This is a genomic window from Rhodococcus sp. ACPA1, assembly GCF_002300195.1.
Lineage (GTDB): Bacteria > Actinomycetota > Actinomycetes > Mycobacteriales > Mycobacteriaceae > Rhodococcus_F > Rhodococcus_F opacus.
In genome coordinates, this window is sequence record NZ_NSDX01000003.1 from 1,426,736 (window position 1) to 1,484,406 (window position 57,671).

A 57,671-nucleotide genomic window follows, 5' to 3' on the forward strand; every position below is an offset into this window, starting at 1 on the left:
GCGGACGAGCGCCTTCGATCCATTGAGCAGCCGTTGCCATGCACCGATCTTTGCACCGTGCGAGAAGACGCCCGCACCCACGCCGTGCAATACCATCGAACGCGGTGGACCAGCACATGAGCGTGGACGAGAGAGCGGCACCGGCAAGCACACCGATCCAGGTCGCCTTGTTGGGTGAGATATCGACGTGGCGATCGGGCGTGCTCGCGCCGCTGCCCGGCACCCGCGCGCGCAGCCTGCTGGTCGCTCTCGCCCGCGATCCCGGCCGGAGCCGGTCGGCGCAGGCCCTCATCGACGAAGTGTGGGGCGAGGATCCGCCGCGGTCCCCGATGAATGCGTTGCACACGCAGGTTTCCCGTCTGCGCGCGGCGTTGCCGGACGGAGCGCTGGAGATCGGCCCGGCCGGTTACCGGTTGGCGGTGCCCAGGGATGCCGTCGATCTGACGCGCGCGGAGGACGTGGCACGCCGGCTGAGGGGCCGGGGGAACGGTCGCGGCGTCGGGCCGGACGAGATCCGCGATGCCCTCGCGTTGTGGCGGGGCGACCCGGGCGCGGACCTTCCCGGCGGTGCCGCCGCAACAGAGCTCGCCGCCGATGCCGCAGTGATCCGGGGGCAGCTCGAGGCCGCGGAACTGGCGGCGCTGGTGGCGGTCGAAGACTGGGACGCCGCCCTCCCGAAGGCGCTGGCCCACGTCGCCGCCGAACCTCTGGACGAGCAGGGGCACGCGCACCTGATGCGGGCGCTCGCCGGGCTCGGGCGGGACAACGAGGCGCTGGACGTGTTCGCGACCTTCCGCAAGCGGATGGTGTCCCGGCTGGGGGCCGATCCGTCGCCGGCGCTCGTCGCTCTGCACACCGAGATCCTGCGGGGCGGACGTCCCGGTGACGTGGCGGCTCCGCTCCTCGCGTCGCCGGATCGGACGGCGATCGGGCTCCGCGCGGCACCCAACGCCCTCCTGGGACGCGATTCGGACATCGCGGAGATCGAGCGGTTGCTCACGTCCTCGCGGGTGGTGACCATCCTCGGGCCCGGCGGTGCCGGCAAGACTCGACTCGCGCACGAACTGGGTGCGCGGGCCGCCACCGGGACGTCCGTGGCTCTGGTGGAACTCGCGTCGCTGCGCAGCAGCGAGGACGTCGTCGCGGCGATCAGCAGCACGCTCGGGCTCAGCGAGGTCGACATCGCGCCGGGCCGGCTCACCGTCAGCCGCGTCCATTCGGCGCGGGAACGGCTCCGGGAAGCGTTGTCGGCAGGGCCGATGCTCCTGATCCTCGACAACTGTGAGCACGTCATCGGGGCGTGCTCCGAGGTCGTGGCCGACCTGGTGGCGGCAGGCGACCAGCTGACCGTCCTCGCGACCAGCCGATCACCCCTCATGCTCGCGTCCGAGGCCGTCTACCCGCTGCCGCCGCTCGCGATCGACGAAGACGACGCGCCCGCCGTGCAATTGTTCACGGCGCGGGCCCGCGCGGTGCGGCCCACGGCGCGTCTCGACCCGGAGACGGTGCGCAGCGTCTGCCGCACACTCGACGGTCTCCCGCTCGCGATCGAACTGGCCGCCGCGCGGGTACGCAGCATGAGCGTCGAGGACATCGGCCGACGGCTCGAGCATCGGTTCGCGCTGCTGCGGTCACACGACCCGACGTCGCCCGAGCGGCACCGCACCCTGCACGCCGTCATCGATTGGAGTTGGCAGCTTCTGGGCGAGCAACAGCAGATCGCGCTGCGCAGACTCTGCCGGTTCCCGGCGGGGTTCACCCTCGACGCGGCCCGGACGATCGCGGAGTGGGACGGCGTCGACGATGTCGTGGAGGCCGTCGAGGGCCTCGTGAATCAATCCCTGCTGTCCGTGTCGGAGACGTCGGACACGTTGCGCTACTACATGCTCGAGACGGTGCGCGAGTACGGCGAGGAGCAGCTCGCGGCGGCCGGCGAGGAATCGGAAGTGTTTGCTCGCCAAGGGGTCTGGGCCGGCCGGTTCGCGTCGGAGGCGCTCCGCCGGTGCCGATCCGACCAGGTCGCGCTCGCGGACGACATCGACGCCGACCACGACAACCTGCTCGCGGTCCTCCGGTGGGCGGTCGAGCGCGACGACGCGGAGACGGTGGCGACCGTGTTCCCGGTGCTGGGCGGCCTGTGGGCCATTCGGGGCGCGCACTCGGAGGTGATGAACTGGACCCCGCGGATTCTCGGGTCGACGGCGGACGCGGACCTGACGGACGTCGGTTCGGAGCTGGTGGCGTACACGTTCCTGCTCGCGGCGATGCACCTGGTGTTCGGTGGCCAGACGCGCACGCTCGCCCGCGCCCGGATCCGGCTGCGTCACCTGCTCCGGGACCGCCCCGACCTTCCGTCGGTCACCTCGTTCGCGGTGCGGCTCATCCTGTCGCTGGGTTCGGGACGGCGCCTGGCCAGGGTCGTCGCGGACGGGGTGCGGTCGAAGGATCCGGAGACCCGCGCGGCCGCGCTGTCCGCTCGGGCCAGCATGCGGGAGAACCTCGGCGACTTCCGCGGCGCGATGAGGGACGCCGCGACGGTGTCCGAACTGTGCGGAGCCATCGGTGACGTGTGGGGCACGGCAATGGCGTCGCAGTTCCTCGGTTCGCTGCACAGTCAGTCCGGGCACTACCGGGACGCGGTGTGGCACTATCAGGACGCCGTCGAGGGCATGCGGAAGCTGGGTGCGCAGGAGGAGGCAGATCAGTTGTGGGGCTTCCAGGCCTCGGCGCTGATCGCCGACGGTGATGTGGAGGCCGGCCGGAAAGTGCTGGCCGAGACGGTACTCGAGCATCGCGGTGCGGGCACCGGGACCGACGACCACCAGCCGGACGAATGGAGGGCCGCCGCCACCGGCAGTCTCGCGGAAATCGATCTCGCGGACGGCGACGTCGAACGCGGGCTCGCCCGCTACCGTGAGGCGCTGGACATGGTGTATCCCCGGATGCTGTCCGAGCCGTACGCCGATCCGTTCGGAATGATGCTGGCGGCGTCGGTGGTGTGCGCCCACGTGCTGCACGGCCGGTCCGAGATGATGGTGGAGTTCGTGCCGAAGCTCGCGGAGGCAGCGCTGTCGAGGCTGGGACAGGGCGCCTACCAGGATCTGCCGGTCACCGGGGCCGTCGCGGCCGGGGTGGGATGCTTCGAGCTCGCGCACGGTGATCCCGATCGTGGCCTCGCCCTGCTGGCGTTGTCGGTCCGGGCCCGGGCCCGGCAGGACATCGCGTCGCTGCGACACCCTCGGCACCTGGCATTCGCGCTCGAGCACGTGGGCGAGGACCGCTGGGAGTCGGCGCAGAAGCGGTTCGGCAACTGGTCGCGTCGCGCGGTGCGCGCCGAAATCCTGGACATGCTCGCCAGTTCGAGGTGAGTGCCGGCCTCAGGCGGGGACCCGGCCGCTCACCCGGGCCGCGCACGACCGCAGGAGGTCGGTGAGTTCCGGATCGTCGACGGCCAGGCGTCCGGTCTTGCCGATCGCCGCAAGGCAACCGACCACCGCGTTCTGCGCATCGTGCACCGGGACCGCGACGGCGCTGCGGCCCACCCGCACCTCGTCGACCTCTCGGGCCGAACCCGTGTGACGGACGGCGTCGAGTTCGCCCTGCAGCGCGGCGATGTCCGTGACGGTCCGCGACGTGACGCGGCGCAGGCTCGGCGGCACCAGGTCCGGATGGGACGCGAGGAGGATCTTGCCGATGGCGGACGCGTGCAGGTGCGCGGCGATCGTGTTCTCGCCGCTGAGTTCGTGGTCGGGGTCCCGGTCGACGAGTCGCACCCGGCCGCCCGCGAACGACGCCAGATGGATCCCGAAACGCACCTGTTCGCGCAGTTCTTCGAGCACGGCGTGGTGGTCGACCGGGTCCGGCGCCGCATCCGCCCCCGCCAGCTGCCTGGTCCGCCGGCCCAGCGCGAACCCGGACAGATCGGCGATCCGCACCAGATAGCCGTCGGCGGTCAGGAGATTGAGCAGCCGGTATGCCGTGGCCTGGGGGATCCCCGCGTGTGCGGCGATGTCTCGCGCGGTCGCCCCGGACCCGAGCTGAGCCACGGCCTCGAGCAAAGCGAGTGCCTTCTGCACGGCGCGTGGTTCGTGGCCCGCGATCTCCCCCGCTCGGGCGCCCATCACCGGGACCCGGGGGTACGTCCAGCCGCCGTCAACGCGAGGTTCCCGGCGGCGTCCGTGGCGAACACCCCGGCTCCCGGCAGCACATCGTCTGTTTCCGCGGTGTCGAACACACCCATCGACCGCAGGCTCGCCGGGTGGCGCCATCGCAGGTACAGCTGCCACGCCGAACCCGACAGCAACAGGGTCAGCACCACGGTGGGGACCATCGCGAAGCCGTGCGCAACGTTCACGAACAGCATGTAGGCCAGGACGAGTCCACCGGCGGCGCTGCCCGCGACTCCCGCCACCAGGACGAGGGGAGTGTGCTCCCCGATCCGGCTGAGGAACCGTACCGACGCCACGGCCACCAGCACGTACGCCGCGACCACCGCAGTCCTGGCAATCAACTGCACGTGACCGAATCCGGTCGACTTGCCGACGATGCCGAATGCCGCGGCACCGAGGCACACGGCGCACACGATGACGGTGAGGGCCGCGTACGGGGTGCGGTAGCCGCGGTGCACCCGGGCGAACAGACGCGGCACGACTCGTTCGATCCCCATCGAATACAGCAGGCGCGACGCGGCATTCGACGACGCCATCGCCGACGCCAGCCACGACGTGCCCAACCCGAGGTTCAGGGCGATCACCACGGCCGGGTCGACCCCGGTGGCGGTGCCGTGCAGATACGCGTTGACCAGGGTGTCCGTGCGACCGGACCAGGCGGCCCACGCCGAGAAGATGAACAGGGCGCCGCAGATCATCGGCGTGAGCATCACGGTGCGGGTGACGGTGGCGAGCGGGCGCTTGGCCTCCGGCCCGAAGAACGTGGCGCTCTCGAAGCCGGCCAGGGCGAACACCGCGGCCAGCGTCATGAGCAGCGGCCCGTATGCGGATTCGGACGGCGGCACCGCGGCGTGCTGGCCGCCCGCGCCGGTCACGATCATCAGGCCGACGATGAACAGCAACGAGCACGATTCGACGGCGAGGATGGCGAGGGCCGCGAACCGCACCCCGCGGACCAGACAGGCGAGGATCACGATCGCGATCCCGGCGTACACGAGGAGGCGTTCGGCGGGTTCGCGCAATTCCAGCCCGAAGAAGCCGAGCGTCGCGATCACAGCCTGGCCACCGTGGTACAGCGTCATCACCGCACTGCCTACGTACTTGGTCAGCATCGCGACACCCGCCGTCAGCGCGGCTCGCGTGCCGAGGCCCTGGAACACGAAACTGTAGAGGCCGCCCGCGGCCGCCATGCGTCGCGTGAACTGCGAGACGCACACCGCGATCAGGGAGACCACCACCGTCGCGACGACGATCGTGATCAGACCGCTCAGCAGCATCTGGTGGGTGAACATGGTGACGGGCAGGACCACCATCGACACCGCAGGAGCCGTCGTGGCCACCGACTGGGCGAGAACCTCGAAGCCCGACAACTGCCGCCTGCCCAGCGCACGCAGCGGCGACAGGGCCTGACGTTCGGGCTCGCCGGTGGCGAACGAACGCGCGATGGCGTCGGAAAGGGCTGACATGCGCGTGAAACTAGCCGGGTCGTGTTGCCGAAAAGTTTCGGTTTCGGGTCGAACTCCGACTCGGGAGTGAGAACGGCCCGCGCCCGTTCTCGCTCGCCGGCCTCAGACTGTTTCGCCGCCGACAACTTCCCGACTCGTGTCCCTCCCAGGATGAATCCGGACAAGTTACCCGGGTCGCCGGGCGCAAGAATGGGAGCGCGAATTGGCATTCACACGTAGATCTTTCATGAAGGGCCTCGGGGCCACCGGAGGCGCAGGCCTCGCGTACGGCGCGATGTCGACGCTCGGGCTCGCACCGTCGACCGCTGCGCCCGCCCGCACCTTCCAGCCGCTCGCGGCCGGCGACCTGATCGGCAAGGTGAAGGGCAGCCACTCCGTGGTCGTGCTCGGCGGCGGCCCCGCCGGTCTGTGTTCGGCATTCGAACTGCAGAAGGCCGGGTACAAGGTGACGGTCCTCGAGGCCCGCACCCGGCCCGGTGGCCGCGTCTGGACCGCACGGGGCGGCACCGAGGAGACCGACCTGAGCGGCGAGACGCAGAAGTGCACGTTCTCGGAGGGTCACTTCTACAACGTCGGCGCCACCCGCATCCCGCAGAGCCACATCACGCTCGACTACTGCCGCGAACTCGGCGTCGAGATCCAGGGCTTCGGAAACCAGAACGCCAACACGTTCGTGAACTACCAGAGCGGCACGTCGCTGTCGGGCCAGTCCGTCACCTACCGGGCCGCGAAGGCCGACACGTTCGGCTACATGTCGGAGCTGCTGAAGAAGGCCACCGATCAGGGCGCCCTGGACCAGGTGCTGAGCCGGGAGGACAAGGACGCGCTGTCGGAGTTCCTCAGCGACTTCGGTGACCTGTCCGACGACGGCCGCTACCTCGGATCCTCGCGTCGCGGTTACGATTCCGAGCCCGGAGCCGGCCTGAACTTCGGCACCGAGAAGAAGCCGTTCGCGATGCAGGAAGTGATCCGCAGCGGCATCGGCCGCAACTTCAGCTTCGACTTCGGCTACGACCAGGCGATGATGATGTTCACCCCGGTCGGCGGCATGGACCGGATCTACTACGCGTTCCAGGACAGGATCGGCACCGACAACATCGTCTTCGGCGCCGAGGTGACGTCGATGAAGAACGTGTCCGAAGGCGTCACCGTCGAATACACCGCCGGCGGCTCGAAGAAGTCGATCACCGCCGACTACGCGATCTGCACGATCCCGCCGCACCTCGTCGGACGACTGCAGAACAATCTGCCCGGCGATGTGCTCACCGCGCTGAAGGCGGCCAAGCCGTCGTCGTCCGGAAAGCTCGGCATCGAGTACTCGCGCCGGTGGTGGGAGACGGAGGACCGCATCTACGGCGGCGCATCCAACACCGACAAGGACATCTCGCAGATCATGTTCCCGTACGACCACTACAACTCCGATCGCGGCGTGGTCGTCGCCTACTACAGCAGTGGCAAGCGTCAGGAGGCGTTCGAGTCCCTCACCCACCGCCAGCGGCTCGCCAAGGCGATCGCGGAGGGCTCGGAGATCCACGGCGAGAAGTACACCCGCGACATCTCGTCGTCGTTCTCGGGCAGCTGGCGGCGCACCAAGTACTCCGAGAGTGCCTGGGCGAACTGGGCGGGCAGCGGCGGCTCGCACGGCGGGGCGGCCACTCCCGAATACGAGAAGCTGCTCGAACCCGTCGACAAGATCTACTTCGCCGGCGACCACCTGTCCAACGCCATCGCCTGGCAGCACGGCGCCCTGACGTCCGCCCGCGACGTCGTCACCCACATCCACGAGCGCGTGGCCCAGGAAGCCTGACACACCCGAAGAACAAGGAGCCCGAACAGTGAAGTCTTTTCGTACCAAGGCCGTGACCGCCGCGCTCGCCGCATCCGCTCTGATCGCCGGGGCGACGTCGTGCTCCTCCGAGGAGGCAGCAGCGGAAGCGCCCGGCAGCACGTTCGTCTCGAAGTCCGTTCTCGAAGCCGGCGAGGCGAATCCGATGATCGCGCAGGGTGTGGCCATCGGTGGCGGCACCGCCGTCTACAAGTCGAGCGGCATCGGTCCGGGCGCGTCCAACAAGGCCGCACCCGAGAGCACCCCGGAGTCGTACATCGACACCGACGTGTTCGCGGGCGGCGCACTCCCGGCCGGAGTCACGATCACCGAAGCGCAGGGCATCAACGCGCTGAAGCGGATTCGCGACAATCTCGAGGCACAGGGACTGACGCTCGAGGACGTCGTGACCATGCGGGTGTTCCTCGACAACGCCCCCGGCACCGACCGCGCCGACTACGCCGGCTGGAACCGCGCCTACCGGCAGTTCTTCGCGAACACCAACCTCGACACCGGCGACACCGAACTGGTTCCGCTCGGCACCGCGGAACCGGCCGCCCCGATGGAACGGAACTCCGCGCGTCCCAGCCGGTTCGCGCTCGAGGTCGCGAGCCTGCCCGCCGCCGGCTGGCTCGTCGAGGTCGAGGTGGACGCCGTGTACCCCGACGGTGAGAAGCCCCAGTAGTGGGTGCGCTGAGCCCGAGCCACTGGGCGATCATCGCGGTGGTGCTCGTGGTGCTGTTCGGGTCGAAGAAACTTCCGGACGCCGCCCGCGGCCTGGGACGCTCGATGCGGATCCTCAAGACCGAGGTGGGGGAGTTGCAGGCGGACGCCCCCGAACTGGAGAAATAGGCGAAGCGAGCCGGTGGACCCCGCGCCCACCGGCTCGCTTCGTTCTTCGGGTGTCAGGCCTTACGCATGTACGTCCGGACCGTCAGCGGTGCCATGATCGCGACGATCACGGCGGCGCCGAGCAGCGACCACACGACGTGGACACCGAAGTGGCCGTCGTTGACGAGTTCACGCACCGCGGTGACGACGTGCGACACGGGGTTGACGTTCACGAACGCCTGCATCCAGCCCGGCATCGTGTCGGCGGGCACGAACGCGTTGGACATGAACGTCAGCGGGAACAGGATGAGCATCGAAATGCCCTGCACCGACGACGCTTTGCTCATCAGGACGCCCATCAGGGCGAAGATCCAGCTGATCGAGAAGGCGCAGACGATGACGAGCGCGCCGGCCGACACCACCCCGACGACACCGCCGCCGGGCCGGTACCCCATCGCGATACCGACGGCGAACGTGATGGTCGTGGCGATGCCGTACCGCACGACGTCGGCGAGGAGCGCACCGGACAGCGGCGCGATGCGGGCGATCGGCAGGGACTTGAAGCGGTCGAAGACGCCCTTGTCCATGTCTTCCCGCAACTGGGTGCCCGTCACGATCGACGTGGTGATCACCGTCTGGACCAGGATGCCCGGGATGATGATCGGCAGATACGACGCCACGTCGCCGGAGATGGCGCCACCGAAGATGTACGTGAACATCAACGTGAAGATGATCGGCTGGACGACGACGTCGAACAGTTGCTCCGGGTTGTGCTTGATCTTGAGCAGTCCCCGGTACGCCATGGTCAGCGTGTTCGCGACGGACTGCTCGAGGCTGATCCGGTTCCGGGCCTCCGGAATCGGTTGGGGGCCCGCGTGAGCGCGGGATTCGAGGGTGGTGGTCATGCGACGCTCCGTTCGGTGTCGGCCTCGGTGGCGTCTGCGCCGTGGCCGGTGATGGTGAGGAAGACCTCGTCGAGACTCGGCTTCTGGACGGTGATCTCGTCGACGGCGATCCCGTGGTCGCGCAGTCGGATCAGGAGTTCCACGGTGAGCGACGGATCGGTCATCGGCGCGGTGAGGCGGCCGATCTCCGGGGTGATCGCGACCTCCACACCGAGGGTGTGGGCGATCACCGAACGCGCGTCGTCGGTCTGTCCGCGATCGACCAGCGTCAACTGCAGCGAGGAGACGCCCACGGACGCCTTCAACTCGTCGGCCGTGCCGTCCGCGATCACCTTTCCGCGGTCGATGACGGCGATCCGATCGGCCAGCTGATCCGCCTCGTCGAGGTACTGCGTGGTGAGCAGCACCGTCGACCCGTCCGCGACCAGCCTGCGGATGGTGTCCCACATCTGGGCGCGCGTCCGAGGGTCCAGACCCGTCGTCGGCTCGTCGAGGAACAGCAGCGGGGGATGGGCGATCAGGCTGGCCGCCAAATCCAGACGTCGACGCATGCCGCCCGAGAAGTTCTTGAGCGGCTTCGTCGCCGCCTCGGTGAGGTCGAACTCCTCGAGCAGTTCCGTGCACTTGCGGCGGGCATCACCCCGGCTCAGGCCGAGCAACCGGGCGAAGATCACCAAATTCTCGACCGCCGACAGGTCCTCGTCGACGGACGCGTACTGGCCCGTGACACCGACCAGCGAGCGCACCGCGTTCGGTTCGCGCACCACGTCGTGGCCGAAGATGCGGGCCTCGCCGCCGTCCGGACGCAACAGCGTCGCAAGCATCCGCACTGTCGTGGTCTTACCGGCGCCGTTCGGGCCGAGCACTCCGTACACCGACCCGGTCGGAACGGACAGGCTCACGCCGTCGACGGCGCGCTGACGGCCGAAGAGCTTCACGAGCCCGTCGGCCTCGATGGCTGGGGGAGTTGCAGTGAGGTTCATGCCGTAGACGATGCAGCCCGCCACTTGCAGCAGGCTTGCACGCCTCTTGCACGGGCTTGCGGGCGCTGTAGTCGGGTGGATTCACGGACATTGGTCGGAATCAGGGGCAATTGCGTCGGAATCCGGCGAATGTCTCGGCGAACGTCGGTCAGCGCCGGTGCTCCGCGCGTGCGCACGCCCTGTCGAAGCGCGCCTTGACGGCGGCGAAGTCGAAGAGGTCCCGCCACGTTCACCGGACGACCTCGTACCCGGCGTCGCGGATCGCGTCCTCCCGGAGTTTCTCCCGGTGGACGGCGACTGCCGCCTGGCCACCGTCGACGCCGTATTTCCCCATGCCGTCGAACTCCCCGACCACGCCGCATTCTGTCCAGAAGAAATCGGCCCGGCCGAGGAAGGCGCCGGTGTCGTCGTGAAGCACGTGCTGGAGTTCGGGTGGCGGCAGGTCGTGCTGGCGGATCCGGATGCGGCTCAGCGATTCCCCCGGGCTCTCGCCGCGACCGTCCAGGAAGCCCGCTGCCCGCCGCGCCGTCGCGATGCCTTTGCGAGGTCCCGCCCGGCCGACCTCGTCCAGAATCTCGTCGAGCGTGACGAGTCGACGGTGCAGCGCCGAATCGCCGACAACGACGGCCTGGTCGAACGTCGAGATGCGTGCGGTGTCGACCACAGTCCGGGCGGGGGAGGTGACCGCCAGCCCGCCCAGGGTGACGACGTCGGTTGCGTCGAACGGTGTGGCGTGGACGTGGACTCCCGCGGTTCGGCCGCCGCCGGGGGCGTGGTTCCTCGTCAGATGCACCCGTTCCAGCGAAAGGTCGCCGAGATCCATACCGTGCAGAAGTGCCGCAGACGTGTGGCTCACCACGAAGCCGGGTGGGCGCGACTGCAGGGCTGCCGCAATGCGGGCCCGGTGCAGCGCAGGCGCATCGAGTGCGGCGAAGCGCTCGTCGGAGGCGTATGCCCCCGCCGCGATTCGCACGAGACGTCCGGAATCGCGGGCATGCCGGATCTCGGAATCGGTGACGCCGTCGGCCAAGGCTCTGCGTCGGAAGATCACGTCGTCGCTCATGGCGACATCGTGCCCCACCCCGCAGTGGTGATCGGTTCGCTCACCTGGGCTTTCGCGGAGCCTGTGGATAGAGGTCGGCGTGTGGACAACAGCATCCGCGTGGATATTGGCCAGACGCGCGGAAATTGCGGGCGCAGCTGGCCAATGTCTACGCAGACAGGAGGACCCGCTAGCCGAACCGCGATTCCAGCGCGCGCCGGTCGATCTTCCCCGGACCTCTGAGGGGGAGGGTGTCGACGAGGTGCAGTTCGCGTGGGGCGGCGGTGGGGTCGAGGGTGCGTTCGACGAAGGAACGGAGTTCGGCGAGTGTCGGTTCGGTGCCGGGCTCGGCGACGACGACGGCGGTGACGCGGCGCCCCAGTCGCTCGTCGGGGAGGCCGATCACCGCGCATTCCCGGACGGCGGGGTGCGCGACGAGAGCCGCCTCGACCACTTGCGGGACGACGGTGAGACCGCCGGTGGAGATGGCTTCGTCGAGTCTGCCGGAGATGCCGAGGACGCCGTCGGTGACGGCGCCGGCGTCGTCGGTGCGGAACCAGCCGGGTTCGGCGAACGCCGGATGGTCGGGGAGTCCGCGGTAACCGGATGCGAGCATGGGCCCGCCGAGGAGGACGCGGCCGTCACCGTCGATCCGTACTCGGGCACCGTCGAGGGGCACCCCGTCGTACACGCACCCGCCGCACGTCTCGCTCATTCCATACGTACGGACGACGGTGATGCCGGCGTCTACGGCGCGACGCAGGACGGGGGCGGGGGTCGCGGCTCCGCCGAGGAGGACGGCGTCGAGTGCGGCCAGCGACGCCACGGCTTCGGGGTGGTCGAGGGCCTTGACCAGCTGGGTCGGAACGAGCGAGGTGTAGCGGCGGGGGCCGCTCATCGACGCGACAGCGGCAGGCAGCGCACCGGGGTCGAAGCCGTCGGTCACGTCGATCACCACCGGCTCGGTGCCGGCGAGGACACTGCGCAGCAACACCTGCATGCCCGCGATGTGGTGGGCGGGCAGGGTCAGCAGCCAGGAGCCCGGGCCGCCGAGCCGGGCATGCGTCGCGTCACCGCTGGCGCGGAGCGCGGCGGCGGTGAGCATGGCACCCTTCGGTACTCCCGTCGTGCCGGACGTCGCGACCACGAGGGCGACACCGTCGTCGATCGGCTCCCCGGGGCGCAGTGCGTCCGTCAGTCGGCGGGTTTCCCGCTCGTCCGGGGCGGGGACGGGGAGCGCGGCCGGGGCGGTTCCGTCGAGGATCGCCGACAGCTGCGGCAGGATGCCGAGAACCCCGACGCCCGACGGGACGGGCAGGACCTGCAGTTCGCTCACTGGGCAGGCCCGGCCAGCGGCCAGCCGCCTGCGGCGAGATTGCTGCGCACCCGGTCGACGTCCGACTCCAGCGGCAACTCGTCGGTGACCTTGGTGATGAGCACCTGGATGTCGGTCTTCTCGATGGGCAGGTCGCCCTCCTCGACGAGGGCGTCGGCGACGGCGTCCACCTCGTCTTCCGACAGACGGCGGGTGAGCAGCGCGAACAACGGTATGTAGTCCTGCTCGGGCACGCCGTTCGGGTAGCCGGCTCGCAGCCAGCCGATGATGGAGGAGAGAAATGGTGGAAGGCTCATGGCTAGCCGGCGTCGCGGGTTTCTTCCGTGTCGCCGGAACCGTCGCCGCATTCGGCGTCGGGTCCGACCGGCCACCCTCCGGCCTCGAGGTTCTCCGTCACCCGGGCGACGTCCTCCTCGGACGGTTCCTCGTGGGTGATCTCGCTGATGAGACGGCGGATGTTGTCGTAGTCGACGTGGCGTTCGGGTGTCTCGTGGGCCGTCTCGATGGACAGCGCGACGACCTGTTCGATTTCCTCGTCGGTGAGACGGCGACGCAGCACGGCCAGCAACGCGAAATGGTCCTTCGCCGGGATTCCCTCGGGGTACCCGGCGCGTAGCCAGTCGAGCACGGAGCGAAGTGAATTCTTGGGCACGCGTTCGGCTTCTTTCGTCGATGGAACGGGACTCGTGGTCGCCGCTCAGAAGATGTGGATACCGAAGCTGCTGGCCAAAAAGCCCTGCATCAATAGCAGTATCCCAGTGATGATCGCGATCAGCACCACGGCGAAGCAGGCCCAGGCGCCGATCCGGCCTGCGACGGTCGGCTGCGAGACTCCCTCACCGGTGTCCGCGCCGCCGAGAGACCGGAGTCCGAGCGCGAAAATCGCGGGGAGGCCGGCTCCGAAAAGCAGTCCGACGAGGACGACCTGCCAGAGCGAGTGGATGGTGGTGGTCAGCAGTGTCATGGCGAGCCCTCAGCGGTTCGTGGCGGGACCGGCGGAGTCCGCGGTCTCGGCCACGCCCGGTTCGGTGGGTTCGGCGGGAACCTGGGTCTCGTCCGACTCCCATTCGGCATTGACGTTGCCGGACGTCACCGGTTGCAGGCGGGAGCGCAGGTACATGAATCCGGCGAGCACGATCAGGGCGGCGAACACGACGAGAACACCGGGCAGACCGCCGATCATGTGGGCGATGACCCAGCACACGGCTCCCACGATCGCCGCGGACGGCAGGGTGACCAGCCACGCGACGGCCATGCGTCCGGCGATGCCCCAGCGGACCTCGGCGCCCTTGCGGCCGAGGCCGGTGCCGAGGATGGAGCCGGTCGCGACGTGCGTGGTGGACAGCGGCAGTCCGAGGTGGCTGGACGTCAGGATGATGGCGGCGGACGAAGACTCCGCGGCCATGCCCTGGGGAGCGGCGATCTCGACGAGTCCCTTGCCGAGGGTGCGGATGATGCGCCAGCCGCCGAGGTAGGTGCCGAGCGCGATGGCGATCGCACAGCTGAGCTTCACCCAGAACGGCATCTCGTCGTCGGCGGACAGGGATCCGTGCGCGACCAGTGCGAGAAAGATCACGCCCATCGTCTTCTGGGCGTCGTTGGTTCCGTGGGCCAGCGACACCAGTGACGCGGAACCGATCTGGCCGAGGCGGAATCCGTGCTCCTTGGTGTCCTCCGGCACGCCGGAGGTGATCCGGTAGACCAGTTTGGTGCCCGCAGTGGCGACCAGTGCTGCGACCACGGGGGCGAGGACGGCGGGCACGACGACCTTGCTGAGCACGCCGCCCCACTCGACACCGCTCATGCCGATGGACGCGATGGCTGCACCGATCAGTCCGCCGAACAGCGCGTGGGACGAGCTCGACGGCAGCCCGAGCAGCCACGTCGCCAGATTCCAGATGATGCCGCCGACCAGGCCCGCGAACACGATGAGCAGCAGATCCTCGCCGCCCACTTCTCCCAGGTTCACCACGCCCTTGGCGACTGTCGCCGCAACCTCCACGGACAGGAACGCACCGACCAGATTCAACGATGCGGAGAGCGCGACAGCGGCCTTGGGTCGCAGAGCTCCCGTCGCGATCGAGGTGGCCATTGCATTGCCGGTGTCGTGAAAGCCGTTCGTGAAATCGAAAGCGAGGGCGGTGACGACCACCACCAGGAGAACTACGAGCTCTGCGGTCACACCCAGATTGTGCGGATTTCAACCGAAAATGTACAGCTGACGTCCGGTGTACAGGATCACTCCTGCGTATGACCTACGTCAGCTCTCACCCTTCGGGCGGGAGTCGCGGCGGATGGGGTGATCCTCCGGAATCTGCACCAGAACGATCGGGATTCCGTCGGGGTCCGCGATCCACATCTCGAACAGCCCCCACGGTTCCTGCCGGGCCTCGCGGTCGATCTTCACCCCGGCGAGAACCAGCTCGGTCTGGACCGCGGTGAGGTCGCGGACCTGCAGCCACAGGGCGCCGTCGAAGGAGGACGACTCACCGGTTCCACCGTGCGCGGCAACTTCGATCAGGCCCTGACCGGCGAAGAACACCGTGCCCCCGGGGTATTCGCGGGCGGTGGCGAGCCCGAGGATGTCGCGGTAGAAGCCCAGCGTCGTCGTGTAGTCGCGCGGCCGCAGAATCGTCCTGCTGCTGAGGATCTCCACCCGTCACCCTCCTTCGCCGGGCCGGGCTTCGTGTCCCGTCCGGCCGTGTGTGCGTCGATCTTCCTTCATCTCCGCCTCGAACAGGTGCCGTCGTCCGTCGGCGAGTTCGTGACGTGCGCCACGTTCGTGCTCGCGCAGCGGCGACCAGTAGTGGTCGTCGAACTCCTCGACGAGCTGGAACGTCCACCGGCCCTCGACGACGTTGCGGCCCACGAGCTCGGACTGCAACCGGTCCGCGACGGCCGCGTGTCCCGCGTCCCGCAGCGCGTCGACGGCTTCACCGAGCTGAAGATCGGCGTGTCCGATCAGTTGATGGAACGAGTAGAGGTGCCCGCGGGCACGCTCGACCGTTTCGAGGGCCTCCGACAACTTCCCGAGCGCGGCGACGGTGTCGTCACTCACTCCGGGCGGACGACGATGTTCCGGTGCGGGGAGCTCGCGGTCGATGCTCATGTGGGTCAGTGTGCCCGAATCGGAGACGCCGCGCGCCCTCTCCCGCCGAGGTGACGAATCCGCCCGCGTATTTCACCCTCCGAGGGTCTACTCGCGCGCGACCGTCCGGTGCTGGACTGGATTCACAGCGTCGGACGACGAGGGGACTGCGCCATGAGTTCGAGCGTGACAGGTGAGCCGATACCGGGTGGCGAATCGTTACCGTTCCCGCCGACGCCGTCGGGAAGTATCGCCGGCCGGACGATGCAGGAGTCGGTGTACAGCCCCCGTCCGAAGGAGCGGCGGCTCCACGACGACGCCCCGAACATTCTGATCGTCCTCATCGACGACGCCGGGCCTGGTCTGCCGAGCGGCCTCGGCGGTGAGGTGAACACCCCGACGCTCGACGCGATGTTGCAGGACGGTGTCGGGTACAACCGATTCCATACGACCGCAATGTGTTCCCCGACCCGGGCGTCACTGCTGACCGGACGCAACCACCATCGCGTGGGGAACGGGCAGATAGCCGAGCTGGCCAACGACTGGGACGGCTACTCCGGCCACATCCCGAGGTCGAGCGCGACGGGGCCCGAAGTGCTGCGCCACTACGGGTACAGCACTGCCGCATTCGGGAAATGGCACAACACGCCGGCCGAGGAGACCACCGCCGCCGGTCCGTTCGACAACTGGCCGACGGGTCTCGGGTTCGAGTACTTCTACGGCTTCCTCGCCGGAGAGGCGTCGCAGTACGAGCCGAACCTGGTGCGGAACACGACGGTGGTGCTGCCTCCCAAGACCCCGGAGCAGGGCTACCACCTCAGTGAGGATCTCGCCGACGACGCCATCGGCTGGCTGCGCAGGCACAAGGCGTTCGACGCCGACAAACCGTTCTTCATGTACTGGGCCAGCGGCTGCCTGCACGGACCGCACCACATCATGAAACCGTGGGCCGACAAATACGCAGGGAAGTTCGACGACGGCTGGGATGCCTACCGGGAGCGGGTCTTCGCGAGGGCGAAGGAGAAGGGATGGATTCCCCCCGAAGCGGAGCTGACCGACCGCGACCCGACGATGGCCGCATGGGACGAGATCCCCGACGACGAGAAACCGTTCCAGCGCCGGCTCATGGAGGTCGCGGCCGGGTATGCCGAACACTGTGACGTCCAGGTGGGCAGGCTGTTCGACGAGCTGGACCGTCTGGGGTACCGGGACGACACCCTGATCCTGTACATCTGGGGCGACAACGGCTCGTCCGGTGAGGGGCAGAACGGCACGATCAGTGAACTGTTGGCGCAGAACGGCATTCCGACCACACCGGCGCAGCACATCGCGGCACTGGAGGAACTCGGTGGCCTCGACGTCCTGGGGTCACCGAAGACCGACAACATGTATCACGCGGGCTGGGCGTGGGCGGGCAGCGCACCCTACAAGGGGATGAAGCTGCTGGCGTCCCATCTCGGTGGCACCCGCAACCCGATGGTCGTGCGGTGGCCGGCGAAGGTGACACCGGACCCGGCACCCCGCACGCATTTCCTGCACTGCAACGACGTGGTGCCGACGCTGTACGACATCGTCGGGATCACCCCGCCGCGGACGGTGAACGGTGTTCCGCAGGACCCGGTGGACGGCGCCAGCTTCGCGCAGACCCTCGTCGAACCCGGCGCGACAGGGGGAAAGCTCACCCAGTACTTCGAGATCATGGGCAGCCGGGCGATCTACCACGACGGCTGGATCGCGTCCGCGTTCGGGCCACGCGCACCCTGGGCGGCGGGTGTGCCCGGTGGCATCCGCGACTGGAGCCCGGACGACGACACGTGGGAGCTCTACAACCTGGACGAGGACTGGACCCAGAATCGGGACCTCGCCGAGCAGCATCCCCAGAAGCTGGCGCAACTGCGGGAACTGTTCGCGATCGAGGCCGCGAAGAACAATGCGCTCCCCATCGGCGGCGGGCTGTGGGTCATCGCACTGCATCCCGAACAGCGGATCACGACGCCGTACACGAGCTGGGAGTTCTCCGGCGACACGATCCGCATGCCCGAGTTCTGTGCTCCCGCGCTGGGCAACAAGAACAACCGGGTCACCCTCGACCTCTCCGCGCCGGAGAATCCGAGCGGAGTGCTCTACGCACTGGGAAGCAACGCCGGCGGACTCACGTGCTTCGTCGACGACGGCTACCTCTGTTACGAGTACAACCTGTTCATCCTGATGCGCACCAAGATTCGTTCGACCGTGCCGATACCGCCGGGCACCCGCACGGTGCAGGTGGTCACGGAGTTCGTCGAGGCGCGGCCCGGTGGCCCGCTGAACGTGAAGCTCTGTGTCGACGGCAGTGTCGTCGGGGAGGGGCAGGTGCCGGTGAGCGTGCCGTTGCTGTTCACAGCAAACGACTGTCTCGACGTCGGTACCTGCCTCGGTTCCCCGGTGTCGCTGGACTACTACGACCGGGCGCCGTTCCCGTTCAACGGCACCATCGACCGCATGGCGGTCGAGTACACGTAGGCGCTCAGAAATACCAGGGGTACGGCTTCCAGTCGGGTTCGCGCTTTTCGAGGAACGAATCGCGGCCCTCGACTGCCTCGTCCGTCATGTACGCCATGCGAGTTGCCTCCCCGGCGAACAGCTGTTGACCGACGAGGCCGTCGTCCTGCAGGTTGAACGCGTACTTGAGCATGCGCTGGGCCTGCGGGGACTTGCCGTTGATCTTGGTGGCCCAGTCGATCGCGACGTCCTCGAGTTCGGCGTGGTCGACGACCTTGTTGACGGCGCCCATCTGGTGCATCTCCTCCGCGGTGTACGTCTCACCGAGGAAGAAGATCTCGCGGGCGAACTTCTGGCCGACCATCTTGGCGAGGTAGGCGCTGCCGTACCCGCCGTCGAAGCTGCCGACGTCGGCGTCGGTCTGCTTGAAACGGGCGTGTTCGCGGCTGGCGAGCGTCAGGTCGCACACCACGTGCAGGCTGTGACCGCCGCCTGCGGCCCAGCCGTTGACGAGGCAGATGACGACCTTCGGCATGAACCGGATCAGCCGCTGGACCTCGAGGATGTGGAGACGTCCGGCGCGGGCCTTGTCGACGGTGTCCGCGGTTTCCCCCTCCGCATACTGGTATCCGCTGCGTCCGCGGATGCGCTGGTCGCCGCCGGAGCAGAACGCCCAGCCCTCGTCCTTGGGGCTCGGACCGTTGCCGGTGAGCAGCACGGCGCCCACGTCGGACGTCATCCGGGCGTGGTCGAGCGCCTGGTACAACTCGTCGACGGTGTGCGGGCGGAAGGCGTTGCGCACTTCGGGACGGTCGAACGCCACCCGGACGATTCCCTGGGTGACATGCCGGTGGTAGGTGATGTCGGTCAGGTTCTCGAAACCGGGAACCGGTCGCCAGTGCTGCGGGTTGAAAGTCACGGCTCCGAGGTTATCGGGTGCCGTTGACGGGTGTCCGCGCGCGCAGGACTTTGCCCGGGTTTACCGTGCAGGTATGAGCGAACAGGCTGCCGACGTCACCCGTCTCGACGGCAAGGGCGACGACGAGTACGAGCACCACGGCGGGTTCCCCAAGTACGAGCCGGTGACACCCGGTCCGGACTGGCCGCGGTTCGTCGAGGGAATGCGCACGTTGCAGGACCTCGCGGTGTCGGTCGACGCCCCGGACGACGTGCTCACGCAGGCCGCGGACCAGGTGGAGAAGCTGGCCGAACTGCTCGGACCACACGTCGTTCCCGAGGGGCGGTCGCCGGCGGGCCGGACGATCGAGTTGCCGGGCCGGGGGAGTCTCCTCATGCCGCCGTGGAACATCGAGAAGTTCGGGCCCGAGGGCGTGCGCAGCGCGGGCATGTTCCGGCGCTACCACCTCGGTGGCAACGGCGCCGCGCACGGCGGCACGCTGCCGCTGCTGTTCGACGACCTGATGGGCATGATCGTCCACGCGTACGGGCGGCCCATCAGCCGCACCGCCTACCTGCACGTGAACTACCGCGCGATCACACCGCTCGGCACGCGTCTGACCGTCGAGGGCAGCGTCGACCGCGTGGAGGGGCGCAAGACGTTCATCACCGCACGGTTGATGCAGGACGACACGTTGCTCGCCGACTGCGAGGCCCTGATGCTCCAGTTGCTGCCCGGGCAGCCCTGACCTCGTGACGTCCCTGCCCTCCGTGGAGGAGGTCCTGGCCGATGCCGTCGTGGTGAGTCTGCCCATGCGCCTGCGGTTCCGCGGCATCACGACGCGAGAAGCGTTGCTGCTGCGCGGTCCCGCGGGGTGGGGCGAGTTCGCGCCGTTCCCCGAGTACGCGGACGACGAGGCGGCGCACTGGTTGCAGTCGGCGATCGAGGACGCCTGGCTCGGGCCGCCGCCCGCGGTGCGAACGCGGGTGCCGATCAACGCCACCGTCCCTGCCGTCGACGCCGCCCGGGTGCCCGCCGTGCTCGAGCGTTACCCCGGCGCGCGGACCGCGAAAGTGAAAGTGGCCGAACGTGGTCAGACTCTCGACGACGACGTCGCGCGGGTGCGGGCGGTCCGCGCACTCGTTCCGAACGTGCGCGTCGACGCGAACGGGGGATGGTCGGTCGACGAGGCCGAGACCGCGCTGCGGGCCCTGACCGTCGACGGTCCGCTCGAATACGCCGAGCAGCCGTGCGCGAGCGTGCCCGAGCTGGTGGAGGTCCGCAGGCGGATGCCCGACGTGCGGGTGGCCGCCGACGAGAGCATCCGGCGCGCCGAGGATCCGCTGAAGGTCGTGCGGGCGGGCGGTGCCGACGTGGCCGTCGTGAAGGTCGCCCCGCTCGGGGGAATGCGGCGACTGCTGTCGCTCGCGGACGAGTTGTCTTCGTACGGTGTGCCGGTGGTCGTGTCGAGCGCGCTGGACACCGCTGTCGGCATCGCCGCCGGTGTCGCCGCTGCCGCCGCCCTCCCGAAATTGCAGTTCGCGTGCGGTCTGGGTACCGGGGGACTCTTCGAGGCGGACGTGGCCCGCCCCCGCGAACCCGTCGGCGGCGAGCTCACCGTCGAGCCGGTGGTACCCGACGTCGAACGCGTCACGGCTCTCGCCGCGTCCGCGGAGCGTTCACGCTGGTGGATCGAGCGGGCGCGCCGGTGCCATGGCCTGCTCGAACAACGCGGAGTCCGGTTTTTCGTATAGTGTCTGGCCGGACCTGATCGCTCAGTCAATACGGAGGCATTGAAAGTGGTTGCAGCTCTGAACGAAACCCTGCTCGACGAGTCGCGCGTTCCTGCGGTCATCGCAGACGTCCAGGCTCTCATCGACGCGGAGGTTTCGGACAAGTCGGGGGCCTCGGGACTGGCACTCAAGGGTGGATACGGCGCCGTCAAGAAGGTGGGACCGTCGATCGTGCCGGACGCCATCGAGGGCCTGCTGCCGGCATTCGTCACCAAGCTCGAGCCGTACTGGCAGGCCTTCACCGCCAGTGGTGAGGCCGGATTCTCCGAGTACCTGGTCGCGCGTGGCGACGAGGTCGCGGACTCGCTCCTCGGTGTGACCGACGAGCGCATCGAGGGCAGCGACCGCGGTGCTGTCAAGAAGGTGTACTCGTCGCTGCGTCCGTCGGCGAAGAAGAATGTGATCGAGGCACTTCCGCGTCTGGGCGCCCTCGTTCAGAAGCACGCCAACTGAAACCCAGGTGAGTGGCCCGGCGCGCCCCGGCGTGCTTGGCCACTCACCTGTGGTCAGTTGGCGGCGTGGCCGTGGCGCCAGTACCCGGTGAACGAGATGTTCGCCTTCGGGATGTGGCGCTCGTTCACGAGGTGGCGTCGCAACGCCGTCGTCAGCTCGCTCTCACCGGCCACGAACGTGTAGGACGGCCCGGTCGGCAACTGCGCCTGTTTCACGGTGTCGAGCGCGAGCACTCCCGGACGGGCATCGGCGTCCTCGCGCACCAGCCAGTGCACGTTCACGCCGTCACCCACCGAAACTTCCTGAGCGTCTTCGGCATCGGGAATCTCGACGAAGACTTCGGCCCGCAGGTCCCGCGGTGCCGATCGCAGGATCCCGACGATGGCGGGAAGCGCGCTCTCGTCACCGACCAGCAGCTGCCACTCGGCGTCCGGCGTCGGGTTGTAGATCAGGCCCTCGTCGAGGATCGCCACCTCGTCACCGGCCGCGGCCGAATTGGCCCACGCCGACGCGGGACCGAGGTCGCCGTGCGAGGCGAAGTCGATGTCGATCTCGGTGGTGTCGCCGAACGTTCCCGATCCCGCCACCCGGATCTCGCGGATCGTGTAGTTGCGCACGACCGGCCGGGTGTCCTTGGACATCAGCTTGTACTGGGCGTACCAGAGGTTGCTCGCGCTGGTCGGTAGCCGCAGCGTGCTCTGTCCCCGCTGGGGGATGAACATCCGGAACCACTGGTCGAACCCCATCGGGCTGACGGAGTCGAGTTCCTCGCCCGCGATGGTGACGCGGACGAAGTTCGGGCTGATCTGCTTGCCTGCGACGACTCGTGCGGACGCGATCCGGCGACTCTGAGGTTTGACGAACTTGCTGCGTTGAGCCATGGCGTTGGTTACTCCCCCGGATAGCGGTGCGATTTGTCAGGTAAGCCTAACCAATCGATCGGTTACGCGGGGCGACGCGGGCGGTCGAGCATCACGACCTTCGGCGGCAGGCCCCACTCGTTGCGGCCGAGGCGGCTGAGCGGGGCGAGTTCCGCGAAGTCCGGAAGTCCGTCGTCGGCGAGCGACTCTTGCCGCACCGCGACCGTGACGACGTCGCCCATCACCACGAACGAATCACCGACAGGTATCACCTGGTGCAAGGTGCATTCGATGGCGACCGGCGAACCTGCGACCCGCACAGGACGGACCCGTTCGCTGGGTTCGGTGTCGATGCCCAGCGCCGCGAACTCGTCGACCTCGCTGTCGTACGTGGCGGAACTGGCGTTGACCGTCGACATCAGCGGCTCCGTCGCCAGGTTGATCACGAACTCTCCCGTCGCCTCGATGTTGCGGAGGCTGTCCTTCCGGGTGACCGAGGTGAACTGCACCACCGGCGGGTGGGTGCTCGACACCGAGAAGAAGCTGTACGGCGCCAGGTTGGCCACCCCGTCCGCCGACACCGTGGACACCCACGCGATCGGCCGGGGCACGATGGAGGCGGTCAGCACCTGATACATGCGGTGTGGGGGAAGCTCGGCGGGATCGAAGAGAGTGCGCATGCGTTCATGGTGTCAGCGCCCGCGATGTGGCCGTGAACTCACCCGGCGAGGTCGCCGGACGGGGTTGCCGGAGTATCTGACACTCTTGATGTCGTGAACCCGTCCACTGCACAAGCCACCGCGGTCGTCGACGAACTGGTCCGCGGGGGAGTACGCGAGGTCGTGCTCTGCCCGGGTTCGCGCAACGCGCCGCTGGCGTTCGCCCTGCAGGCCGCCGATCTCGAGGGCCGGCTGCGTCTGCACATGCGCATCGACGAACGCACCGCGGGATTCCTCGCACTCGGCCTGGCCGTGGCCGGTAAGCGCCCCGTCCCGATCGTCATGACGTCCGGCACCGCGGTCGCCAATCTCGGACCCGCGGTCCTCGAGGCGAACTACGCCCGGGTGCCGCTCGTGGTGCTCAGCGCCAACCGCCCGTACGAGATGCTCGGCACGGGCGCCAACCAGACCATCGAGCAACTCGGACTGTTCGGCAGCCAGGTGCGCGCGACCATCAGCCTGGGCCTGGCGGAGGACGATGCCGGGCAGAACAGCCAGTGGCGTTCGGCCGTGTGCCGGGTCCTCGCCGCAGCGCGCGGCACGAGGTCGGGCAACGCCGGTCCCGTGCACTTCGACATCCCGCTCCGGGAACCGCTCGTCCCCGACGTCCACGCGCAGGGTCCGGTCCCGCAGGGACGACCGGGTGGGGCCGCGTGGACCACCACCCAGCACGCGACGCTCGACGTGCCGATGGACCTCGACCTCACCCCAGACACCATCGTGATCTCCGGGCACGGGTCCGCGCTGCGGCCCGAACTCGCCGGACTTCCGACGGTCGCCGAGCCGACCGCGCCCCTGCACGGCATTCCGGTGCATCCGATGGCGCTGCCGCAGCTCAAACCGCGGCAGGCCGTCATCACCGGACGCCCCACTCTCCACCGGTCCGTGTCGAAGGTCCTCGCCGATCCGGCGGTGGCCGTCTACGCGCTCACCACCGGCCCCCGCTGGCCCGACGTGTCCGGCAACGTGCTCGCCACCGGAACCCGGGCGGTCGTGTCCGGTGAGCCCGACCGGGCCTGGATCAACCGGTGCCGCACGCTGTCCGAACACACCGACAAGGCGGTGCGCGCACAGCTCGCCGCCCACCCGAAGGCGACGGGACTCCACGTGGCGGCCGCCGTCATGGACGCCCTGACCGACGGTGACCAGTTGCTGCTCGGGGCGTCCAACCCCGTGCGGGACGCCGCGCTCGTCAGCTATCCGGCGCCGAAGATCCGGGTGCTGTCCAACCGGGGTGTCGCCGGCATCGACGGCACCGTGTCGGCGGCCGTCGGGGCCGCACTGGCTTACGAGGAGGGACGGACGGTGGCCCTGCTCGGCGACCTCACGTTCCTGCACGACGCGTCCGGGCTGCTCATCGGTTCGGGCGAACCGCGGCCACGGGACCTGACCATCGTGGTGGCCAACGACGACGGTGGCGGCATCTTCGAGCTGCTCGAGCAGGGCGATCCGCAGTACGCCGGGGTGTTCGAGCGCGTCTTCGGTACTCCGCACGGGATGGATCTCGCCGCACTCTGCGCCGCCTACCGGGTGGAGCATCACCTGGTGGGTCTGGGTGAGCTGTCGACGCGGCTGAGCGCGCCCGAGGCGCCCGGCGACCGCGGCATCCGGGTCCTCGAGGTGACCACCGAACGTTCCGGGCTGCGCGAACTGCACGCCGCGGTGCGGGCACAACTGTGAATGCGCGGGTGTCGCGGCGCGTCCGGCGGGGGGTGCTGGTGACGGCGATCGGCATCTCGGTCCTGGCCGTGCTCCTCGTGCTGGCCGCCTGGCGCAACGACCACACCATCCAATCCGACCGGGGCGTGGCCACGGCGGAGGTGCTGTCGGCGGGCTCGCTGCGGTCCGCCATCAGCTTCGTCACCCCTGACGGGGTCACGCACAACCCCGAACTGGGCGTGCTGTACCCGACCAAGCTCACGGTGGGGCAGCGCATCGACGTCGAGTACGCCCGCAGCGACCCCGACCTGGTGCGGGTGTCCGGACGCGACGCCAGCGTCGCCGTCGTCCCCGCCGGTTCGCTGATCGTCGTGACCTGGCTGATCGCGGGACCGGCGATCTGGTACCTGCGGCGGCGGGAGAGTTCCGCGGAGGCCCAGCAGGCCGTGTCATCCTGAGTTCCCCGGAACTTCGCGCGACGGTCACGTCGATCTCGCTGCTGTGACCACGAGCACTGCCACGCTGAGCGCGTGAGAGTAGCCATCGTCGCGGAATCGTTTCTTCCCAACATGAACGGTGTCACCAACTCGGTGCTGAGGGTCCTCGACCACCTCCAGCGCACCGGACACCAGGCGATGGTCGTCGCCCCGGACACGGTCGGATCGCAGACGTCCGCGCCGACCGAACACGGCGGCGTACCCGTCTACCGGGTGCCCGCGGTGATGGTGCCGAAGGTCAGTTCGCTCCCGGTGGGTCTGCCGCAGCCCGGACTCACCGCCGCGCTGCGGGCGTTCGACCCCGACGTCGTGCATCTGGCGTCGCCGTTCCTCCTCGGGGCGGGCGGGCTCGGTGCGGCGCACCGGCTCGACGTTCCCACGGTCGCGGTGTACCAGACGGACGTGGCGGGTTTCGCCGAGAGCTACGGCCTCGGCCTCACCAGCCGCGCGGCGTGGGCCTGGACTCGTCGCATCCACCGAGGCTGCACCCGCACCCTCGCACCGTCCACGTCGGCGGTCGAGGCGCTCGCCGAGCAGAGGATTCCGCGGGTCCACCGCTGGGCGCGCGGCGTGGAGACCGCTCGATTCGCACCGTCCCGGCGCAGCACCGGTCTGCGGGACTCCTGGCTGGGCGGCTCGGACCGGCTGGTCGTCGGATTCGTGGGCAGGCTCGCGCCCGAGAAACACGTCGAGCGGCTCGCCGCACTCGCCGGCGACCAGCGGGTCCGGCTGGTGATCGTCGGCGACGGTCCGGAGCGGGCCCGCCTGCACCGGTTGATGCCCGATGCGGTGTTCACCGGCCAGCTCGGCGGTGTGGAGCTCGCGGAGGCCTACGCGAGCCTGGACGTCTTCGTCCACCCGGGCGAGCACGAGACGTTCTGCCAGGCGGTCCAGGAGGCGCTGTCCAGCGGGGTGCCGGTGATCGGACCGGATGCCGGGGGACCGCGCGATCTGGTCGCACACTGCCGCAACGGCTACCTGCTTCCGGTCGACCGGTTCGGCGAACTGCTGCCGAGCGCCGTCGACGCACTGCGCGACCGTCGCATGCGCGCCCGCTTCGGTGAGGCCGCCCGGCAGTCGGTGCTGCACCGCACGTGGCCTGCGATCTGCGACGAGCTGCTGGGTCACTACGCGGCGGTTGTGGGCGGGCGGGACTTTCGCGAGTCCCGGGCGGCCTGACCACCGCATCGATTCCGGTGGGGAATTCGAGAGGCTGTCTCGTGGTTGCCCGCAGTATGGCGAAGTACAAGACTGTCAATCCCGCGACCGGTGAAACCGTCCGGGAATTCACGACCTTGGACGATGCAGGAGTGGAGTCGGCGCTCTCCCGCGCCCACAACGGATATCTCGACTGGCGGACGACCGCCGCCGAGGAACGCGCCCGGATTCTGGGCCGAACCGCCGATCTCTACGCGGAGCGCGAAGACGAACTGGCGCGGATGATCGCCCTCGAGATGGGCAAACCCGTCCGGGAGGCCAAGGGCGAAGTCAAGCTCTCGTCGGCGATCTACCGCTACTACGCCGACAACGGCCCCGCGCTGCTCGAGGCGGAACGGCTCGACGTGCCGGGCGCGGACGAATCCGTGGTCTACCGCAGGCCGATCGGTGCGCTCGTCGGCGTGATGCCGTGGAACTACCCGTACTACCAGGTCGCCCGCTTCGCGGCGCCGAACCTCATGCTCGGCAACACCGTGCTGCTCAAGCACGCCCCGAACTGTCCGCAGTCGGCACTGCTGATGGAGGAGATCTTCCGGCAGGCCGGTCTCCCGGAGGACGCGTACATCAACGTGTTCGCCACCAACGAGCAGATCGCCGACATGATCGCGGATCCGCGTGTTCAGGGGGTCTCGCTCACCGGCAGCGAGCGGGCCGGGACCAGCGTCGCCGAGACGGCGGGTCGCAACCTCAAGAAAGTGGTGCTCGAACTCGGTGGGTCCGACGTGTTCGTCGTCCTCGACACCAACGATATGGACGCCACGGTCAAGACCGCGACCCGTGCCCGCCTGTCCAACGCGGGCCAGGCCTGCAACTCTCCCAAACGTTTCATCGTGACCGAGCCGAACTACGACGAGTTCGTCTCGAAGCTCGCCGAGTCCTTCAAGGCCACCCCGACCGGCGACCCGCTCGACGCGAAGACCGTCCTCGGGCCGCTGTCCTCACAGAGCGCCGCGGATTCGCTGATCGAGCAGATCGAGGACGCCATCGCCAAGGGCGCGACACTCCTCGCCGGCGGGAAGAAGATCGACGGCCCCGGCTCGTACGTCGAACCGACCCTGCTCGTCGACGTGACCCCCGAGATGCGGGCGTACAGCGAGGAACTGTTCGGGCCGGTCGGCGTCGTCTACAAGGTCGCCACCGCCGACGAAGCGGTGGAACTCGCCAACTCCTCCTCCTACGGTCTCAGCGGTTCGGTGTGGAGCACCGACCTCGACGGGGCACGTGAGGTCGCCGACCGGCTCGACGTCGGCATGGCCTTCGTCAACGAGCACGGCACCACGCTTCCCGGGTTGCCGTTCGGCGGCGTCAAGCGTTCCGGGGTCGGGCGCGAACTCGGTCCGTGGGGAATGGACGAATTCGTCAACAAGAAGCTCGTGCGGGTCTCCAAGAAGTGACCGCCGCGCCACCGCGCCCGGCGCCGACATCGGCGCCGGGCGCGGTTGGTAGCGTTTCGGGCGTGGCAACTACACACGGTTCGCGGGCGTCGCTCGAAAAGGATCCGCATGAGGTCGCGTCGATGTTCGACGGCGTCGCGAAGCGCTACGACCTCACCAACACGATCCTGTCGTTCGGTCAGGACCGCAGTTGGCGCAAGGCGACGCGCTCGGCCCTGGCACTGAAGCCGGGGGAGCGCGTTCTCGACCTCGCGGCGGGGACCGGGGTGTCGACCGTCGAGCTCGGACGGTCGGGTGCGTGGTGTGTGGCCACCGACTTCTCCAAGGGGATGCTGCAGGCCGGCAGTGAACGCGACGTCCCGATGGTCGCGGGCGACGCGATGCACCTGCCCTACGCCGACGCCGTGTTCGACGCCGCGACCATCTCCTTCGGGCTGCGCAACGTCTCCGACTTCGAGGCCGGTCTCCGCGAGATCGCCCGCGTCACCAAACCCGGCGGACGCCTCGTCGTGAGCGAGTTCTCGACTCCGGTGTTCGGGCCGTTCCGCACGGTCTACATGGAGTACCTGATGAGGGCGCTGCCGCGGGTCGCGCGCGCCGTCAGCAGCAACCCCGACGCCTATGTGTACCTCGCCGAGTCCATCCGCGCCTGGCCGACCCAGCAGGAGCTCGCGCTGCGCATCGAGGCCGCCGGGTGGCGGAACGTGCAGTGGCGCAACCTCACCGGCGGTGTGGTGGCCCTGCACCGCGCCACCCGCTGAACGTCAGCCGAACAGCGGTCGCGAGTCGACCTTCTGCGACAGCAGACCGGACGCCCGCCACGCGCGGGCGGTGAGGTCGCTGTCCTCCTCGGTGACGAGGTTGCCCATGACCCGGACCGCGACGGTCATCAGCGCACGGGACCGCATGGCCACCGGACCGGACGCGGGCAGAACCCGGGGGACGGTCAGCAGCCCGGCGAGTCGCCGCGCCACGGAGAACGCCCGGCCGTACCGTTCCCGGAGAATCGCGGGCCACAGCTCCGTCAGGTCGTCGGCGTCGAGGATCTCCGCGACCAGGCGACCGCCTTCGAGCCCGTAGTCGATGCCCTCGCCGTTCAACGGATTCACGCACGCCGCCGCGTCGCCGATGATTGCCCAGTTCCGGCCCGCGATGTGGGACACCGCACCGCCCATCGGCAGCAATGCCGACGCGACGGCACGCAGTTCGCCGTCCCACTTCCACTCGTCGCGCCGCTGCGCCGTGTACAGGTCGAGCAGCGGGCGTAGCGCACCCGGGGCCGGACGTTTGGCGGTGGCGAGGGTGCCGACGCCGATGTTCACCTCCCCGGTGCCGAGGGGGAAGACCCAGCCGTAGCCCGACTGCAGCGTCCCTGCTCCGTCCCGCAGCTCGAGGTGCGAGGTGATCCACGGGTCGGCGCTGCGGTCGGTGGCGATGTAGGCGCGGGCGGCAACACCGTAGGCCGTGTCCCGGTGCCATTCACGGCCCAGCTGCTTGCCCAGTGTGGACCGGACGCCGTCGGCGACGATCAGTGTCCGGCAGCCGATGGTGTGGGTTCCGTCGGAAGTCTTCAGCGTCACCGCCGTCACCCGGTCGCCGTCCCGTTCGACGCCGATCGCCTTGGCGCCCTGCACCATGACGGCCCCGGCGTCGACGGCGGTCGCACGGATCCTGTCGTCCAGCTCGGTGCGGGCTACCGCGCTGCCGACGGCCGGGAACGACCTGCCCGGCCACTCGAGTTCGAGCTCCTGACCGAACCCGCTGAGCCTCAGTCCGCGGTTGGTTCCCTTCGACCGCACCCAGTCGCCGAGACCGAGATGGTCGAGCTCGGCGACGGCACGCGGAGTGAGTCCGTCGCCACACGTCTTGTCGCGGGGAAACACCGCCGCGTCGGCGAGGACCACGTCACGTCCCGCGCGAGCCGCCCACGCGGCAGCCGAGGAACCGGCCGGACCAGCACCGATGACCAGGACATCGGTGGCGGTGGGAAGCGGGGATCCCGCGGGCGACTGTTCTGCTGCGACCACACCTACATCCTGTCAGGCTTCGCTATGCGACCGCGGCGAGGCCGACGGGCAGCGGAACCGCTAGGTTCACTACCGTGGTAGCCGAGCCGCCACCGACGGCGCGGGAACCGAGCCGTCACTGACGACAGGATGGGTACTGAGAACGTGAGCACCGAGGGCGCAGCACACACCGCTGCCGACGCTGTAGTGGGCACTACGGTCGCCGGGATCGATCTCGGCGACCCGCAGCTCGCTGCCACGGTCCGTGAAGGACTGAAGCAAGTCGAGGAACTGCTGGTCAGTGAGCTCTCCGACGGGGAGGACTTCCTCACCGAGGCGGCGTTGCATCTCGCGAAGGCGGGAGGCAAGCGTTTCCGTCCGCTGTTCACGGTGCTCACCGCCCAGCTCGGACCGAAGGCCTCCGACCCGTCGGTGGTCACGGCGGCCACCGTCGTCGAGCTGGTCCACCTCGCCACGCTGTACCACGACGACGTGATGGACGAGGCGTCGATGCGCCGCGGTGCACCCAGCGCGAACTCGCGGTGGGGGAACAGCGTCGCGATCCTCGCCGGCGATTATCTGTTCGCGCACGCGTCCCGTCTCGTCTCGACGCTGGGACCCGAGGCGGTGCGCATCATCGCCGAGACGTTCGCCGAACTCGTCACCGGTCAGATGCGCGAGACGATCGGGCTTCGCGGCGAGCAGGATCCGGTCGAGCACTACCTCAAGGTCGTGTGGGAGAAGACGGGCTCGCTCATCGCGGCGTGCGGACGCTTCGGCGGCACCTTCTCCGGCGCGGACGCCGACCACGTGAAGCGGCTCGAACGTCTCGGCGACGCCGTGGGCACCGCCTTCCAGATCTCCGACGACATCATCGACATCTCCTCGGTGTCCGCGCAGTCCGGCAAGACACCCGGAACCGACCTGCGTGAGGGCGTCCATACGCTGCCCGTCCTGTACGCGCTGCGCGACGAGGGACCCGACGCCGATCGCCTCCGGGTGCTCCTCGACGGCCCCGTCACCAACGACGACGACGTCGCGGAGGCGCTCGCGCTCCTCGAACGGTCACCCGGCATGGCCGCCGCCAAGGCGAAGCTGGAGGAGTTCGCGGTCCAGGCACGCGCGCAGCTCGCCGAGCTGCCGCAGGGGCCCGCCAACGACGCCCTCGTGAAGCTCGTCGATTACACGATCGAGCGCGTCGGCTGAGCCGTATCGTCATTCCTGAACTCGTCTTCACCCGATTTCTCGTCGTCCGTGCGGGAACCGTCCCGCCACCGTGTTTCGTTGAATGATCAAGATCCCGAAACTCGGGCGACGTGATCGGGTGTCAACGACAAGGAAGGCGTGACGTGCGCTACGCAAACGGGGCGAAGACTCTGGTTCTGTTGGTCGGCATGTCGGCGCTGATCGTGTTCATCGGCGCGCTGTTCCGCAACCCCACGATTCTGCTGCTGGCGATCGTGTTCGCCGTCGGAATGAACGCGTACGTGTACTTCAACAGCGACAAGATGGCGCTCAAGGCCATGCACGCCCAGCCGATCACCGAGGTGCAGGCACCGGTCATCTACCGCATCGTCCGGGAACTGGCCACCACCGCGCACCAGCCGATGCCGCGTCTCTACATCAGCCCCACGTCCGCGCCCAACGCTTTCGCCACCGGGCGCAGTCCGCGCCACGCCGCGGTCTGCGTCACGAGCGGCATTCTGCAGATTCTCAACGAACGAGAGTTGCGGGCCGTGCTCGGACACGAGCTGTCGCACGTCTACAACCGCGACATCCTGATTTCCTCCGTCGCCGGCGCCATGGCCGCCGTCGTGTCGGGGCTCGCGAACTTCGCCATGTTCGCCAACATGTTCGGCGGGCGCGGCGGGGGACAGGGCGCCAACCCGATCGCGTTGCTCCTGGTGTCTTTGCTCGGGCCCATCGCCGCGACCGTCGTCAAACTCGCGGTGTCCCGCTCCCGGGAGTACCAGGCCGACCAGTCGGGCGCAGAGCTCACGGGCGATCCCCTGGCGCTGGCGTCCGCGCTTCGGAAGCTGGAGCAGGGCACTCAGGCAGCGCCGCTGCCGCCGGAGCCTCAGCTCGCCGCGCAGTCGCACCTGATGATCGCCAACCCGTTCCGCACCGGCGAGAAGATGAGCCGGATGTTCTCCACCCACCCGCCGATGGCCGACCGGATCGAGCGGCTCGAGCGCATGGCGGGCATGTAGTCGGCTTCGCCGCCCGTGCGTGGTTGACGAGTGCAGGGACTCGTCAACCACGCACGGGTGCGGAGCGCCTACCGGTAGTTCACGAACTGCAGCGCGATCCCGAAGTCCTCGCCCTTCAGCAGAGAGATCACGGCCTGCAGGTCGTCGCGCTTCTTGCTGCTCACCCGCAGCTCCTCACCCTGGATCTGCGCTTTGACGCCCTTGGGGCCCTCGTCGCGGATCTTCTTGGTGATCTTCTTGGCGTTCTCGGTGGTGATGCCCTGGACAAGGCTGCCGGACAGTTTGTAGATCTTTCCGGACTGCGCCGGCTCGCCCGCGTCGAACGCCTTCAGGGAGATGTCACGCCGGATCAGTTTCTCCTTGAAGACGTCCAGGGCGGCGAGCAGTCGCTCCTCGGTGTCGGCCGTCAGGGTGATGGTTTCCTCGCCGGACCATTCGATCGATGCTCCCGTGTTCCGGAAGTCGAACCGGGTCGACAGCTCCTTGCCGGCCTGATGCAGGGCGTTGTCCACCTCTTGACGCTCCACCTTGCTCACCACATCGAAGGACGAATCAGCCACTTCACACTCCCGGTTTCGTCTAGTTCTCCCCGCCGCGACCCGGCCGGGGGCTCGCCGAATGCCGGCGAGCAGATTCGACGCTATCGGTTCGCAACCGCCCGTATCCACCCGGTTTGCAAAACGGGGGGCCGTTCGTTGTATTCTTCTTTCCGCAGCGGAGAGCGATTTCGCATAGATTTCGCGCTCCTCGTGCAACCCCGGCAGATTGCCCGAGCGGCCAATGGGAGCGGACTGTAAATCCGTCGGCTTATGCCTACGTAGGTTCGAATCCTACATCTGCCACACACAGAACCCCGGTGAGCGACAGCTCACCGGGGTTCTGTCGTTCGTGGACGAGACGGGGCGCCCATGTATGCGGTGATGCCGACCGGTCGTCGGGTCCATCGAATTTCGCGTCCCAGTCGATGTCCTGGACGGCCTTCTTCGCGACCGCCTGGGCGGACTTCGGCGTGATCCTGGAGCTCGATCGCGGGTCTCGAGCATGGTCGCCGGCCGAACTGTCGGGTGCACCGGCATGTGAAAGCCGCTGACCAGGCAATTTGGTTCTGGACGCGAACTCTGTGTAATCTCGTCAAGGCTTCAGCGCGCAGCGATGTGCGAGCAAAGCACGCCCCCTTAGCTCAGTCGGCAGAGCGTTTCCATGGTAAGGAAAAGGTCAACGGTTCGATTCCGTTAGGGGGCTCGCTGGATTGAAGTGGAGCGCCTAGTGCGCGACACTCGACACCGAGGCGGTGTAGCTCAGTTGGTAGAGCAAACGACTCATAATCGTTGCGTCGCCGGTTCAAGTCCGGTCACCGCTACACAATATGCATGATCCACCCTGATTGTTCGTAATCAGATTCACCCGAAAGAAGGCATCCCGTGGCCTCCTCGACTGACGTTCGGCCCAAGATCACTTTGGCCTGCGAGGTATGCAAGCACCGCAACTACATCACCAAGAAGAATCGGCGCAACGACCCCGATCGCCTGGAGATCAAGAAGTTCTGCCCGAACTGCGGAACTCACCAGTCGCATCGCGAGTCCAAGTAACACGGTCCGGAACTAGGACTGCGTTCGCGAAGGGAGTCCTCTAGGCTGCCCTCACGCGCTGACGTCAAGGGTAGAAGAGGTTCTTTCGCGTGACTGACACTGTGACAGAGACAGAGGCATACGTGCCCGCGGCTGTTCCTGCCGATCCTGCCGCGCACGCACTGGCGATGGTCGGGCACCACTACCGCGTCGACGACTTCTACGAGGTCGGACGCGAGAAGGTGCGCGAGTACGCGCGTGCCGTGCAGGACTGGCACCCCGCTCACCACGACGAAGAAGCCGCGAAGGGCCTCGGCTACGACGGTCTCCTCGCTCCTCTGACCTTCATCTCGCTTGTCGGCATCATCGCTCAGGGACGTCTCTTCAAGGAGATCGTCACCGGTTACGATCCGAGCCAGATTCTCCAGACCGACCAGCGGCTCGAGTTCCACAAGCCGATCAAGGTCGGCGACCGTCTGGTCTGTGACGTGTACCTGGAGTCGTTCCGTCAGATGGGCGGCAGCGACATCATCGTCACCAAGAACATCGTCACCGATCAGCACGACGAACTGGTTCAGACCACCTGGACGACACTCGTCGCGCGTACCGGCGGCGAGGTCGACGAGAACATCGCTCACGCAGTCAAGGACGTGATCATGCATGGCGCTTCGTAAGTTCGAGGACGTCTCGGTGGGTGAAGAACTCCCCGAGCGCATCGTGAAGCTCACGCGTGGCGACCTGGTCAACTACGCGGGCGTGTCCGGCGATCCCAACCCGATCCACTGGAGCGACGAGGTCGTCAAGCTCGCCGGTCTGGACAACGTGATCGCGCACGGAATGCTCACCATGGGTCTCGGCGGCGGCTTCGTCACGTCGTGGCTCGGCGATCCGGGCGCGGTCAAGGAATACAACGTTCGTTTCACGAGCTCGGTCTACGTCCGTGAGGACGAGGCCGCGCAGGTCGAGTACACCGGTAAGGTGAAGTCGCTCGACGAGGAAAGCAAGACAGCAGTAGTCGCGATCGTGGCGCGTTCCGAGGGAAAGAAGATCTTCGGTCGCGCCACCGCAACGGTCCGTCTGGCCTGACAGCCGGGTGGATTGGGTTTGTTCCGGGGCTTTGAAGTACACTGAGATTTCTGGGATTACTCAGCGCTGCGCGCTGCCCTACGGTGCTGTACGGCCGGCAAGGGTGGCGCGCGTGTCATGTAATCACAGAGAGGTCGGTCAAGAGTTGGTTCGAGGCTAGTTTCGGACCAGGTCTCCCGACCAAAGGGGCGTAGCTCAACTGGCAGAGCAGCGGTCTCCAAAACCGCAGGTTGCAGGTTCAAGTCCTGTCGCCCCTGCCCCCGGATGCCAGCGACTGAGAGGAACGACGTGAGCGAGGAGCGCGCCAAGCGCGACGGCGACACTTCAGGGTCGACGCGCCCGGACGGTGCCGACGACACCGCGGCCGACGCCACCACCACGCGTTCCGCCACTCCCTCGGGAAAGCCCAGCGGTAAGCGCCAGGGCCGTCGTTCACCGGCAGGTACCGAGGTCGCCGCGAGTTCCGTGAAGTCACCGGAACTCTCGAAGTCGGACACGGCCACCAAGGTCAAGCCGGCGAAGAAGGATCGCGCCGACAAGCCGCGCAAGGAAAACATCTTCAAGCGCCTGCGCCGGTTCCTCCGCGAGGTCATCGCCGAGCTGCGCAAGGTCATCTGGCCCAATCGCAAGCAGATGATCACCTACACCAGCGTCGTCCTGGTCTTCGTGGTGTTCATGGTGACGTTCATCGGCGTGTTGGATCTGGTGGTCATCAAGGGCGTCACCTGGTTGTTCGGTTGACGGAATCCGCCCCGGTGGATCCGAAGTATGTGAGTGACGAGAGGAAGCGAGTGCCCCAGTGAGCACCCCCGAGAACGACACGAATGAGGCTTTGGCCGAAGAGCGTGTTTCTGCCGAGGCGGCAGCCGAAGTGGATGTCGAGGCTGCCGAGGAGGGCACCGAAGCCGCGGAAATCGTCGGTGACGACGTTGCCGAGGACGCCCCGGCCGACGAGATCGTCGCGGACGAGGCGCCTGTCGACGAGGCTGTGACCGCTGATGAGGCTGTGACCACCGACGAGGCTGTGGCCGCCGAAGAGCCCGAGGATCCCGTTGCGGAACTCAAGGCCGCGCTGCGCCGCGCACCCGGTGACTGGTACGTCATTCACTCCTACGCGGGCTACGAGAACAAGGTCAAGGCCAACCTCGAGACCCGTGTCCAGAACCTCGACGTCGGCGACTACATCTTCCAGGTGGAAGTTCCCACCGAAGAGGTCACCGAGATCAAGAACGGCCAGCGCAAGCAGGTCAACCGCAAGGTTCTGCCCGGCTACATCCTGGTCCGCATGGATCTCAACGACGAGTCCTGGGGAGCCGTGCGCAACACGCCCGGCGTCACCGGATTCGTCGGTGCGACGTCGCGTCCGTCCCCGCTGACCCTCAACGAGGTGATCAAGTTCCTGCTCCCGCAGCAGGAGCAGAAGAAGCAGGCCGCCGCGGCAACCGTCTCGGCGGGGGAGACCGGCGGAGAGAGCTTCGCGAAGCCGCTCATCGAGGTCGACTTCGAGGTCGGCGAGTCGGTCACCGTCATGGACGGCCCGTTCGCCACGCTGCCCGCCAGCATCAGCGAGGTCAACGCCGAGCAGCAGAAGCTCAAGGTCCTGGTCTCGATCTTCGGTCGCGAGACCCCGGTCGAGTTGTCCTTCACGCAGGTCGCGAAGATCTAGCGCCACATACTTGCACTGCAGTAGCAAGAAACACACCCAGCAAGAAATAGGAAATCGAGATGCCCCCCAAGAAGAAGAAGCTCGCAGGGCTCATCAAGCTTCAGATCCAGGCCGGTCAGGCTAACCCTGCACCGCCCGTGGGTCCCGCGCTTGGTCAGCACGGCGTGAACATCATGGAGTTCTGCAAGGCCTACAACGCGGCGACTGAGTCCCAGCGCGGCAACGTGGTGCCGGTCGAGATCTCGGTCTACGAAGACCGGACCTTCGATTTCAAGCTGAAGACCCCTCCGGCTGCCAAGCTGCTGCTCAAGGCTGCAGGCGTGCAGAAGGGCTCCGGCGAGCCGCACAAGACCAAGGTTGCTTCCGTGACCATGGATCAGGTGCGCGAGATCGCGAAGACCAAGCAGGAAGACCTCAACGCGAACGACATCGAGCAGGCCGCGAAGATCATCGCCGGCACCGCACGCTCGATGGGTATCACGGTCGACGGCTGAGTCAGCCCTGATCGATCGGCGGCGTCACCGTCGGCGATCGACTGACGGCACCGCCGTCGAAGAAAGCGTGGGAGGGCCGGCCAGGCCCAGACCACTACTGAACCATTCACCATCGCAGACGAGACACACACTGCGGTGAGAAGTTAGGACAGAAGAAATGGCAAAGCGCAGCAAGGCGTATCTCGCCGCCGCTGAGAAGATCGACTTCGACAAGCTGTACAGCCCGCTGCAGGCTGCGAAGCTGGCGAAGGAGACGTCGTCGAGCAAGATGGACGCGACCGTCGAGGTTGCAGTCCGTCTGGGCGTCGACCCCCGCAAGGCGGACCAGATGGTCCGCGGCACGGTCAACCTGCCGCACGGCACCGGTAAGACCGCCCGCGTCATCGTGTTCGCAGTCGGAGAGAAGGCCGCCGAGGCCGAGGCAGCTGGAGCCGACGCCGTCGGCGCCGAGGACCTCATCGAGCGGATCCAGGGTGGATGGCTCGATTTCGACGCCGCCATCGCGACTCCCGATCAGATGGCCAAGGTCGGCCGCATCGCCCGCGTCCTCGGACCGCGTGGCCTGATGCCGAACCCGAAGACCGGCACCGTGACGGCTGACGTCACGAAGGCTGTCGCGGACATCAAGGGCGGAAAGATCAACTTCCGCGTCGACAAGCAGGCCAACCTGCACTTCGTGATCGGCAAGGCATCGTTCGACGACGCCAAGCTGGTGGAGAACTACGGCGCCGCGCTGGACGAGATCCTGCGTGCGAAGCCGTCCTCCGCGAAGGGCCGCTACGTCAAGAAGGTCACCGTTTCGACCACCACCGGCCCGGGCATCCCGGTGGACCCGAACCGCACCCGCAACCTTCTCGAGGATGCCGACGCGTAAGTCACGCTTCACACAGTTCGGCCGGTACGGAAATCTTCCGTACCGGCCGAACTGCTTTTTCCGGGTTCAGTCTTCGTCGGCGGTTCCCGATCCGGACTTCTTTCGCCACGCCAGCATCACGGAGTCCGTGCGAGCCGGCGCCCAGGGCATGAAGATCGCGACGACGAGCGCGCAGACCACCACGGCGCCCGCCGCGACGAGTGACGCAGTGTGCGAGCCCTGCAGGACCGTCGTCTTCATGGTGAGGATGAGATTCTCACGCTGCTGTTCGACGAACGGCGGGATCTCCCGTTTCCGGATCTCGAGCACACTCAGGACCGTCGCGCGTGCGAACCCCTTCTCGTCGTCGTTCATCAACGCGGCCGGAATCCGGTCGAGCAGCGGACTCATCGTCGTCGCGTAGTACGACGCGACGATCGATCCGAGCACGGCGACACCGAGCGTTCCGCCGATCTCCCTGGTCGTGTCGTTCACAGCCGAGCCTGCTCCCGCCTCGTCGAGGGGCAGCGACGCCATGATCGACTCGGTCGCGGGTCCCTGCACGATGGCCAAACCGAGCGCCATCGACACCATCGACGGGAGGACGTCGGTCAGGTAGCTGCTGTCCACGGCCACCTGACCGCCGAGGTACAGGCCGACACCGGTGAGGAGGAGGCCGAACACGATGACCGGGGTCGTCCCGATTCGCTGCGCCAGAAGAGTGGCGACGGGGGCGCCGACCGCCACCGACACCGCGAACGGCAGCGACGCGACACCGAACTCGAACGGCGTGTACTCCCGGACGCCCTGGAAGTACTGCGTGATGAGGAACAGGAAGCCGAACATCGAGAAGTACCCGATGGCGATCGCGAGGGCGGGCAGGGAGAACCTGCGATTGCGGAACAGCCGCAGGTCGAGGATCGGGTGGTCGGTGCGCAGCTCCCAGAGAACGAATCCGATCAGGACCGCGATCGAGAGGGCGACGGCGCCCAACGTGACGGACGACGTCCACCCGTGGTGAGGGGCTTCGATGATCGCCCACACGAGGACGGTGATTCCGGCGATCGAGGCGGCGATTCCGACGAGGTCCATCCGTCCGATGACGGAGGCGCGCGATTCCGGCACCAGGAGCAGTGTCGCTGCCGCCGCGACCACGGCGATCGGCACGTTGATCCAGAAAACGGAGTGCCAGCTGAAATGCTCGAGCAGCCACCCGCCTGCCATCGGCCCGATGGCGATCGCGAATCCGGCCATCGCGGTCCAGGCGGCGATGGCCAGCGCCCGTTCCCGCACGTCGGTGAAGATGTTGATGACGAGGGCGAGGGTCGCGGGGAAGACGGCGGCCGCGAAGACACCCATCGCCGCGCGGGCCGCGATGACCTGCCCCAGACTCTCGGCGTTGGCGCCGGCGACCGACATGACGGCGACGCCGAGCAGGCCGATGACCATGACGCGGCGACGACCGTAGCGGTCGCCGAGGTTGCCGAACGCCAGGAGCAGGCCTGCGAACGTCAGCGTGTAGGCGTCGACGACCCACTGCAGGCCGCTGACGCTGGTGCGGAGTTCGACACCGATCGACGGGAGGGCGACGTTGACGATGGTGTTGTCGAGCACGACCAGCAGTTCGGCCAGGCAGATCACGGCAAGCGCGAGGAAGCGGCGCGTCCGGGACCCGGCCACGACGGCCCGGGCTTCGAGGATTGTCATGACCAAAAGCTAGCTCATACATGTAACGTCGCGTAACAGATAGTTGGATGCGGCTTCAGTCTGTTGAACCACACCGCGGCAACGGAGTGACGCCGATCACTTCCGCCAAGCGGGGCGCGGCCGCGATTTGGCGGTTGTGCAGGCCATGCCGTAATCTGTGCTGCGGAGTTCAATGCAGTATTTGAACTTCACCCCAAATCATGTTCTACCCAAGACCGTTGGTGATCGCTCCCGCAAGGGTGTGATTGAAAGTCCGGGAATGTCCGGCGGCCCACGCAGGAGGACGAGGTAGGGGGATGCGTATCGGTTGTGGGCTCGCGCCCAGGCTGCATCGTTTCCTTTCACGCCCCGTGTGCCCTGCACCGGGGCGTTTTGCATGTCGTGGATTGTGTGCTCCGGGATTCCGGCGGCACGCAGCGGTTCCGAAGTGGGATAACGACTGTCATGAGAGGAGGCGAAGTATGGCAAAGCCTGAGAAGGTTTCCGCGGTTGCGGAGATCACCGAGCAGTTCAAGGGTTCGACCGCTGCTGTGATCACGGAATACCGTGGTCTGACGGTGGGCAACATCACGACACTGCGACGCGCTCTCGGAGAAGGTGCCACCTACTCCGTCGCCAAGAACACCCTGGTCAAGCGTGCCGCTGCTGAGGCGGGCGTCGAGGGCCTTGATGACCTTTTCGTCGGTCCGACCGCCATTGCATTCATCAAGGGCGAGCCCGTCGATGCTGCGAAGGCTCTGAAGAACTTCGCTAAGGACAACAAGGCGCTCATCATCAAGGGCGGCTACATGGACGGCGCTGCGCTGTCCGTGGACGAGGTCAACAAGATCGCGGACCTCGAGTCCCGCGAGATCCTGTTGGCCAAGCTTGCCGGCGCGATGAAGGGCAACTTGGCAAAGGCCGCAGGCCTGTTCAACGCTCCTGCTTCGCAGGTGGCCCGACTGGCTGCTGCTCTGCAGGAAAAGAAGGCCGCAGAAGGCGGAGCTGCCGAAGCTCCCGCCGAGGCTGCAGCCGAAAGCTGATCCGCACCCGCGCATCACTGCTATAACCCCGCCCGGTCGCGGATCAGCGACATGGGACTTACAGGAAGGACCGCCACAATGGCGAAGCTCAGCACCGAAGAGTTGTTGGACCAGTTCAAGGAGCTCACCCTCCTCGAGCTCTCGGAGTTCGTGAAGGCATTCGAGGAGACCTTCGAGGTCACCGCCGCTGCCCCGGTCGCCGTTGCCGCTGCAGGCGGAGCACCGGCTGCCGCCGAGGCTGCTGAGGAGCAGGACGAGTTCGACGTCGTCCTCGAGTCGGCCGGCGACAAGAAGATCCAGGTCATCAAGGTCGTCCGTGAGGTCGTTTCCGGCCTCGGCCTGAAGGAAGCCAAGGACCTCGTCGAGGGTGCTCCGAAGGCCATCCTGGAGAAGGTTGCCAAGGACGCGGCCGACGCCGCCAAGGAGAAGCTCGAGGCTGCCGGCGCGAAGATCACCGTCAAGTAAGACGGTCTCTCCCGCGCTGCTCGCCGAGCAGACGAAGAGGGCCACTCCCCATCTGTGGGGAGTGGCCCTCTTTTTGCGTCCGCAGACGGCTTCGGAGCGTCGACATTCCTGGCCGAAAGCTGGACGCGCGACCAGAAATTTCGCTACCGTTATCCCAGTTCAGACGCGTTGTTTTGCATAGTGGGACCCGCTGTTGGCATGCTTCCTTACTCATGAGTAGCATCCCTTGTCACAGGTAACACGTCGATGCGATAGAGTGACCCAACCCACACGGGGTGAGTGCATCGAACGGTCGCGGAGGTAATGGTGGGAGTCGAGGTATCCGTCGAGGGACTGACCAAGTCGTTCGGCTCGCAGAGGATCTGGCAGGACGTCACATTGACCCTCCCTGCTGGTGAGGTCAGTGCGTTGCTCGGGCCGTCGGGTACGGGTAAGTCGGTGTTCCTGAAGTCGCTGATCGGTCTGCTCCGCCCGGAGCAGGGTTCGATCGTGATCGACGGCACCAACATTCTCGAGTGCTCCAGCAAGGAGCTCTACGAGATCCGGAAGTTGTTCGGGGTGCTGTTCCAGGACGGCGCGCTGTTCGGGTCGATGAACCTGTTCGACAACGTGGCGTTCCCGCTGCGCGAGCACACCAAGAAGTCCGAGTCCGAGATCCGCAAGATCGTGATGGAGAAGATGGAACTCGTCGGCCTGCTCGGGGCCGAGGACAAGCTGCCCGGCGAGATCTCCGGCGGTATGCGCAAGCGCGCGGGCCTGGCCCGGGCCCTGGTGCTGGACCCGCAGATCATCCTCGTCGACGAGCCGGACTCCGGCCTGGATCCGGTGCGAACCACCTACATCTCGCAGACGTTGATCGACATCAACGCCGAGATCGACGCGACGATCCTGATCGTCTCGCACAACATCAATCTCGCGCGGACGGTGCCGGACAACATCGGCATGCTGTTCCGCCGGCATCTGGTGATGTTCGGTCCGCGGGAGGTGCTGCTCACCAGTGAGGAGCCGGTGGTCAAGCAGTTCCTCAACGGCACGATGATCGGTCCGATCGGGATGTCGGAGGAGAAGGACGAGGCCACCATGGCGCAGGAGCAGGCGATGGTCGATGCCGGCCACCATGCCGGTGGTGTCGACGACGTCGAGGGCATCGTCCCGCAGATGAAGGCGACGCCGGGGATGCCGTTCCGGCAGGCCGTCGCCCGCCGTCAGGAACGCGTCCGGCACATCATGCACACCCTGCCGGAGAATGCCCAGATCGCCATCCAGGAAAGCCTCGACGAGACTTCCGGCGGAAACGGTGGCGGGGGCTACGACTACGCATACAGCCAGGAAGACACACAGGTCATCCCCGCATACCGGGGCGAAGGATACGAAAACACCACTCACGGGCAAGGGTAGGCATATCGGATGGGGGTTACCCGCAGCTCGGTCTTGCGGCCGGTCAACGGTGCGCTGACGCAGGCCGGAAATATCGTCGAGCTCTTCGTCGACGTTGCACGAAACACGTTCAAGCGGCCGTTCCAGTTCCGCGAGTTCATCGAACAGGCCTGGTTCATCGCCAGCGTCACGATCCTGCCGACGGCAATGGTCGCGATTCCGTTCGGTGCAGTGGTGTCTCTGCAGACCGGATCGCTCATCAAGCAGCTCGGCGCAGAGTCGTTCACGGGAGCGGCCAGCGTGCTCGCCGTCATCCAGCAGGGTTCCCCGCTGGTGACGGCACTTCTGGTGGCCGGGGCTGCGGGCTCGGCCGTCACGGCGGATCTCGGTGCGCGGACGATCCGCGAAGAGATCGACGCCATGGAGGTCCTCGGTATCAACCCGATTCAGCGACTCGTCGTGCCTCGGGTGCTTGCCATGGTTCTCGTCGCGATCCTGCTCAACGGTCTCGTGTCCGTGGTCGGTATCGCGGGCGGGTACTTCTTCAACGTCATTCTCCAAGGGGGTAATCCCGGTGCGTACCTGGCATCGTTCTCGGCCTTCGCGCAGCTTCCCGACATCTGGGTCGGCGAGCTCAAGGCGGCCGTCTTCGGTGTCATCGCCGGTGTCATCGCCGCGTACAAGGGCCTCCACCCGAAGGGCGGACCCAAGGGCGTGGGTGACGCGGTGAACCAGTCCGTGGTGATCACGTTCCTGCTGCTGTTCTTCGCGAACCTGATCCTGACCATGGTGTACCTCCAAATCGTTCCGGCGAAGGGATCGTGACCCGATGACAATCGCCAAGGGACGCGGTGACCGGACGCTGATGGCGGCACGCCGAGTCGGTCGTGCGCCGCTCAACGTGCTCGACCGGGCCGGCGAGCAGATGTCGTTCTACGCCAGGGCAATCGCCTGGTCGCCCCACACTCTCGTGCACTACCGCAAGGAAGTGCTCCGGCTTCTCGCCGAGGTCACGTTCGGCAGCGGCGCGCTCGCCGTCATCGGCGGCACCATCGGCGTCATCGCGATGATGTCCGGTTTCACCGGCGTCGTCGTCGGACTGCAGGGTTTCGCCGCGCTCGAACAGCTGGGCAGCTCGGTTCTCACCGGCTTCCTGTCCGCGTACGTCAACACCCGTGAGATTGCGCCGATCGTTGCGGCACTCGCGCTCTCGGCCACCGTCGGTTGTGGTTTCACCGCGCAGCTCGGCGCCATGCGGATCTCGGAGGAGATCGACGCGCTGGAGGTCATGGCGGTGCCGAGTGTGCCGTTCCTCGTCACCACCCGCATGATCGCGGGATTCGTCGCCGTCATCCCGCTGTACATCGTCGGTCTGCTCGCGGCCTATCTCGCCTCCCGCATCATCAGTACGGTGTTCAACGGCCAGTCGACCGGGTCGTACGACCACTACTTCAACTTGTTCCTGCCACCGCAGGACGTCCTGTATTCGTTCGCGAAAGTGCTGATCTTCGCGTTCGTGCTGATCCTGATCCATTGCTACTACGGCTATCACGCGTCGGGCGGTCCCGCCGGTGTGGGTGTGGCCGTGGGTCGGGCGGTCCGCACCGCGATCGTCACCATCGCCGTTCTCGACTTCTTCCTGAGCCTCGCCATCTGGGGCACGACGACCACAGTGAGGGTGGCCGGATGAGCAACACGACATCTGTTGTGGGCCGACGGGTGCTGGGGCTGGTGTTCTTCCTCGTCCTCGCGTTGTTCCTGGTCTTCACCATCGGCATGTTCAACAAGACGTTCACCAAGGTCGTCAAGATCGACCTCCTCACCGATACCGCCGGAAATGCGCTGCCGCCCAATGCGGACGTGAAGGTCCGAGGCCTCATCGTCGGTGAGGTGCGCTCGGCGTCCTCCCAGGAGGGCGAGGTCACCCTGGCTCTCGCGATCCAGCCGGACAAGGCGCCGCTGATTCCGTCCAACGCGACGGCGCGGCTGCTGCCCAAGACGCTGTTCGGCGAGCGTTACGTGTCGCTGATCGTTCCCGAGGGCGACACGGCTCCGCCGATCCAGGCCGGCGACACGCTGCGTCAGGACAAGAGCGGCAACGCCGTCGAGGTCGGCGAGGTTCTGGACGGTCTGTTGCCGCTGCTGCAGGCGATTCCGCCGCAGGACCTGGCGAACACGCTCGGTGCGCTGTCCCAGGGATTGAGCGGCCGCGGTGCCGAACTCGGCCTGACGCTCGACCGTCTCGAGGAGATCTTCGGCGGGCTGAACACCGAACTTCCTGCCATCCAGGAGGATCTGCGCGGTCTGGCAGATTTCTCGCAGACGTACTCCGAGGCGGCACCCGACCTGGTCAACGCCCTCGACAACCTGCGTACCACCGGAAATACCGTGGTGGAAAAGCAGGGCGAGATCTCCACGTTGCTCGCGTCGCTGACCGGAACCGCGTCGAGCACCGCGGATCTCCTGCAGACCAACGCCGAATCGATCGTGAGTATCGCCGCCGATTCGCGTGAGGCACTGCAGATCCTCGGCCGTTACTCGCCGAGTTTCGCCTGCACGTTCGCGGGCTTCGCGAAGTCCGCTCCCGTCGCCCGTGAACTGCTGGCACCGGACGATCCGTACCCGGGTGTGCGTGCCAGCGTGCAGTTCGTCAATCCGAAGGGTCGCTACGTGCCCAACCAGGACGAGCCGCGGCTGCTCGACAACCGCGGACCGGCTTGCTACGACAACGTCACCGCTCCGGGTGGGAAGTTCCCGCAGTACCCGGGCGGGTCGTCCTACAACGACGGTGCCTACCAGGTGCCCTCGCGGAATCCCGGCCCGTCGACCATCGACTTCTTCCCGGCGCCCGCCGGGGTCCCCGATCAGGTCCCGGGGTACGGAGCCGAGGTCACGCCCGCAAGTTACGCGGGTTCGAAGATGGAGCAGGACACGTTGGACGTCGTCTACGGCGAGGCCGGGGGCATGGCGCCGGAGGACGTGCCGAGCTGGACGACACTGGTCGGCGCGCCGACCATGAGGGGGACTGAGGTGAGCTTCAAGTGAGGGGCCTGGCCGCACCATTGGTCAAGCTGATCGTGTTCGCCGTGGTCACCATCCTCGCGACCGGTCTCCTGGCCGCCACCATCGCCAACCTCGGTGGCGGCGGTGGCACCAAGTTCAACGCGATCTTCTCGGACGTCACCTCGCTCAACGAGGGCGACGAGGTCCGCATCGCCGGTGTGCGCGTGGGTCAGGTCGAGAAGATCGCGATCCACGACGACCGCGAGGCAGAGGTCCAGTTCACGGTGTCGGAACGGGACTGGCTGCCCGCCAGCACCACCGCGACCATCCGCTTCCGGAACCTCGTGGGGCAGCGCTACATCGCGCTCGAACAGGGCGAGGGTCAGCAGGGAATGAAGATGAGCGGCGGCGACACCATTCCGATGGAGCGGACGAAGCCTGCCGTCAACCTCACCACGCTGTTCGACGGGTTCCGTCCGCTGTTCCAGACCCTCAGCGCCGACGACGTGAACAAGTTGTCGTACCAGATCATCCAGGTGTTCCAGGGTGAGTCGGGAACCATCACGGAACTCGTCAAGAACACGGCAAGCCTCACCAACACCGTCGCCGACAAGGATCGGGTGATCGGTGCGGTGATCAACAACCTCAACGACGTGCTGGCCACGGTGAATCAGCGTGACGATCAACTCGATTCGCTGATCGTCAACACCCAGCAACTCGTCACGGGCCTGGCGAACGAGCGGGGAACCGTCGGCTCGGCGGTGACGTCCCTCGCGGGACTGACCGACGCGACGGCCGACCTGCTCGAACCCACCCGACCGTCCATCCAGGAATCCATCACGTCGCTGAACACGCTGGCGACGACGTTGAACCGTAACTCCGACACGGTCAACAGCGTTCTCCAGACGCTTCCGGTGAAGCTCGAGAAGCTCGGCCGGGCAGCCAGTTACGGATCCTGGTTCCAGTTCTACCTCTGTGGAGTCGACATCGTCGCAGGACCAGGTACCGCGCCCCAACTGAACCTGCCCACGGGCTTGCCCACCGTCAACCAGCCGATCTATACGAACTCGGCGAAACGGTGCACGCAGGACGGCCTACAGGAGTTGCAGACACGATGAGCAGACGTCGCAGCCCGGCAGTGGCTGGTGCCCTCGGCATTCTCGTGGTGCTGTTGGCCACCCTGTCGGCATTCTTCCTCGATTCGCTGCCGTTCATCGGCGCCGGATCGACCTATCACGCCGAATTCACCGAGGCGGCAGGGCTCAAGCCCTCCAACGAGGTCCGGATCGCCGGCGTCAAGGTCGGCAAGGTCACGTCCGTCGAACTCGACGGCGACCATGTGGACGTCGCCTTCAAGGTGTCGGATGCGTGGGTCGGCAACGAGACGTCGGCGTCCATCCAGATCAAGACGATCCTGGGCCAGAAGTATCTGGCCCTCGACCCCCGCGGCTCGGACACGTTGAATCCGAGCGACGTGATCCCGTTGGACCGCACCACGTCTCCGTACGACGTGATCGAGGCGTTCTCGGCCGCCGCACAGACGGTGGGTGACATCGACTCCGATCAGCTCGCGCAGAGCATGGTGACGCTGTCGCAGGCGTTCGAGGGAACTCCCACGGAGATCCGAGCCTCCCTGGACGGTGTGAGCAGGCTGTCGCAGACCATCGCCAGCCGCGATCAGGAACTGCAGAAACTGTTCGACGCAACCGGCAAGACCACCAAGGTCCTCGCCGACCGCAACGCCGAATTCAACCGGTTGATCAGCGACGCCGGTCTGCTGCTCGGTGAGCTCAACAGCCGTCAGCAGTCGATTTCCCAGCTGCTCACCGGAACTCAGCGGCTGTCGCAGCAGTTGACCGGGCTCGTGCGCGACAACGAGGCCGCCATCGGTCCCGCGCTCGAACAGCTCGACGGTGTCGTCGAGATCCTCGAGGCCAACAACGAGAACCTGGACAAGGCGATGAAACTGTACGAGCCGTTCGTCCGCCTGTACACGAACGTGGTCGGTAACGGTCGCTGGTTCGACCAGGTCGTGGTGAACCTCCTGCCGCCGGGTCTGCCCGACATTCCCGGTCCGCGCGATCCCGTTCGCACGTTGGGGGGTAACTGATGGCAGACGTCGAGAACGGAGCAGAGCGCGGCGGTCGCGGCGGGGTCGTCCTCATCGCGGGAATCGTCATCGTCGCGCTGGTGATCGCCGGCGCCCTGTGGTGGTTGTTCACCCGCGCAGGCACCACGCAGATCACCGCGTACTTCGACAAGTCGGTGGGCATCTACGAGGGTTCCGACGTGCGGATCCTCGGTGTGAAGGTCGGATCCGTCGACGGTGTCGAACCGCAGGGCGACCAGGTGAAGGTCGACATGCGCGTCGATCGTGGCGTCGACATTCCCGCCGACGCGAAGGCCGCCCAGGTCACGCCGTCCGTGGTGTCCGACCGCTACATCCAGCTCGCGCCCGCCTACACGGGCGGCGACAAGATGCAGAGCGGTGCCGTGATCTCGCGTGACCGCACGGCCACCCCCGTCGAGGTGGATGAGCTGTACGCGAGTATCGAGAAGCTCTCCACCGCTCTCGGCCCGGACGGGGCGAACAAGGAAGGCGCGCTGTCGCAGTTCGTCGAGACCGGCGCGGCCAACCTCGACGGCAACGGAGAGGCGCTGGGGCAGAGCATCACTCAGCTGTCCGACGCCGCCCGCACGCTCAACGAGAGTCGCGGCGACCTGTTCGACACCGTGAAGAACCTCCAGGTGTTCGTGGGTGCGCTGGCGGCCAACGATCAGCAGGTCCGCGACTTCAATTCGCAGCTCTCCGACCTGTCCGGATTCCTTGCGGGGGAGCGGGAGAACCTCGGTGCCGCCCTGAACCAGCTGGCGATCGCCCTCGGCGACGTCTCGAAGTTCGTGGCCGACAACAGGGAGATCCTCGCCGAGAACGTGGACGATCTGGTTCCGGTGACGCAGACCCTCGCGGACAACCGCGAGTCGCTGGTCAACTCACTGACCCTGCTTCCGCTGGCGATCAGCAACCTGGCCAACTCCTACGACGCGGAGTCCGGCAACCTGGCCTCGCGCCTGGCGTTCCCGGATCTGCAGGATCCGGCCGGCGTCGCGTGCAAGTTGATCGACCTCGGCAAGCTGGTTCCCGGCGATCCACGGTTCGAGCAACTCGGACGTCAGATGCAGCCGCTGATCGACAACTGCGCCAACATCACGTCGCAGATCACGCAATCGGCGAAGACGCCGTCGCTCGTGCTTCCCTTCGGAATCATGAGTGCCGACAACATTCAGCGGACGGTCACGCCCGGCACGGTGCCGGGTGTCGTGTCGCCGCGATTCGAAGGCGCAACGGGTGGTGAGGGCGAATGAAGCGGTCGGTAATCCTCGGCGCCGGTGCGTGCGCCGTCGCCATTGCAGTGACGTCCTGCTCGTCGGAGGGAATCTACGGAGTTCCGCTGCCGGGCGGTCCGGATGTCGGTGATCACCCGATGCACCTGACGATCCAGTTCGACGACGTCCTCGACCTCGTCCCGCAGTCCGCGGTCAAGGTCGACGGTGTTCCGGTGGGCCGGGTCGAATCGATCAAGGTGGCGCCGGACGGCTGGACGGCGGATGTGGAGGTCGTCCTCGACTCGTCCGTCGATCTCGCGGCCAACGCGGTCGCCGCCATCGAGCAGACCAACCTGCTCGGCGAGAAGTTCGTCCAGCTGTCCGAACCGCCGGAGGACAAGGATCCCGCGCGGCTCGAGGACGGCGACACGATCTCTCTCGATCGCACCCGGCACGCCACCGAGATCGAGCAGGTACTCGGCGCGCTGTCGCTGCTGCTCAACGGTGGCGGCGTCGGCCAGTTGCAGCCGATCGTGCACGAACTGACCACCGCACTCGACGGGCGTGAGGATCGTGTCCGCGGACTTCTCGAGCAGGCGAACACGCTGATCGACGGTCTCAACCAGCAGCGCGACGACATCACCCGCGCCCTGGACGGACTCGACACCTTGACCACGCGGGTGAACGAACAGAACGAGAAGATCGGGCTGATCCTCGACCAGCTCCCGATCGCCGCCGAAGTGCTCAACGAGCAGCGTCCGCAGCTCACCCAGATGCTGACGCAACTGGACCGACTCGGTACCGTCGGCACGGACGTGATCAACAGATCGAAGAACGATCTGATCGCGGACCTCCTCGCACTGCGGCCGACGCTGAAGGCGCTCGCCGAGTCCGGCGACGACCTGCCCAATTCGCTCGCGTTCATCCCGACCGTCCCGTTCCCGGACGGCGTCGAGAAGATCGCGCTCGGCGGATCGGTCAACCTGTTCCTCACGGTCGACCTGCAGATCGGCGATGCGCTCAGCGCACTCGGCGTCGGTCAGGGCGACCCGGTGTACGTGCCGCCGAAGTTCGGTGAGCCCAAGCCGATCGTCGATCCCTCGAACCCGTACTACAACGGCAACGGACCGAAGCCGGGTTGGCCGACGGTGTCGCTGCTGCCGATTCCGCCGATCATTCCCGCCCCGACGGGTCTGCGGATCCCGGGTCTCCCCGGAACCGCGCCTGCGGCCGGCAACGGTGGCGCGGAGAACGGCACGACGGACGGCGCGGCGCCGTCGCCGCAGAACCCGCTCGGGGGACTGCTGGAGCAGTTCGGAATAGGGGGTGGACAGTGAGGTCACGACTGGTCAGGATCCAGCTCGTCGCGTTCGCCATCGTGGCGATGCTCGGGCTGGTCTACGTCGGCGCCAAATACGTCCGCCTCGACAACCTGCTCGGGTTCGGTGAGTTCGACGTGAACGCGCAGTTCAAGGACTCCGGCGGCATCTTCACCAACGCCGAGGTCACGTACCGCGGAGTTCCCGTCGGCCGGGTCGGCGACTTGTCGCTGACCGCGGACGGAATCAACGTCGAGTTGAAGATCTCCTCCGGTGGGCCCGACATCCCGGCGTCGGCCAAGGCCGTCGTCGCCAACCGATCCGCGATCGGTGAGCAGTACGTGGACCTGCAGCCCGACAGCGACCAAGGGCCGTTCCTCGCACAGGGCTCGGTGATCACCGAGGCCGACACGTCGACACCCGTTCCGGTCGAGCAGGTGCTGATGGCCACCGACGGTCTGGTCCGGTCGGTTCCGGTCGACTCGCTGCGCACGGTCGTTACCCAGCTGGGAACGGCATTCAACGGTAAGGGCGAGGATCTGCAGACACTCGCGGATTCTCTGTCGACGCTGACGAAGGACGGACTCGACGTCCTCCCGCAGACGCTGGCCCTCATCCGGGACAGCCAGACGGTGCTGGCGACGCAGTCCGACCAGTCCTCCGCGATCGTCCAGTTCAGCTCGGACCTCGACGCGGTTGCGGCGCAGCTGCGGACCAGCGACCCCGATCTCCGCGCGATCATCGACAAGGGAATTCCGGCGAGCGACGAGATCGGTCTGCTGGTGAACCAGATCGGTCCGAGTCTCACCACCGACCTGACGAACCTCGCCGCGGTCGGCGACAAGCTGGCTCCGCAGGCGATCGCGCTGCGGCCGATCCTGATGTTCCTGCCTGCCATCGCGGCGTCCGCGTCGACCGTGGCCCCCGGCGACGGCACGGTGCATCAGGGCATCGTCCTGGAAACCAACAATCCGCCGTCGTGCACACTCGGTTACGAAGGGACACAGGAGATCCTGGCCGAGATGAAGCGGCAGGACCCGAACTTCGACGACACCCAGCAGGACTTCCCGTACAACACGAAGGCCAACTGCGACGCTCCCCAGGGAAGCGTGACGGGTGTGCGAAGTGCAGACCGCATCGTGTTCGCCGATCCGGACACGATCCAGCCGTGGGATTTCAAGCCGAAGGTCATGCCTGACACTCTCAACTTGAATCCCATCGCAACGCAGCTCGCGCCGCTCCTCGGGGTTACTCCCAAGTAGCATTCGGTCCCGACCGAGGGCGAGTAGAAGATAACAATCAGTAGGGTATTGGTGTGACGCGAATTACCACGCCCCCGGAGTCGGGACAATCGACTCCGGGGAAGGACAGAACTCTGAAGGCCTCGTTTGCTGCGGTGACCGCACTGGTGGTGATCGCGGTTGTCGCAGCCGGATGGTTTGGCTTCGGGTGGGCGCGCGCTCTCTTCGTGGACAAGCCGATCGCCGACGCACGCGATTCCGCGTTGACGGGCGCCCAGCAGGCCGCGATCAACCTCAACTCGGTCGATTCGAAAGACCTCGACGGATCCTTCGAGAACATGAAGTCGTCGATCACGGGCGACAAGATGAACCAGGACCTCCAGGCGACGATGGACGGGTTCACCGACCAGATGCGTCAATCGGGTGCGGCGAGCAAGGCCGAGCTGATCCAGGGCACACTCACGGAACTGAACACTGACGACGGCACCGCGAAGGCTCTGGTCGTCGTGGCAGTCACCACCACGTGGCCCGACCGCTTCGACAAGGCCAAGGTGACGATGCGGATGGACGTGCAGGACGTGGACGGGGTCTGGAAGGCCTCGTCGGTCGAGCCGGTGGGCGGGCGTATTCCGCTCGAGAGTGGTCCGGTGCCCGCCGACGGCGCTGCCCCCGCCCCGGCCCCCACCGAACCGGCTCCCGCCGAGCAGGCGCCGGCTGAACAGGCGCCTGCTCCCGAAGACGACAGCGGCGGTCAGTAGTCCTGATGTGCCGCGGCGGCGTGTCGCTGCGGTGTCCACGTCGACGACAGCTCGTCGTGTAATGAGAAAGTGGTGAACTATGCCCCCCAAGCGCCGAAACAACGTGCCGGACAGCGCTGCAAAGGGCAGGCGTCCGCGCGTGGCGGGGACCCGTCAGACAACGCCGAAGCCGCCCCGATCGGAAACCCCGGCCACTGAGCCTGTGACGAAGGCAGAGTCGGTGACGAAGGCAGAGCCGACAACGAAGCCGGAACCGGCGAAGAAGCAAGAGCCGGTCGAGAAGTCGGCCCCGGTGGCGAAGGCCGAGGCCGCAACGGCCACAGCAGCAGCAGCAGCCGCCGCGGCCTCGTCCACCGCGTCCGCCGAGGCGTCGAAGACCTCCGACGCGGACAAGACCGTGTCGATGGCCAAGCCGGTGTCGACCGCGAAGGCCGCGTCCGCGGGAAAGACGAAGGTGCCCAACCTTCAACCGCGCATCAGCAAGCAGCAGGCCCCCACCGCCGCCGAGACCGCGGCCGATGACAACGGGTCCAGCAGGATCACCTGGAAGCTCGTCGGGATCCTCGGCGCCGTGGCGGTGGTGCTCGGGGTGTTCGCGGTCGTCGCGGCATTCAAGCCCGGCGCAGACATCACGAACACCGCCTGGGTCGACGAGGGCGCCACTGCCGAGGTGACCAAGGCGGGAACCGAGGCGATCGAGACGCTGTACACGTACAGCTACGAAACGATCGATCAGGACTTCGAGAAGGCTCGCGGCTACCTCAACGATGCCAAGCGTGAAGAATTCGACTCGACCGCCGACACCACCAAGGAGGCCGCCATCCAGACCAAGACGGCCACCCAGGCCTCCGTCACCGACATCGGCGTCACGGTGCTCGACGGCCACCGCGCCGAGCTGCTCGCGCACATGAACGTCAGCGCCACCGGTGACGCCGTGGCTCAGGGCAGTGCCGCGACCCCGTTGTCGATCAAGATGGAGAAGATCGACGGCAAGTGGGTGCTGTCCGACATCTCCGACAGTGAGGGCTGATCCTGCCGCCCGGAAAGAATTGAGCTGGAACGGGATCCGTGCACCCTGGGCGGGTGCTCGCTGAATTACCCTCTCCGGCAGAGCAACCGGATTCCCATCCGATCGTCTTCACGATTGGATGGGAATCTGTTGCTGCGGTGTCGGTTTCGGATCCTCAGGGGAACCGGGGGTAGGTGCCTTCCGTGCCAGGAATCCCGGCGCCCACCAATTGGCCTCACCCATCAGCTTCACCAGGGCGGGCACCAGCATCATGCGGATGACGGTGGCGTCGATGAGTAGCGCGACGATCATGCCGAGTCCGATGAATCGCATCATCGTCAGCTCCGAGAGCGTGAACGCGCCGGTGACGACGATCAGCAGCGCGGCGGCCGCCGTCACGATGCGCCCCGTATGTGCCGTGCCGATCCGCACGGCCTCTTCGGTCGACGCACCCTTGTCGTGGGCCTCGACCATTCGCGACATCAGGAAGATCTCGTAGTCGGTGGAGAGGCCGAACACCACCGCGATGATGAGGACGACCATCGTCGCGGGTAGCGGCCCCGGCGTGACTCCGAGGAATTCGGCACCGTGGCCGTCCTCGAAGATCCACGTGAGCACGCCGAACGAGGCGGCGAGGCTCAGAGTGGCCATCGCGATCGCCTTCAGGGGCAGCACCACGGACCGGAACGCCAGGAGCATCAGCACGAAGGTGACGGCCACCATGATCCCGATCATCCACGGCAGTCGCGCGGCCATCGCGTCGAGTCCGTCGGCGGTCAGGGCGTTCAACCCGCCCAGCATCTTCTCGGTGCCTTCCGGGGGCGGGAGGTCGCGCAGTGCGGCGGCCGTCGCCATGGCCCCCGTCGTGCGGTCGGCGTCGTCGAAGATGGCCCGGATGGCGACGAACGTGTCGGTGGCGCCGACCGGGACCACCCGCTGGACTCCGTCGACCGCGGCCGTCGCCCGGAAGAGCTCTGCCGTGGCGGCCGGGGGCGGGGCCTTGCCGTCGCTGCCCTGCAGGATCAGGGTCGCCCCGTTGTTGGCGAGCGGGAAGTCGGCGGCGAGATCGTCGACGGCGACCCGGAGTGGGTGAGCCGCGGGCAGTCCGGTGTGATCGAGATCACCCAGCGCCGCGCCTGCGAGAGGCGCGGCGAGTACGAGCAGCCCCGCGACGATGGCCGTCGCGATCGGGACGGGCCGCCGCATGACCCGGGCGGCTACGCCGCCCCAGAACCGGTGCGCCCTGTCTTCGCCGCGTTCGACCACACCCGGTCGCCACGTCAGCGAGTTGATGCGAGGCCCGAGCAGCGCGAGTGCTGCGGGTAGCGCCGACAGCGACAGCACGGCGGCGATCCCGATGGCCGCCATCCCGCCGTAGGCGAACGACCGCACGATGGCCTGGGGAAACACGAGCATGCCTACGAAACCGCACACCAGGAGGAGGGCGGAGAACCCCACGGTCCGGCCGGCCGTGGCGAGCGTCCGGCGGACCGCGTCGTCGGTGCGGGCGCCCGACCGCAGCTCCTCGCGGAACCGGGTCACGACGAACAATCCGTAGTCGATGGACATGCCGAGCCCGACGAGGCTCGCGATGTTCACCGAGAACGCGCTGACCTCGGTGAAATACGAGATCACGCGCAGGGCGCCGAGGGCGCCGAGGATCGCGAGACCGCCGACGCACAGCGGGACGGCCGCGCCGACGAGGCCGCCGAAGATGACGAGCAGAAGGAGCAGCAGAAGCGGGAAGGACACCGCCTCGGCTCGCAGTAGATCACTCTCGGACACCTCGTTGAAGGCGTTGGCGGCCGCGCTGAAGCCGCTGAACTCCGCATCCGTGCCGTCGATGACCAGCAGGTGTTCGAGATCGTGGTACGCGGCGATCCGAGTGTTCTCGTCGCCGCTCAGCGACAGCACCAGCAGTCCCTCGGTGCCGTCGGTGGACCGCAGGAACTCCTTCGCCTGCGGCGGCGCCGACCAATACGACAGGGGAGTGTTGGCGAGCATTCCGGGGTCGATCTGCGCCACGTGGGCGGCCACCTCGGGCCCGAGGTCGTCGATCGGCGAACCCGGACGTGCGTGGTAGGTGACCGCAAGATCGGGAGTCTGCCGTCCGAACGTCCCCTCGATCAGGCGCTCGACGCCCGCGGACTCGCTGCCCGGATCGGTGTACCCGCCGAGGCTCAGCCGGTCGAACACGCCCGATCCCCACGCCCCACCGAGCAGCACCAGCAGCACCGTGGCGGCGAGGACCAGCTTCGGACGGGCGACGACGAACGAACTCCAGCGCGTCACGGCTCTGCTTCCCTCGAGAAATCGACGGCGATCGCGTGCGCATATTGTTCACCGCCCGTCAGCGGCTGGGAAGGGGCGGCGGGGACAGCCCCCGGGCCTCGCGAAACGACGCGACACGCCCCCTAACTCTTGACGCCGCGATGATCACGCGTCACTCTGATGCGTGAACATGCGCAGTGACGCGTGGCCAAGCGCCCGGCTGGGTGCTGTTTCGGGTGCCCGACTCGACATCTACTGAGTTTGGGTGTACTTTTGGACGTTGCGCTGGCTGCCTCCTGTCCACCCCTCGTCCGCACCGCTGCGAAGTGATTCACTCTTCAGCAACTGTGACGAGTTTCGTTCGGGTTGTGACCAGCGAAATTCGAAGCAGATACAGCGGCGGTCGCAACAGCAAGAGCGGCCCGCGTGAGGTGCTGGAAGGACGCATCTTGGCAGTCTCTAGCCAGACCAAGGCAGTTTCCGGAATCCCCGGAGCCCCGAAGAGGGTTTCGTTCGCAAAGATTCGCGAACCCCTCGAAGTTCCCGGGCTTCTTGATGTACAAACCGATTCGTTCGAGTGGTTGATCGGTGCGCAGAGCTGGCGCGAACGCGCCGCCGCTCGTGGCGACAGCGCAATCTCCGGCGGTCTCGAGGACATTCTCGCGGAGCTTTCCCCGATCGAGGATTTCTCGGGCTCGATGTCTCTGTCCTTCTCGGACCCGCGCTTCGACGAGGTGAAGGCCTCGACGGACGAGTGCAAAGACAAAGACATGACCTACGCGGCGCCGTTGTTCGTCACCGCGGAGTTCATCAACAACAACACCGGTGAGATCAAGAGCCAGACGGTCTTCATGGGCGACTTCCCGATGATGACCGACAAGGGCACGTTCATCATCAACGGCACCGAGCGTGTCGTGGTCTCGCAGCTGGTGCGTTCCCCCGGCGTCTACTTCGACCACTCCGTCGACAAGGGCACCGAGAAGGACCTGCACAGCGTCAAGGTCATCCCGGGCCGTGGTGCATGGCTCGAGTTCGACGTGGACAAGCGCGACACGGTCGGCGTCCGCATCGACCGCAAGCGCCGCCAGCCCGTCACCGTGCTGCTGAAGGCCCTCGGCTGGACCACCGAGCAGATCACCGAGCGCTTCGGCTTCTCGGAGATCCTCATGGCGACGCTCGAGAAGGACAACACCGCCGGCACCGACGAGGCGCTGCTCGACATCTACCGCAAGCTGCGTCCGGGCGAGCCGCCGACCAAGGAGAGTGCGCAGACGCTCCTGGAGAACCTGTTCTTCAAGGACAAGCGCTACGACCTGGCTCGCGTGGGTCGCTACAAGATCAACAAGAAGCTGGGCCTGAACCTCGGACAGCCGATCGTCGCGTCGACCCTCACCGAGGAAGACATCGTCGCCACCATCGAGTACCTGGTGCGCCTGCACGCCGGTGACACCGAGATGACCGCCCCCGGCGGCAGTGCGGTGCCCGTCGAGGTCGACGACATCGACCACTTCGGTAACCGTCGTCTGCGCACGGTCGGCGAGCTCATCCAGAACCAGATCCGCGTGGGCCTGTCCCGCATGGAGCGCGTGGTTCGTGAGCGCATGACGACCCAGGACGTCGAGGCGATCACGCCGCAGACGCTGATCAACATCCGGCCCGTCGTGGCTGCGATCAAGGAGTTCTTCGGAACCTCCCAGCTGTCGCAGTTCATGGACCAGAACAACCCGCTGTCGGGGCTGACGCACAAGCGTCGTCTGTCCGCCCTCGGCCCGGGTGGTCTGTCCCGTGAGCGCGCCGGCCTCGAGGTGCGAGACGTTCACCCGTCGCACTACGGCCGCATGTGCCCGATCGAGACCCCTGAGGGTCCGAACATCGGTCTGATCGGTTCGCTGTCGGTGTACGCGCGGGTCAACCCGTTCGGCTTCATCGAGACGCCGTACCGCAAGGTCGAGAACGGCCAGGTCACCGACCAGGTCGACTACCTGACCGCGGACGAAGAGGACCGCCACGTCGTCGCCCAGGCCAACTCGGCCCTCGACGCCAACGGTCACTTCACGGACGATCGCATTCTGGTCCGTCGTAAGGGTGGCGAGGTCGAATTCGTCTCGTCCGCCGAGATCGACTACATGGACGTCTCGCCGCGGCAGATGGTGTCCGTCGCGACCGCGATGATTCCGTTCCTCGAGCACGACGACGCCAACCGTGCCCTGATGGGTGCGAACATGCAGCGTCAGGCGGTGCCCCTCGTTCGCAGCGAGGCTCCGCTGGTCGGTACCGGCATGGAACTGCGTGCCGCCGTCGACGCGGGCGACGTCATCGTCACCGAGAAGACCGGTGTCGTGGAAGAGGTCTCCGCCGACTACGTCACGGTCATGGCCGACGACGGAAGCCGCAAGACCTACCGGATGCGCAAGTTCGCGCGTTCGAACCAGGGCACCTGCGCCAACCAGCGTCCGATCGTGGACGAGGGACAGCGTGTCGAGTTCGGACAGGTCCTCGCCGACGGTCCCTGCACCGAGAACGGTGAGATGGCGCTGGGCAAGAACCTGCTCGTCGCGATCATGCCGTGGGAAGGCCACAACTACGAGGACGCGATCATTCTGTCGCAGCGCCTCGTGGAAGAGGACGTCCTGACCTCGATCCACATCGAGGAGCACGAGATCGATGCCCGC

The 57,671-nt window shown here is 67.1% G+C and carries 55 protein-coding genes, 4 tRNA genes and 1 pseudogene (2 of these 60 running past the window's edge); 40 read left to right on the plus strand and 20 right to left on the minus strand.

The features are described from left to right. Nucleotides 1-40, minus strand: partial view of a 1,4-dihydroxy-2-naphthoate polyprenyltransferase gene (locus CJ177_RS17145; protein WP_005252033.1) — the beginning only. The gene continues 830 nt to the left of window position 1, outside the view; 40 of the gene's 870 nt are visible here — the first part of the coding sequence; its start codon is at nt 38-40; the stop codon falls past the left edge of the window. A 76-nt stretch (nt 41-116) separates the two neighbouring features. Between CJ177_RS17145 and CJ177_RS17150 the strand changes: the two genes are divergently transcribed. Further along, entirely contained in the window at nt 117-3,368 is a 3,252-nt protein-coding gene (locus CJ177_RS17150; RefSeq protein WP_095868252.1) for a BTAD domain-containing putative transcriptional regulator, read from the plus strand. A gap of 9 nt (nt 3,369-3,377) precedes the next feature. Here the strand turns inward: CJ177_RS17150 and CJ177_RS17155 are convergent, their stop codons facing one another. Both CJ177_RS17155 and CJ177_RS17160 read right to left on the minus strand, forming a co-directional pair. Next, complete coding sequence (locus CJ177_RS17155; RefSeq protein WP_005252036.1) at nt 3,378-4,121, minus strand: IclR family transcriptional regulator; 744 nt, start codon at nt 4,119-4,121, stop codon at nt 3,378-3,380. Next, the gene (locus CJ177_RS17160) at nt 4,121-5,635 is read right to left on the minus strand and encodes an APC family permease (protein WP_095868168.1); all 1,515 of its coding nucleotides are present in this window, start codon (nt 5,633-5,635) and stop codon (nt 4,121-4,123) included. The genes CJ177_RS17155 and CJ177_RS17160 overlap by 1 nt, the downstream gene beginning before the upstream one ends. A gap of 226 nt (nt 5,636-5,861) precedes the next feature. Here CJ177_RS17160 and CJ177_RS17165 point away from each other — a divergent pair, with 226 nt between their 5' ends. From CJ177_RS17165 to tatA, 3 genes are read left to right on the plus strand one after another with little or no spacing between them, the layout of a single operon-like run. Continuing rightward, entirely contained in the window at nt 5,862-7,442 is a 1,581-nt protein-coding gene (locus CJ177_RS17165) for an FAD-dependent oxidoreductase (protein ID WP_037182666.1), read from the plus strand. Nucleotides 7,443-7,470: 28 nt separating this feature from the next. Next, on the plus strand, nt 7,471-8,145 hold the full coding sequence (locus CJ177_RS17170) for a Rid family hydrolase (protein WP_095868169.1): 675 nt from the start codon (nt 7,471-7,473) through the stop codon (nt 8,143-8,145). Next, nucleotides 8,145-8,312: a Sec-independent protein translocase subunit TatA gene (tatA, locus tag CJ177_RS17175; RefSeq protein ID WP_005252050.1), complete on the plus strand. Its 168-nt coding sequence runs from the start codon at nt 8,145-8,147 to the stop codon at nt 8,310-8,312. The genes CJ177_RS17170 and tatA overlap by 1 nt, the downstream gene beginning before the upstream one ends. 53 nt (nt 8,313-8,365) lie before the next feature. On the opposite strand, the gene CJ177_RS17180 is transcribed toward tatA, so the two are convergent. The 10 genes and pseudogenes from CJ177_RS17180 to CJ177_RS17225 form a co-directional block, all read right to left on the minus strand. Further along, entirely contained in the window at nt 8,366-9,196 is an 831-nt protein-coding gene (locus tag CJ177_RS17180; protein ID WP_005252052.1) for an ABC transporter permease, read from the minus strand. Next, nucleotides 9,193-10,179: a daunorubicin resistance protein DrrA family ABC transporter ATP-binding protein gene (locus tag CJ177_RS17185; RefSeq protein WP_005252054.1), complete on the minus strand. Its 987-nt coding sequence runs from the start codon at nt 10,177-10,179 to the stop codon at nt 9,193-9,195. Before CJ177_RS17185 ends, CJ177_RS17180 begins: the two co-directional genes overlap by 4 nt. Nucleotides 10,180-10,327: 148 nt before the next feature. Further along, a pseudogene (locus tag CJ177_RS17190) lies at nt 10,328-11,242 on the minus strand (hypothetical protein). A gap of 169 nt (nt 11,243-11,411) precedes the next feature. Further along, nucleotides 11,412-12,557 (minus strand): o-succinylbenzoate--CoA ligase, encoded by a 1,146-nt coding sequence (menE, locus tag CJ177_RS17195; protein WP_095868170.1) that lies wholly within the window; start codon nt 12,555-12,557, stop codon nt 11,412-11,414. Then, nucleotides 12,554-12,853 carry a DUF3349 domain-containing protein gene (locus tag CJ177_RS17200; protein WP_005252058.1) on the minus strand — a complete coding sequence of 100 codons (300 nt, stop codon included), beginning with the start codon at nt 12,851-12,853 and terminating at the stop codon, nt 12,554-12,556. Before CJ177_RS17200 ends, menE begins: the two co-directional genes overlap by 4 nt. Nucleotides 12,854-12,855: 2 nt before the next feature. Further along, nucleotides 12,856-13,209, minus strand: coding sequence for a DUF3349 domain-containing protein (locus CJ177_RS17205; RefSeq protein WP_061044614.1), 354 nt, complete (start codon nt 13,207-13,209; stop codon nt 12,856-12,858). A 45-nt stretch (nt 13,210-13,254) separates the two neighbouring features. After that, on the minus strand, nt 13,255-13,521 hold the full coding sequence (locus tag CJ177_RS17210; RefSeq protein WP_005252061.1) for a hypothetical protein: 267 nt from the start codon (nt 13,519-13,521) through the stop codon (nt 13,255-13,257). A gap of 9 nt (nt 13,522-13,530) precedes the next feature. After that, nucleotides 13,531-14,739, minus strand: coding sequence for an inorganic phosphate transporter (locus tag CJ177_RS17215; protein WP_005252062.1), 1,209 nt, complete (start codon nt 14,737-14,739; stop codon nt 13,531-13,533). A gap of 78 nt (nt 14,740-14,817) precedes the next feature. Then, nucleotides 14,818-15,213, minus strand: coding sequence for a VOC family protein (locus CJ177_RS17220; RefSeq protein WP_005252063.1), 396 nt, complete (start codon nt 15,211-15,213; stop codon nt 14,818-14,820). 3 nt (nt 15,214-15,216) lie between these two features. Beyond that, the gene (locus tag CJ177_RS17225) at nt 15,217-15,666 is read right to left on the minus strand and encodes a hypothetical protein (protein ID WP_005252065.1); all 450 of its coding nucleotides are present in this window, start codon (nt 15,664-15,666) and stop codon (nt 15,217-15,219) included. A 153-nt stretch (nt 15,667-15,819) separates the two neighbouring features. On the opposite strand from CJ177_RS17225, the gene CJ177_RS17230 reads away from it, so the two are divergent. Further along, on the plus strand, nt 15,820-18,147 hold the full coding sequence (locus CJ177_RS17230) for an arylsulfatase (protein ID WP_095868171.1): 2,328 nt from the start codon (nt 15,820-15,822) through the stop codon (nt 18,145-18,147). Between the two features lie 4 nt (nt 18,148-18,151). On the opposite strand, the gene CJ177_RS17235 is transcribed toward CJ177_RS17230, so the two are convergent. Further along, complete coding sequence (locus CJ177_RS17235; protein WP_005252069.1) at nt 18,152-19,045, minus strand: 1,4-dihydroxy-2-naphthoyl-CoA synthase; 894 nt, start codon at nt 19,043-19,045, stop codon at nt 18,152-18,154. Between the two features lie 73 nt (nt 19,046-19,118). Between CJ177_RS17235 and CJ177_RS17240 the strand changes: the two genes are divergently transcribed. The 3 genes from CJ177_RS17240 to CJ177_RS17250 are packed head-to-tail and all read left to right on the plus strand — an operon-like array spanning nt 19,119 to nt 21,270. Next, entirely contained in the window at nt 19,119-19,772 is a 654-nt protein-coding gene (locus tag CJ177_RS17240) for a PaaI family thioesterase (RefSeq protein ID WP_005252070.1), read from the plus strand. A 4-nt stretch (nt 19,773-19,776) separates the two neighbouring features. After that, nucleotides 19,777-20,778 carry an o-succinylbenzoate synthase gene (locus tag CJ177_RS17245; protein ID WP_025433126.1) on the plus strand — a complete coding sequence of 334 codons (1,002 nt, stop codon included), beginning with the start codon at nt 19,777-19,779 and terminating at the stop codon, nt 20,776-20,778. Nucleotides 20,779-20,823: 45 nt separating this feature from the next. Beyond that, on the plus strand, nt 20,824-21,270 hold the full coding sequence (locus tag CJ177_RS17250; RefSeq protein WP_005258295.1) for a hypothetical protein: 447 nt from the start codon (nt 20,824-20,826) through the stop codon (nt 21,268-21,270). Nucleotides 21,271-21,323: 53 nt separating this feature from the next. On the opposite strand, the gene CJ177_RS17255 is transcribed toward CJ177_RS17250, so the two are convergent. Together CJ177_RS17255 and CJ177_RS17260 are read right to left on the minus strand one after the other, a co-directional pair. Then, entirely contained in the window at nt 21,324-22,151 is an 828-nt protein-coding gene (locus CJ177_RS17255; RefSeq protein ID WP_005252073.1) for a siderophore-interacting protein, read from the minus strand. A gap of 62 nt (nt 22,152-22,213) precedes the next feature. After that, nucleotides 22,214-22,810: a flavin reductase family protein gene (locus CJ177_RS17260; RefSeq protein WP_005252074.1), complete on the minus strand. Its 597-nt coding sequence runs from the start codon at nt 22,808-22,810 to the stop codon at nt 22,214-22,216. A gap of 93 nt (nt 22,811-22,903) precedes the next feature. Here CJ177_RS17260 and menD point away from each other — a divergent pair, with 93 nt between their 5' ends. The 5 genes from menD to CJ177_RS17285 all read left to right on the plus strand — a co-directional run bounded on the left by menD (nt 22,904) and on the right by CJ177_RS17285 (nt 28,378). Further along, nucleotides 22,904-24,529, plus strand: a complete 1,626-nt coding sequence (menD, locus tag CJ177_RS17265) for a 2-succinyl-5-enolpyruvyl-6-hydroxy-3-cyclohexene-1-carboxylic-acid synthase (protein ID WP_061044607.1) — start codon at nt 22,904-22,906, stop codon at nt 24,527-24,529. Beyond that, the gene (locus CJ177_RS17270; protein WP_095868172.1) at nt 24,526-24,966 is read left to right on the plus strand and encodes a DUF3592 domain-containing protein; all 441 of its coding nucleotides are present in this window, start codon (nt 24,526-24,528) and stop codon (nt 24,964-24,966) included. The genes menD and CJ177_RS17270 overlap by 4 nt, the downstream gene beginning before the upstream one ends. Nucleotides 24,967-25,038: 72 nt before the next feature. After that, nucleotides 25,039-26,184 (plus strand): glycosyltransferase family 1 protein, encoded by a 1,146-nt coding sequence (locus CJ177_RS17275; protein WP_095868173.1) that lies wholly within the window; start codon nt 25,039-25,041, stop codon nt 26,182-26,184. 56 nt (nt 26,185-26,240) lie between these two features. Further along, the gene (locus CJ177_RS17280; RefSeq protein WP_005252080.1) at nt 26,241-27,617 is read left to right on the plus strand and encodes an NAD-dependent succinate-semialdehyde dehydrogenase; all 1,377 of its coding nucleotides are present in this window, start codon (nt 26,241-26,243) and stop codon (nt 27,615-27,617) included. Between the two features lie 62 nt (nt 27,618-27,679). Beyond that, nucleotides 27,680-28,378: a demethylmenaquinone methyltransferase gene (locus CJ177_RS17285; RefSeq protein ID WP_095868174.1), complete on the plus strand. Its 699-nt coding sequence runs from the start codon at nt 27,680-27,682 to the stop codon at nt 28,376-28,378. A gap of 3 nt (nt 28,379-28,381) precedes the next feature. Here the strand turns inward: CJ177_RS17285 and CJ177_RS17290 are convergent, their stop codons facing one another. Then, nucleotides 28,382-29,644: a geranylgeranyl reductase family protein gene (locus CJ177_RS17290; RefSeq protein WP_095868175.1), complete on the minus strand. Its 1,263-nt coding sequence runs from the start codon at nt 29,642-29,644 to the stop codon at nt 28,382-28,384. 129 nt (nt 29,645-29,773) lie between these two features. Here CJ177_RS17290 and CJ177_RS17295 point away from each other — a divergent pair, with 129 nt between their 5' ends. Both CJ177_RS17295 and htpX read left to right on the plus strand, forming a co-directional pair. Then, entirely contained in the window at nt 29,774-30,829 is a 1,056-nt protein-coding gene (locus tag CJ177_RS17295; RefSeq protein WP_016882791.1) for a polyprenyl synthetase family protein, read from the plus strand. Nucleotides 30,830-30,972: 143 nt separating this feature from the next. After that, nucleotides 30,973-31,833: a zinc metalloprotease HtpX gene (gene htpX / locus CJ177_RS17300; RefSeq protein ID WP_005252087.1), complete on the plus strand. Its 861-nt coding sequence runs from the start codon at nt 30,973-30,975 to the stop codon at nt 31,831-31,833. A 68-nt stretch (nt 31,834-31,901) separates the two neighbouring features. Here htpX and CJ177_RS17305 read toward each other — a convergent pair whose 3' ends face one another. Beyond that, entirely contained in the window at nt 31,902-32,393 is a 492-nt protein-coding gene (locus CJ177_RS17305) for a YajQ family cyclic di-GMP-binding protein (RefSeq protein WP_005252088.1), read from the minus strand. A gap of 199 nt (nt 32,394-32,592) precedes the next feature. Between CJ177_RS17305 and CJ177_RS17310 the strand changes: the two genes are divergently transcribed. The 11 genes from CJ177_RS17310 to rplA all read left to right on the plus strand — a co-directional run bounded on the left by CJ177_RS17310 (nt 32,593) and on the right by rplA (nt 37,521). Next, nucleotides 32,593-32,675 (plus strand) — tRNA-Tyr (locus tag CJ177_RS17310). A gap of 327 nt (nt 32,676-33,002) precedes the next feature. After that, nucleotides 33,003-33,075 (plus strand) — tRNA-Thr (locus tag CJ177_RS17315). 45 nt (nt 33,076-33,120) lie between these two features. After that, nucleotides 33,121-33,193: transfer RNA gene (locus CJ177_RS17320), tRNA-Met, on the plus strand. 61 nt (nt 33,194-33,254) lie between these two features. Beyond that, nucleotides 33,255-33,422, plus strand: coding sequence for a 50S ribosomal protein L33 (gene rpmG, locus CJ177_RS17325; protein WP_005252089.1), 168 nt, complete (start codon nt 33,255-33,257; stop codon nt 33,420-33,422). Nucleotides 33,423-33,511: 89 nt separating this feature from the next. Further along, nucleotides 33,512-34,075: a (3R)-hydroxyacyl-ACP dehydratase subunit HadA gene (gene hadA / locus CJ177_RS17330; RefSeq protein ID WP_005252090.1), complete on the plus strand. Its 564-nt coding sequence runs from the start codon at nt 33,512-33,514 to the stop codon at nt 34,073-34,075. Continuing rightward, the gene (gene hadB / locus CJ177_RS17335; protein ID WP_005252091.1) at nt 34,062-34,487 is read left to right on the plus strand and encodes a (3R)-hydroxyacyl-ACP dehydratase subunit HadB; all 426 of its coding nucleotides are present in this window, start codon (nt 34,062-34,064) and stop codon (nt 34,485-34,487) included. Before hadA ends, hadB begins: the two co-directional genes overlap by 14 nt. Nucleotides 34,488-34,671: 184 nt before the next feature. Beyond that, nucleotides 34,672-34,744, plus strand: a tRNA-Trp gene (locus CJ177_RS17340). A 31-nt stretch (nt 34,745-34,775) separates the two neighbouring features. After that, nucleotides 34,776-35,228: a preprotein translocase subunit SecE gene (gene secE / locus CJ177_RS17345; protein WP_061044604.1), complete on the plus strand. Its 453-nt coding sequence runs from the start codon at nt 34,776-34,778 to the stop codon at nt 35,226-35,228. 58 nt (nt 35,229-35,286) lie between these two features. Then, nucleotides 35,287-36,153, plus strand: coding sequence for a transcription termination/antitermination protein NusG (nusG, locus tag CJ177_RS17350; protein WP_025433125.1), 867 nt, complete (start codon nt 35,287-35,289; stop codon nt 36,151-36,153). Between the two features lie 59 nt (nt 36,154-36,212). Beyond that, nucleotides 36,213-36,647: a 50S ribosomal protein L11 gene (gene rplK / locus CJ177_RS17355; RefSeq protein ID WP_005252095.1), complete on the plus strand. Its 435-nt coding sequence runs from the start codon at nt 36,213-36,215 to the stop codon at nt 36,645-36,647. Nucleotides 36,648-36,804: 157 nt separating this feature from the next. Then, a complete protein-coding gene (gene rplA, locus CJ177_RS17360; RefSeq protein WP_005252097.1) occupies nt 36,805-37,521 on the plus strand; it encodes a 50S ribosomal protein L1 in 717 nt (238 codons plus the stop codon). Nucleotides 37,522-37,587: 66 nt separating this feature from the next. Here rplA and CJ177_RS17365 read toward each other — a convergent pair whose 3' ends face one another. Continuing rightward, nucleotides 37,588-39,207 (minus strand): MFS transporter, encoded by a 1,620-nt coding sequence (locus tag CJ177_RS17365; protein WP_095868176.1) that lies wholly within the window; start codon nt 39,205-39,207, stop codon nt 37,588-37,590. Between the two features lie 461 nt (nt 39,208-39,668). Here CJ177_RS17365 and rplJ point away from each other — a divergent pair, with 461 nt between their 5' ends. The 13 genes from rplJ (at nt 39,669) to CJ177_RS17430 (ending at nt 52,749) form a co-directional block, all read left to right on the plus strand. Beyond that, a complete protein-coding gene (gene rplJ, locus CJ177_RS17370; protein ID WP_005252102.1) occupies nt 39,669-40,229 on the plus strand; it encodes a 50S ribosomal protein L10 in 561 nt (186 codons plus the stop codon). 78 nt (nt 40,230-40,307) lie between these two features. After that, on the plus strand, nt 40,308-40,694 hold the full coding sequence (rplL, locus tag CJ177_RS17375; protein WP_005252104.1) for a 50S ribosomal protein L7/L12: 387 nt from the start codon (nt 40,308-40,310) through the stop codon (nt 40,692-40,694). A 303-nt stretch (nt 40,695-40,997) separates the two neighbouring features. Further along, nucleotides 40,998-42,092, plus strand: coding sequence for an ABC transporter ATP-binding protein (locus tag CJ177_RS17380; protein ID WP_005258257.1), 1,095 nt, complete (start codon nt 40,998-41,000; stop codon nt 42,090-42,092). 9 nt (nt 42,093-42,101) lie between these two features. Then, nucleotides 42,102-42,896, plus strand: coding sequence for an ABC transporter permease (locus CJ177_RS17385; RefSeq protein WP_005252107.1), 795 nt, complete (start codon nt 42,102-42,104; stop codon nt 42,894-42,896). Between the two features lie 4 nt (nt 42,897-42,900). After that, the gene (locus CJ177_RS17390) at nt 42,901-43,761 is read left to right on the plus strand and encodes an ABC transporter permease (protein ID WP_025433123.1); all 861 of its coding nucleotides are present in this window, start codon (nt 42,901-42,903) and stop codon (nt 43,759-43,761) included. Continuing rightward, nucleotides 43,758-45,116, plus strand: a complete 1,359-nt coding sequence (locus tag CJ177_RS17395; RefSeq protein WP_005252110.1) for an MCE family protein — start codon at nt 43,758-43,760, stop codon at nt 45,114-45,116. Before CJ177_RS17390 ends, CJ177_RS17395 begins: the two co-directional genes overlap by 4 nt. Further along, nucleotides 45,113-46,192 carry an MCE family protein gene (locus tag CJ177_RS17400; protein ID WP_025433122.1) on the plus strand — a complete coding sequence of 360 codons (1,080 nt, stop codon included), beginning with the start codon at nt 45,113-45,115 and terminating at the stop codon, nt 46,190-46,192. The genes CJ177_RS17395 and CJ177_RS17400 overlap by 4 nt, the downstream gene beginning before the upstream one ends. Next, complete coding sequence (locus tag CJ177_RS17405) at nt 46,189-47,184, plus strand: MCE family protein (RefSeq protein ID WP_061696969.1); 996 nt, start codon at nt 46,189-46,191, stop codon at nt 47,182-47,184. The genes CJ177_RS17400 and CJ177_RS17405 overlap by 4 nt, the downstream gene beginning before the upstream one ends. Continuing rightward, nucleotides 47,184-48,440, plus strand: coding sequence for an MCE family protein (locus CJ177_RS17410; RefSeq protein ID WP_061696968.1), 1,257 nt, complete (start codon nt 47,184-47,186; stop codon nt 48,438-48,440). The genes CJ177_RS17405 and CJ177_RS17410 overlap by 1 nt, the downstream gene beginning before the upstream one ends. Then, entirely contained in the window at nt 48,437-49,738 is a 1,302-nt protein-coding gene (locus CJ177_RS17415) for an MCE family protein (protein WP_025433120.1), read from the plus strand. The genes CJ177_RS17410 and CJ177_RS17415 overlap by 4 nt, the downstream gene beginning before the upstream one ends. Further along, nucleotides 49,735-50,982 carry an MCE family protein gene (locus CJ177_RS17420; protein WP_005252115.1) on the plus strand — a complete coding sequence of 416 codons (1,248 nt, stop codon included), beginning with the start codon at nt 49,735-49,737 and terminating at the stop codon, nt 50,980-50,982. Before CJ177_RS17415 ends, CJ177_RS17420 begins: the two co-directional genes overlap by 4 nt. 134 nt (nt 50,983-51,116) lie before the next feature. Beyond that, nucleotides 51,117-51,719 (plus strand): hypothetical protein, encoded by a 603-nt coding sequence (locus tag CJ177_RS17425; protein WP_061696967.1) that lies wholly within the window; start codon nt 51,117-51,119, stop codon nt 51,717-51,719. A gap of 79 nt (nt 51,720-51,798) precedes the next feature. Further along, entirely contained in the window at nt 51,799-52,749 is a 951-nt protein-coding gene (locus CJ177_RS17430) for a hypothetical protein (protein ID WP_095868177.1), read from the plus strand. A 108-nt stretch (nt 52,750-52,857) separates the two neighbouring features. Here CJ177_RS17430 and CJ177_RS17435 read toward each other — a convergent pair whose 3' ends face one another. Then, nucleotides 52,858-55,020 (minus strand): MMPL family transporter, encoded by a 2,163-nt coding sequence (locus tag CJ177_RS17435; RefSeq protein ID WP_095868178.1) that lies wholly within the window; start codon nt 55,018-55,020, stop codon nt 52,858-52,860. 410 nt (nt 55,021-55,430) lie between these two features. Here CJ177_RS17435 and CJ177_RS17440 point away from each other — a divergent pair, with 410 nt between their 5' ends. Next, nucleotides 55,431-57,671 carry the 5' portion of a DNA-directed RNA polymerase subunit beta gene (locus tag CJ177_RS17440; RefSeq protein WP_011594854.1) on the plus strand. It continues 1,266 nt past the right edge of the window, so the window shows 2,241 of its 3,507 coding nt (coding positions 1-2,241); the start codon lies at nt 55,431-55,433; its stop codon lies beyond the right edge, outside the window.

Coding starts and splice junctions, on each gene's coding strand:
- CJ177_RS17150 (WP_095868252.1), top strand. CDS start 117: ATGAGCGTGGACGAGAGAGCGGCACCGGCAAGCACACCGATCCAGGTC.
- CJ177_RS17155 (WP_005252036.1), bottom strand. CDS start 4,121: ATGGGCGCCCGAGCGGGGGAGATCGCGGGCCACGAACCACGCGCCGTG.
- CJ177_RS17160 (WP_095868168.1), bottom strand. CDS start 5,635: ATGTCAGCCCTTTCCGACGCCATCGCGCGTTCGTTCGCCACCGGCGAG.
- CJ177_RS17165 (WP_037182666.1), top strand. CDS start 5,862: ATGAAGGGCCTCGGGGCCACCGGAGGCGCAGGCCTCGCGTACGGCGCG.
- CJ177_RS17180 (WP_005252052.1), bottom strand. CDS start 9,196: ATGACCACCACCCTCGAATCCCGCGCTCACGCGGGCCCCCAACCGATT.
- CJ177_RS17185 (WP_005252054.1), bottom strand. CDS start 10,179: ATGAACCTCACTGCAACTCCCCCAGCCATCGAGGCCGACGGGCTCGTG.
- CJ177_RS17200 (WP_005252058.1), bottom strand. CDS start 12,853: ATGAGCCTTCCACCATTTCTCTCCTCCATCATCGGCTGGCTGCGAGCC.
- CJ177_RS17210 (WP_005252061.1), bottom strand. CDS start 13,521: ATGACACTGCTGACCACCACCATCCACTCGCTCTGGCAGGTCGTCCTC.
- CJ177_RS17225 (WP_005252065.1), bottom strand. CDS start 15,666: ATGAGCATCGACCGCGAGCTCCCCGCACCGGAACATCGTCGTCCGCCC.
- CJ177_RS17230 (WP_095868171.1), top strand. CDS start 15,820: ATGAGTTCGAGCGTGACAGGTGAGCCGATACCGGGTGGCGAATCGTTA.
- CJ177_RS17240 (WP_005252070.1), top strand. CDS start 19,119: ATGAGCGAACAGGCTGCCGACGTCACCCGTCTCGACGGCAAGGGCGAC.
- CJ177_RS17255 (WP_005252073.1), bottom strand. CDS start 22,151: ATGGCTCAACGCAGCAAGTTCGTCAAACCTCAGAGTCGCCGGATCGCG.
- CJ177_RS17260 (WP_005252074.1), bottom strand. CDS start 22,810: ATGCGCACTCTCTTCGATCCCGCCGAGCTTCCCCCACACCGCATGTAT.
- CJ177_RS17280 (WP_005252080.1), top strand. CDS start 26,241: ATGGCGAAGTACAAGACTGTCAATCCCGCGACCGGTGAAACCGTCCGG.
- CJ177_RS17295 (WP_016882791.1), top strand. CDS start 29,774: ATGGGTACTGAGAACGTGAGCACCGAGGGCGCAGCACACACCGCTGCC.
- hadB (WP_005252091.1), top strand. CDS start 34,062: ATGGCGCTTCGTAAGTTCGAGGACGTCTCGGTGGGTGAAGAACTCCCC.
- rplK (WP_005252095.1), top strand. CDS start 36,213: ATGCCCCCCAAGAAGAAGAAGCTCGCAGGGCTCATCAAGCTTCAGATC.
- rplA (WP_005252097.1), top strand. CDS start 36,805: ATGGCAAAGCGCAGCAAGGCGTATCTCGCCGCCGCTGAGAAGATCGAC.
- CJ177_RS17365 (WP_095868176.1), bottom strand. CDS start 39,207: ATGACAATCCTCGAAGCCCGGGCCGTCGTGGCCGGGTCCCGGACGCGC.
- rplJ (WP_005252102.1), top strand. CDS start 39,669: ATGGCAAAGCCTGAGAAGGTTTCCGCGGTTGCGGAGATCACCGAGCAG.
- rplL (WP_005252104.1), top strand. CDS start 40,308: ATGGCGAAGCTCAGCACCGAAGAGTTGTTGGACCAGTTCAAGGAGCTC.
- CJ177_RS17380 (WP_005258257.1), top strand. CDS start 40,998: ATGGTGGGAGTCGAGGTATCCGTCGAGGGACTGACCAAGTCGTTCGGC.
- CJ177_RS17385 (WP_005252107.1), top strand. CDS start 42,102: ATGGGGGTTACCCGCAGCTCGGTCTTGCGGCCGGTCAACGGTGCGCTG.
- CJ177_RS17390 (WP_025433123.1), top strand. CDS start 42,901: ATGACAATCGCCAAGGGACGCGGTGACCGGACGCTGATGGCGGCACGC.
- CJ177_RS17395 (WP_005252110.1), top strand. CDS start 43,758: ATGAGCAACACGACATCTGTTGTGGGCCGACGGGTGCTGGGGCTGGTG.
- CJ177_RS17405 (WP_061696969.1), top strand. CDS start 46,189: ATGAGCAGACGTCGCAGCCCGGCAGTGGCTGGTGCCCTCGGCATTCTC.
- CJ177_RS17410 (WP_061696968.1), top strand. CDS start 47,184: ATGGCAGACGTCGAGAACGGAGCAGAGCGCGGCGGTCGCGGCGGGGTC.
- CJ177_RS17415 (WP_025433120.1), top strand. CDS start 48,437: ATGAAGCGGTCGGTAATCCTCGGCGCCGGTGCGTGCGCCGTCGCCATT.
- CJ177_RS17430 (WP_095868177.1), top strand. CDS start 51,799: ATGCCCCCCAAGCGCCGAAACAACGTGCCGGACAGCGCTGCAAAGGGC.